Origin of the sequence: Paenibacillus polysaccharolyticus (genome assembly GCF_900102085.1) — a bacterium.
Classification (GTDB): Bacteria; Bacillota; Bacilli; order Paenibacillales; family Paenibacillaceae; genus Paenibacillus; species Paenibacillus polysaccharolyticus.
Window position 1 is genome coordinate 1 of sequence record NZ_FMVM01000028.1, and the last position, 56388, is coordinate 56388.

Below are 56388 nucleotides of genomic sequence, written 5' to 3' on the forward strand. Positions count from 1 at the left end.
GTGAGACAGTTCGGTCCCTATCTGTCGTGGGCGTAGGAAATTTGAGAGGAGCTGTCCTTAGTACGAGAGGACCGGGATGGACGTACCGCTGGTGTACCAGTTGTTCCGCCAGGAGCACCGCTGGGTAGCTATGTACGGACGGGATAAGCGCTGAAAGCATCTAAGCGTGAAGCCCCCCTCAAGATGAGATTTCCCAGTATGTAAGACCCCTTGAAGACGACGAGGTAGATAGGCTGGGGGTGGAAGTGCAGTAATGCATGGAGCTGACCAGTACTAATCGGTCGAGGGCTTATCCAATATGCAAGTTTTGATCGCGTACGTTTCGTTTCGAATCTAGTTTTCAAGGAGCAATCCTTGTACAACGTTGAGATTGTCTTTGGAGAGATACCCAAGTGGCTATAAGGGGACCCTCTGCTAAGGGGTTAGGCTGAGTAATCGGTGCGAGGGTTCGAATCCCTCTCTCTCCGCCATCTTTACCTAAGGATGGACAAGCAATCGAAACATTTATAATATGGCGGTGTAGCTCAGCTGGCTAGAGCGTACGGTTCATACCCGTAAGGTCGGGGGTTCGATCCCCTCCGCCGCTACCATATTACCCAGGAGGCTTAGCTCAGCTGGGAGAGCATCTGCCTTACAAGCAGAGGGTCGGGGGTTCGATCCCCTCAGCCTCCACCATATACGCCGGTGTAGCTCAACTGGTAGAGCAACTGACTTGTAATCAGTAGGTTGGGGGTTCAAGTCCTCTCGCCGGCACCATTAATGCTTGGAACCGTGGTGTAGTTGGCCTAACATGCCTGCCTGTCACGCAGGAGATCGCGGGTTCGAATCCCGTCGGTTCCGCCATTAATCTAAAATTAAATACGGCTCGGTAGCTCAGTCGGTAGAGCAGAGGACTGAAAATCCTCGTGTCGGCGGTTCGATTCCGTCCCGAGCCACCTTTAATCCTTGGAGGATTAGCGAAGTGGCCAAACGCATCAGACTGTAAATCTGCTCCCGTACGGGTTCGGTGGTTCGAATCCATCATCCTCCACCAGTTTTATGAGTCATTAGCTCAGTTGGTAGAGCACCTGACTTTTAATCAGGGTGTCGAAGGTTCGAATCCTTCATGACTCATCTTTAAATAAAGAGTGATCGATCATATTAATGATCGATCACTCTTTTTGTTTACACTGATATATTGAAGAATTGTGGATACAGAGCAGTAAACATCAAGATATGATAAAATGATGATAAAAATAAAGCAGAGTGGTGAAGTTCATTAGATGAAGCTCATACCTGATTTAAAACAGCAAATCGAAGTTATTATAGGCACCACATTGGATGAATATGAAATTACGATGCATGAGTGGATACAATCCATTGATCATTTAATTGGCTTGGATGAAAATAAACCGCAGCATATTCTAAATAGAGCGAGTAAAGGTGAGCGTGGTTCATTAGAAAGTTCTTCAATATCTTCTGATGTTCTGAGTTTACACCATGGTGAGCGCGTCTTTTTCAAAGTTGGCATAAATGAGCAGGCAAAAACCGTCTTATGCTGGGGATGTGATGCAGCTTCTATTACAATGGAGACTCGCCGTCTAATTGAATTACTGATTCTTAATAAGTTTATTACCAGTCAAAGCGATAATTCATCGCTATTCAAGAATGATACCGATAAACAATTATCTTCTCTGGGGATATGGCTTAAGGATCAGATTAAAGAGTACAATGCGGGCGGTTTCGATCCACTGCCTGATTCGTTTGCTTCTATTGCAGGATTTCAGGAGGAGAAAGTTCCTTTTCTTTTGCAGGGTGAGACTCCGGATTCTCAGCGTGTTGACTCTATAGTTTTGAATAAGTTGCTCGAAAGTTATTTTGGTGAAGACATCACACTAATCCCGTTGGGTGAGCAAGAATGGCTCTTCATGGGAGACGAAGAGATTGTTACCGGTGAGGCCGATGAAGATACAGCAGAGGCGAGAAAAGAGTCACTTAACGCTTTTTGTATGGGACTGTATGAGCTTGTGGCCAGTGAGTTCGCCGGCGTTTTCCACTTGTCAGCTTCGCTACCGTGTATTCCCAAAGAGGCGTTGCTTCAGGTGACATTCCTTCTTCAGGAAAGTATGGAGCTTGGTCGCTCTTTCCACGTTACACAGCATATCCACCTTCCTTGGAATCTGCAACTAGAGCAATTGGTGGCTAGTATTTCAGAGCAACAGCGAATGCGTTTTATCCGGGAAACGGGGAAGGATACGACACTCTTTAATGACAGCGAGACGTTGGCCACATTAGAGACCTTCTTTAGTTTAGACTGTAACGTCAGCGAGACCGCAAAGCGTTTGTTTATCCATCGTAATACGCTGGTGTACCGTCTGGATAAGATTAAACAAGAGATTGGTTATGATGTAAGACACTTTAAAAGTGCGATCGTTGTGCAACTTTTACTTCTAATGTACAAAGTGACGAAAAAGCCTTAATATTTTTGTGCAGTTTGCGAATAGTCAGATAACCAAGCGATAGGGTATTATAAAACTACAAATTGTATTCGATTACAAAATGATCTCTGAGGAGGCAACAATCATGGCAGGAGTACGTTTAGAGCATATTTTCAAAAAATACCCGGGTTCTGATAAAGCAACTGTAGTTGACATTAACCTGGACATTAAAGATAAAGAGTTTCTGGTACTGGTAGGTCCGTCCGGTTGTGGTAAATCAACAACACTGCGTATGATCGCAGGCCTTGAGGAAATTTCTGAAGGTAAACTCTATATCGGTGACCGTGTCGTTAATGATGTTGCACCTAAAGACCGCGATATCGCGATGGTATTCCAATCTTACGCCTTGTATCCGCATATGAGCGTATATCAAAACATGGCATTTGGTTTGAAATTGCGTAAGGTTAAAAAAGATGAGATCGACAAACGTGTACGTGAAGCAGCTAAAATCCTCGACATCGAGCACTTGCTTGAGCGTAAGCCTAAAGCATTGTCCGGTGGTCAACGTCAACGTGTCGCTTTGGGACGTGCGATTGTCCGTGATCCACAAGTCTTCTTGATGGATGAGCCTCTCTCCAACTTGGATGCGAAACTTCGTGGACAAATGCGTGCGGAGATCACTAAGCTTGCTAAACGTTTGGAAACAACCGTTATCTACGTAACGCATGACCAGATCGAAGCAATGACGATGGGTGACCGGATCGTAGTTATGAAGGATGGTATCATCCAACAAGCAGCTTCTCCTGAAGAGCTGTACAACCACCCGGCGAACCTGTTCGTAGCTGGTTTCATCGGTTCCCCGACAATGAACTTCATCTCGGGTAAACTGGCTGAGCAAGGTGCGAGTCTTCACTTCGTAGCTCCTGGTGTGGATGTTGAAATCCCGCAAGGTAAAGCACAAGTGCTGAAATCCAGAGGATATGTTGGTAAAGAAGTTATTCTGGGTGTTCGTCCAGAAGACATTCACGAAGAGCCAGTATTCCTGGAAGCTTCCCCGAACTCTGTATTCTCTACACACGTAGATGTAACAGAGAACCTGGGTCACGAAATGCTCCTTTACTTGAGCGGTGTAGGTAACGACACTACAATTGCACGTGTAGACGGACGTTCTAACACTCGTGATGGTTCCACAGTTAAAATGGCCATTGACATGAACAAAGTTCATATCTTTGACAAGGAATCCGAAGTTAACGTACTTCTTCAAGACTAATTCTACTGAAGGTTCCTCGGTAACGATGGAATCTGGAAGTAACGTAATTATATAATGTAAATCGAGCCCCTTCCGTTTTCGCTGGAAGGGGCTTTTTTCAAAAATGCAAAGGATGATGAATACGTTCGGGTGGAAATATAGTGCAGATAGAGCAAGGAGTCTGCGATTGCAATCGATCCCAAATTCATTTAAGATTATTTGAAGGTCTGTCTTCAAAATGTTGCATGTTGGAGTATTATTAGAGCGATATTTTACAGGCGAAGTGACCTGGTTATGAATGTTGTTGTGAATACGCTAATAATGGAAAGAAACGATACACGAATGGGTACATAGAGGCACAGCGAATGCTGAAAGGAAGAGACAAATGGCGAAAAAAGTGAAAGTATCCGAATTGGTACAGCAGTTTCAGATGGAAGTGGTGTCGGGGTCACAGGGTTTGAAAAGGTTTATCACGGTAGATGATCTTAACCGTCCTGGCCTGGAGATGGCCGGTTACTTTGAATATCATCCAAAAGAGCGGGTGCAACTGCTGGGAAGAACAGAGCTGGCCTTTTTTGCAATGTTGCCTGAACATGAGCGCCGTGAACGTATGCAGCGTCTATGCACAGAAGAAACACCTTGTATTGTGGTTACACGTGGACTCGAAGTTCCTCAGGAACTGATCGATATCAGTGAAGAACAGAATCTGGCTGTGCTTCGTAGCAATATGGCGACAACGATTCTTTCCAGCCGTATTACGGGATTTCTGGAAGGTAAGTTGGCACCTACAGCCACCATTCACGGTGTATTGTGTGATGTGTATGGTGTAGGTATGTTGATCACAGGCAGTAGCGGTATTGGTAAAAGTGAAACTGCGCTTGAACTTGTTAAACGCGGTCACCGTCTAATTGCCGATGATGCCGTTGAAATTCGCCAAACCTCCGACTTTCAACTTCACGGTACCGCACCAGAACTGATCCGTCACCTGCTTGAAATCCGGGGTGTCGGTATTATCAACGTCATGACTTTGTTTGGCGCCGGGGCTGTACGTAATAATAAACGGATTACATTGGTTGTACGTCTTGAAGCATGGCAGCAGGATAAACAGTATGACCGTCTGGGATTAGATGAAGAAACAACGCGTATTATTGATACCGATGTACCCTTGGTTACTATTCCGGTTCGTCCTGGACGAAACTTGGCTGTAATTATTGAGGTGGCGGGCATGAACTATCGCTTAAAACAGATGGGGCTTAATGCTGCACTCCAGTTCACGAACAAGCTGACTGCAACGATTTCAGAAGATATGGAAGATATGGACTAAGGTGGGCTAAGGAAAGTTACCTCGATCAACTGAATAGCAGGGTAGGGGCAATATTAAGCATCAAGCTATAAAATAAAGATTAAAGTTTTCATGAGGCGTGACAACTGGGGCCTGGACACCTTCAAACTGGAAGGTGGATAGCAGGCTCCAGACAGTCATGCTTACCGATGTGAATTGATTGATAGGAGTGTGAATGAATGGATACATTATTACTGTTGAACCCGATTGCGTTCTCTATTGGCGCTTTAAAGGTTCACTGGTATGGGCTTATCTTGGGTACTGCGGCGCTGTTAGGGTTGCTGCTTGTTATTCGGGAGGGCAAACGATTTAATATTCCGCAAGAAGTGTTCATGGATATGGTTTTGCTAGGTGTGCCTTCTGCAATTATTGGAGCCCGAATCTACTATGTGGCTTTTAAGTGGGAAGATTATAAGGACAACCTATGGGACGTTTTTAAAATATGGAATGGCGGTATTGCGATCTATGGCGCACTGATTGGTGCCATTATATGTGCAGTCATTTTCTTCCGTCGTAAAGGATATAACTTCTGGCGTATGGCCGACATCTGTGCACCTGGACTGATCGTTGGACAGATGATTGGACGCTGGGGTAACTTTGTAAATCAGGAGGCGTATGGCGGTCCTGTAGAGGAATCATTTTTAAGAGACAAGCTGCACTTGCCAGACTTTATTGTGAATCAAATGAACGTGGAAGGTGTATTTCATCATCCGGCCTTTTTGTATGAATCCGTATGGAGTTTTGCAGGGCTGATCCTGTTGCTGGTGCTTCGTCGTCAGAAGTTCATGCGTGCAGGCGAGATGTTTATGTCCTATTTCATCTGGTATTCCATCGGACGATTCTTTATAGAAGCTGTGCGTACGGACAGTCTGGGTTTTCAGGCTCCAGAGTGGATCGCTTCTTTGGTGAACGGATTATGGTCTCCAATGACTGCACTCGGCTTCGAACAAGGTTATTTAGATCCGGCGTACGGTAATGTACGAATTTCACAACTGCTTGCGATTGGCATTATTGTTGCCGCTGTTGTGTTTATTGTCGTGAGAAGAGTGACAGGTAAAGCAAGTGCACATTATAGTGATCCGATTGTCTCGTCGAAAGTGGCTACAGATGATATTGGACATTCGGAAACAGTAGCTGTTGAAGAGGACAAGGGAACAACGGCACCAATTCAGGCTCAAGATGATCCAAAGCAAGTTGAAGATAAAAAGGAGTAATGCAACGTGATTAATACGGTACTGTTCGATCTGGATGGAACGATTATTGATACCAATGAGCTGATTATCAACTCATTCCTGCATGTTATGGGAGGTTGGGATCATGCTGCCCCGTGGACAAGAGAGCAGATTATTCCGCATATGGGAGGCACATTGGAGCAACAAATGCGAACCTTTTCAGGTCAGGAAGAGGTATCGGAGTATGTCAAAGGTTATCGTGCTTATAATGATATTCACCATGAGGCGATGGTCAGACCCTTCCCCCATGTGATCGAGGTTGTTGAGGCTTTGAATCAGGCAGGGATTACGATGGGTGTGGTAACGACTAAAATTCGTCCTTCTACATTAAAGGTGCTGGAGCGCTTTGACTTGCTTAAATATATGAAGTCCATTGTGACTGTGCAGGATGTAACTCATCCCAAACCTCATGCAGAACCGGTGCAAAAAGCGATGGCGGAACTGGGATCGAACCCAACTCACACACTGATGATCGGGGACAGTCCTGTCGATATTCAATCGGCGCAAAATGCAGGTGCTCTCTCCGCTGGTGTGGCCTGGTCGCTTAAAGGGGAGCAGGTGCTGAGCGGATATAAGCCAGATTATATTTTGCATGATATGAGGGATTTACTGGATATGGTTCTTGCGGGAACGGGGCGTTCATGAGAAAAGTAACCCGCTATCCGGTAGAAAGTCAAAATGCACTTTGGCATATCTACAAGACAGTGAGCCCGTGGAAGGGCGTTCGTAATTTTATCTGGATTCAGTTGTCACGGTACTGTCCTGTTTTGCCTCTCAAGAACTGGATTTATCGACGCATGCTTGGTATGAAGGTGGGGGAGCATACAGCTTTTGGCCTGATGGTAATGGTGGATGTATTTTTTCCGGAAAAAATAACGATTGGTGAAAATTCAGTGATTGGTTACAATACCACGATTCTGGCTCACGAGTATCTCATTAAAGAGTACAGACTTGGCGATGTCATTATCGGAGACAATGTGCTGATTGGAGCAAATACAACCATTTTGCCGGGGGTAACCATTGGAGACGGAGCCATAGTTGCTGCCGGAGCGGTAGTTCATAAGGATGTTGCTCCAGGAGCTTTTGTTGGAGGCAATCCCTTGCGTGATTTGTCACGTCCGTCAGGATCGACGGAAGAAATGGTGTTCAAGACGGAGGAACCTTCTCAGCGAAAGCTACATTAAGCGCGAGGATCGTTGTTTGCAAGTGAACGAATGCATGGAGGGAAGAGCTGCTGAGGGCAGCTTTTTTCGTATACAAAACTCGAATTGAAGCAAATGGTTAGGGGCCGTAAGACACGGACAACAGGACAAGTGGGTTTAGATCGGATAGGTCACCAAGAGCAGTCATAGCTTAAGATTGTTGACGATTCCGCAGCTTCCATGTTATCATATCCCATATCCTTTAGTTTGTTAGCACTTTACCACGTGAAAGTGAACCGGGTGAAGGTGACAATTAATCTATAGAGTAAACGGGTTATTCTTGTAAAAGGTGAAGCTTTCGTTAAGCCAAAGAATATGCGGCTTTACTGAAAATTAGGGTAACTAACATAGAACGGGGATTTGTCATACATAAATCCTTTTGAGATAGAGCGTTAGAGACGATAGAGTTGAAAATCTAAATTTTGTTATCGTATTTTAGTAGATGTGAAGATATTATAGTGCAACCTTATATAACAATCCAAATTCATGACTCGGGGTGAATCATTTCCATGTCCAAACCAAAAGGCTTTGAAAAACCAACTGGCTTCCGTGACTATACACCACATGTGGTGTCCAAGCTGCGTAAAATTGAACGAAATGTACTGGAGTGCATGGAGCGTTGGGGTTATCGTCAGATCATAACGCCAACGATTGAATATTACGACACAGTAGGGGTGGCTAGCTCTACTTCAGATCGCAAATTGTTTAAATTGCTGAACAGCCGGGGAACGACACTGGTTCTACGTTCTGATCTGACAGCTCCGATTGCGCGTGTAGTATCATCGATGCTCAAAGATGAGGCTTTGCCGCTACGTCTGTCCTATCATGCGAATGTATTTCGTTCCATTGAAGAGGAAGCTGGACGGGAGGCTGAATTTTTCCAAACAGGTGTTGAACTTGTAGGGGACGATTCTCCTGAGGCGGATGCTGAAGTAGTTGCATTAGCGATTGCCTCATTGCAGGCAGCGGGTGTATCTTCTTTTAAAATAGCAATGGGTCATATGGGTTTTCTGAATGGACTGCTGGAAGAAGTGATTCCGGGTCAGACGGCTGAGCAGGAACAGTTGAAGGAAGGGCTCTTAGGTCGTGATTATGTGGGCTACCGTCAGTCCATTGAAGCTTTGCAACTGGAACCCAAACAAAAACAGCAACTTGAAGCGATTTTACGTCTGCGTGGCGGGAAAGAAATATGCACACATGCGAGCGAACTTAGCTCAAGTGCTGAAGCGGCACAATCCATTGCACATCTGTGTGCAGTTTTTGAAGTATTGGAGGCCTATGGTGTCTCCGAGCATGTGCTGATTGATCTGACGATGATCGGGGATTTCTCCTATTACACAGGCATGACATTTGAAGGATACGCGGCAGAGTTGGGATCACCTGTGTGCAGCGGCGGACGATATGACAATCTGTTGCAGCAGTTCGGGCGAGCTCTTCCGGCTACAGGATTTGCGTTGAAAACCAACCGGATTATCGATGGTGTTCATGGCATTACGATTGAAGAGACGAAACCGGTACGTATTGAATATAGCCCAGATCGCCGTGCTGAAGCATTGACCGAAGCAGCGAGATTACGCAGTTTGGGTCACAATGTAGTTACATCTCTTCTTGCTAATGAAAAGGCAGAGACGACATCTGTAACAAGCGAAACGACTGCGGACCAGGTGGAGCAGGTCATCATCTATGGATCGAAAAAGGGAGGGAACTAAGATGTCGGATATTCTGAAGGTGGCCATGCCTAAAGGCCGCATCTATAAAAAGGCCTCCAAATTGTTCCGTGAGGCAGGGCTAGACATTCCAGAGGACGTGGACGATACACGCAAACTGGTGATCGAGGTACCAGAAGCGGGTATGGAATTCATTATGGCTAAACCTGTGGATGTGCCAACGTACGTGGAGTACGGTGTTGCCGATATTGGCATTGTCGGGAAAGACGTGTTGCTTGAAGAGGATCGTGATGTGTATGAACTGCTGAATCTAGGCATTGCCCAGTGCCGTATGTCGGTTATCGGGCTACCGGACTGGAAGGCAGGTATCCAGCAGCGAGTTGCAACCAAATATCCACGAATCGCTTCCCAGTACTTCCGTGAGCAAGGACAACAGGTTGAGGTTATTAAGCTGAACGGATCAATTGAGCTTGCGCCTCTAATCGGACTGGCTGATCGGATTGTCGATCTGGTGGAGACCGGGCAGACGTTACGTGAGAACGGACTTGTGGAAATGACAGAAATTCTGAATATTACTAGCCGTTTGATCGCGAATCGGGTGAGCTACCGGATGAAAAACGCACGTATTCAGGCGCTGTGTGATGCACTTCAATCGGTCATCCCAAGTGGGAATGAGGTTACTGCGGGAAGTGCGAGAAGATAGCGAACAGATCAGTAAAGAACGATAGCGAATAGATTAGTGAGCAGGGATAATGGATAGATAAGTGAGTCAATTGATATGTAAGGAGGTTGTACGCATGAAGATTGTACCAGCACGGGAATTTGATCTGAAGCGGGAAGTGGAGTATGGTACACCGGAGCAAAATGAATCGGTACGGCGAATTGTCGCAGATATTCGCCGGGAAGGTGATGTGGCCCTGCTGCGTTACACGGAGCAGCTGGACCGCACGACGCTGACGGCTGCGCAGTTGCGCGTGCCGCAGGAGGAGCTCCAGGCAGCGTATGCAGCCGTTGAGCCATCTTTTGTAACGGCGATTCGCCAAGCCGCCGTTAACATTCGTGCGTTTCATGAGAAGCAGAAACGTAATTCGTGGATGGACTGGCAGCCGGACGGCAGTCTGCTCGGCCAGGTTATTCGGCCGCTGAAGCGAGTCGGCGTGTATGTCCCTGGAGGGAAAGCAGCGTATCCATCGTCGGTGCTGATGAATGTCATTCCGGCACAGGTCGCAGGCGTGCCGGAGATTGTGCTTGTTACACCGCCGGCGACGAACGGCGGTGAAGGCATTAACCCGTACATTCTTGTGGCTGCCGCGGAAGCGGGCGTGAACGAGATGTACCGGGTTGGCGGCGCGCAAGCCATCGCCGCCCTCGCTTACGGCACGGAGAGCATTGCCCCGGTCGACAAGATCTGTGGACCGGGTAATATCTACGTGGCGCTCGCGAAGCGCGAGGTGTACGGGGCAGTCGATATCGACAGTATCGCCGGGCCAAGTGAGATTGTGGTGCTCGCCGATGACACGGCGAACCCGGTGTATGTCGCCGCGGACTTGTTGTCGCAGGCGGAGCATGACGAGATGGCATCGGCCATTCTCGTCACGAGTTCGGCCACGCTGGCGGAAGCGGTGCAGGCCGAGGTGAAGCGGCAGCTGGATGTGCTGCCGCGGCGCGATATCGCGTCTGCTTCCGTGGAGCAGCATGGCGCGATCATTGTGGTCAATTCCATCGACGAGGGAATCGATGTCGTGAACCGGCTTGCACCGGAGCATCTGGAGATCATGGTGCAGGAGCCGATGGCTTACGCTGGCCGGATCGAGAATGCCGGTGCCATCTTCCTCGGGCCCTATAGCTCTGAACCGGTGGGCGATTATTTCGCCGGACCGAATCACATTATTCCGACCAATGGAACTGCCCGGTTTAGTTCACCGGTAGATGTGGATGATTTTATCAAAAAATCGAGTCTGATTTATTATAGTAAAGAAGCATTGTTGCAGAACGGAGCGGCCATTATCGAATTAGCCCGTCATGAGGGGCTTGAAGGACACGCTCGTGCAATCGCTGTACGTTTAGAACAGGAAGGAAAGGCGGAATCGGACAATGGATAATCAGAATAAGAGTGCAGAACAGGGTGGAGAGCTTCAAAATAATAGTGCAGTTCGCCAAGCAGATGTCGACCGCAAAACGAACGAAACCAATATCCAGCTGTCATTCAACGTAGATGGCTCAGGACAATCGAATATTGAAACGGATGTACCGTTTCTGAACCATATGCTCGATCTGTTCACAAAACATGGACAGTTTGACCTAAACGTACAGGCTCGCGGAGATATTGATATTGATGATCACCACACGGTTGAAGACATCGGCATTTGTCTGGGACAGACGCTGTATCAGGCGCTCGGCGACAAACGTGGTATTAAGCGGTATGCGAGCGTGTTTGTACCGATGGATGAAGCGCTCGCGCAAGTTATCATTGATGTGAGTAACCGTCCGCACTTTGAATATCGGGCCGAGTACCCGTCACAACAAGTAGGCAGCTTTTCTACAGAGCTTGTGCATGAATTTCTGTGGAAATTGGCGCTCGAAGCGCGGATTACGTTGCATGTCATCGTACACTACGGTCAGAACACACACCACATGATCGAAGCGGTCTTCAAAGCTCTCGGACGTGCGCTGGATGAAGCAACGATGATTGATCCACGAGTAACCGGAGTGCCCTCCACGAAGGGAGTGCTGTAGACGATGGCGATTGCAATTGTCGATTACGGTATGGGGAACCTGCACAGCGTCGGCAAAGCGGTCGAACGTCTTGGCTATGAAGCGCTGGTCACGGGTGAGCGAGAAGCTATTCTTGGTGCAGATGGTGTTATTTTGCCGGGGGTTGGTGCTTTTGGTGATGCGATGGTGCATTTGCGGGAGACGGGTTTGGATGTAGTTGTTAAAGAAGCGGCTGCTGGAATGAAACCGCTCCTTGGCATTTGTCTGGGCATGCAACTATTATTCAGCTCCAGTGAGGAGCATGGTGAGCATGAAGGACTGGACATTTTACCGGGAAAAGTAGTGCGCTTCGCACCAAGTGAGCTGAAGGTTCCTCATATGGGATGGAACCGTTTGGAATTTCTACATCCTGAAAATCCGCTTTTGACCGGCCTGGATGCAGGGCATGTTTATTTTGTACACTCGTATCATGCACTTACCGAAAACAAAGGTGATCTGCTCGCCGTTACGGATTATGGACATCCCGTTACAGCGGTTGTGGGTAGAGGCTCGAACTTTGGCATGCAGTTCCATCCCGAGAAGAGCGGTGAGCTTGGCATGAAACTGCTGGGCAACTTCCTGTCTTTGACGAGCTCAGTAGTTTAACAGCAATATAAGCCTAACCCTTATCGCGGTTATTCCAGTAAGCTGTATGTACTGTTATACTCATCTAAAACAAAATTAGTTATAAATATATTCAACTTGAAGTTGCATGGAAGTTGAATCGAATTTCAATTGAATCCACACTCAGGAGGACTTGTATGTCATCTTTTATCTTATATCCCGCGATCGATATCCGGGACGGCAAATGTGTAAGACTGGTGCAGGGTGATTATAATCAAGAAACGGTGTACAACGATGACCCGGTTCAGGTTGCGCTTAATTGGGAGAAGCAAGGCGGTACATACGTTCATCTGGTGGATCTGGATGGTGCCAAAGCAGGATACCCGGTTAACGATGAGTTGATAGGACGCATTGCATCCGCAGTGAGTGTACCTGTGCAGGTTGGCGGCGGGCTTCGTACAGTCACTGACGTTGAACGTTTATTGGGACTGGGTGTTAGCCGATTGATTATCGGGACAGCGGCGATTGAGGATCGTGCTTTTACGGAAGAAGTACTGGGACGTTACGGAGATAAAGTAGCAATCGGTATCGATGCGCGGGGCGGATATGTTGCCACTCGTGGCTGGCTTGAAACCTCCGAGGTACAGGCTGAAGTGCTGGCGAAGGAGCTCGCTGCTTATGGAGCGGAAACGTTTATCTTTACGGACATTTCCCGTGACGGTATGATGCAAGGGCCTAATGTTGAGGCAATTGTGTCTCTTGCCAAAGCAAGCGGACGGACAGTTATTGCTTCTGGCGGTGTCAGTGTCATGGATGATTTGCTTCGTTTGAGTCGTCATACAGATGATGGTGTTGGCGGAGCCATTGTAGGTAAAGCTCTGTATACGGGAAGTATTGATCTGGCTGAAGCGGTGCGTTTGGTTAACAAGTAACGGATAACCGGGTAGAGAGGAAGAAACAGTATGCTGGCAAAAAGAATCATTCCCTGTCTGGACGTGAAGGACGGCCGGGTCGTTAAAGGCGTGAACTTCGTCAATCTCCGCGATGCGGGTGATCCGGTAGAGCTGGCGGCACTGTACGACCGCGAAGGCGCGGACGAACTCGTATTTCTCGATATCTCCGCATCGGTGGAGGGCCGTGAAACGATGGAAGAAGTCGTAAGACAGACAGCAGGCGAAATTGCCATTCCGTTTACGGTAGGTGGCGGGATCTCCAAAGTGGAGGACATGAAGCGTATTTTGCGTGCAGGTGCGGACAAAATTGCGGTAAATACAGCGGCGGTACTTAATCCACAGATTATTGCGGATGGCGCACGCCGCTTTGGCTCGCAATGTATCGTGGTTGCTATTGATGCCAAGTATAACGAGGCGTGGGGTGAGTGGGAAGTCTACACCCACGGCGGACGGAAAGCATCTGGCATCAAAGCACTGGAGTGGGTTAAACAAGCCGAAGAACTGGGTGCAGGAGAAATTCTGTTAACCAGTATGGATGCAGATGGTACAAAAGACGGTTTTGATCTGAAGCTGACCGCTGCCGTTTCGGAATCGGTGAGCATTCCTGTAATTGCATCAGGCGGTGCAGGCAAGGAATCACACTTCTATGATGTATTCACAACAGGCAAAGCGGACGCAGGTCTGGCTGCAACCATTTTCCACTATAAAGAAATTGCCGTACCGGCATTAAAACAACAATTACGAGAGCAAGGGGTGGAAATCCGTGACTAAAGTGAGCGATGAAATCAAGGAGCAACTCTCCTTGGAGCAGGTTGTGGAGCATATTCGCTGGGATGAAGGATTAGTTCCTGCCATTGTGCAGGATGTGGATAGCCGTGAAGTGTTAATGATGGCTTATATGAACCGTGAATCCCTCAAGTTATCACTTGAATCCGGTGAGACATGGTTCTGGTCACGTTCACGTCAGGAGTTGTGGAATAAAGGAGCAACTTCAGGCAATGTACAGAAGATCGTTTCTTTGAAATATGACTGCGACGGCGATACACTGCTAGTTGAAGTTAAACCGAAGGGGCCGGCTTGCCATACAGGTGCAGTGACTTGTTTCCATAATGAAATTATCGGGTTGTCCGCTAGTGAAACAGAACAAGACAACAAAGAAGAAGCGGGAAGCACTGCAAACTCCAGCGCGACCTCTTCATCTAATGCGGAAAGCCGCTTTGAGGTTCTGGCTGAACTGGAATCCGTCATTGCTGAGCGTGAGCGCGAACGCCCGGAAGGTGCGTATACCACGTATCTCTTTGACAAAGGTGTCGATAAAATCCTGAAAAAAATCGGTGAGGAAGCCTCCGAGACGATTATTGCCGCGAAAAATAAAGACAATGACGAGCTTCGTCTTGAAGTCAGTGATTTGATGTATCACTTGCTCGTATTGCTCCAAGAGCGCAAGCTGCCGCTGGATGACATTATGTCGGAATTGAGTCGCCGTCACGAACGGCCGCGCCGCGATTAGGAGGCGAACGCTGAATGCGTATAGACTACCACACCCACCATGAACGCTGCGGACATGCGGTTGGCAAGTTGGAAGAATACGTGCAACGCGGGATCGCCATCGGTCTGTCCCAGATTGGGTTGTCTGATCATATGCCGCTCCTGCACGTAGATCCGGCTGAATACTATCCAGAGATGGCTATGCCTATGGCTGAATTGCCACGATATGTAGAGGAATGTTTCATCTTGAAGGAACGTTACCGCGGGCAGATTGATGTCCGTGTTGGTCTTGAAGGGGATTATATCGAAGGCTTTGAATCAGAGATTCGTTCAATCATTGAACGTTATCCATGGGATTATGTCATTGGCTCTGTGCATTTCCTTGGTGAGTGGGATATTACAGATTTTCGGCAGACCCACCACTGGGAAGGCAAGGATGTCCTTGAAGTATATCGCCAGTATTATGATGCTGTAAGCAAAGCAGCCGCTACAGGGTTGTATGATATCATTGGACATTCGGATGTGATCAAACGTTTTGGTTATGTACCATCTCCTGAGCAAAATGAGGAACGCATTGCACTGGAGAATGCGGCCTTGCAAGCTATTGCGAAGAGCGGTTGCGCTATGGAGCTGAATGCTTCAGGTCTGTCCAAACCTTGTGCAGAGATGTTCCCAAGCCGAAGAATGCTAACCGAAGCGATTCGATTGGGTATTCCTCTGACGATGGGATCGGATGCACATGATCCGATGAAGCTAGGCGATTATTTGCCCGAGGCGGAGGCGCTTTTGCATGAACTTGGCTGTAAGGAAGTTGCTGTTTTCGAAAGCCGCCAGCGCTCGTTCATTCCTTTAAATGTAGACAGCAGTGGAGTATAATAAGGGTAAAACCACCTTTTATACAAGTTGGATTCTCCAATTTAACTATACAAGGAATTATGATCGGGGATAAACCCGCGGGAGGGCATTATGCAGCATTCGTTACGTATTTTTTCCGGTTCATCTAACCCTAAGCTTGCAGAGCAGGTATGCGACAAGCTGGGAGTACAACTGGGTAAGATTAAACTGTCCCGGTTCAAGAGCGGAGAAATATACGTTCATTACGAAGAAACGATCCGCAATTGTGATGTGTTTTTGATACAGTCTTTGTCTCATCCGATTAATGAACTGTTTGTCGAATTGCTTGTTATGATTGATGCGGCAAAACGAGCTTCGGCACGCACGGTAAATATTATCGTTCCGTATTACGGCTATGCTCGGCAAGAGCGGAAGTCTGCTCCACGTGAGCCTATCTCGGCTAAGATGGTTGCAGATGTATTAACGACAGCGGGAGCAAGCCGGGTGGTTACGATTGATCTGCATGCGGCTGCCATTCAGGGCTTCTTCAACATTCCGGTGGATCACATGACATCACTCGACTTAATCAGCGAATACCTGCTCAGTAAAGAGATCAAAAATCCGGTTGTAGTTTCTCCTGATGCAGGACGAGCATCCATGGCGGAGAAGCTCGCGAACCGTCTGGATTCACCTTTTGCCATCATGATCAAGAAACGTCCAAGTCATAACGAATCGATTATCACACATGTCATCGGTGATGTTGAGGGACGAACGCCGATCATTATCGAGGATCTGATCGATACAGGTACAACGATTGTGAATGTTGTTGAAGGATTAAAAGAACGTGGTGCAGAGAATGCTTATGTTTGCGCAACTCATGGCTTGTTCTCGGATGGAGCAGTAAGCAAATTAAATCATCCATCGATTACGGAAGTTGTGGTAACAGACTCCATTGCACTGCCGGAGGATCACCCAGATTGTTTTAAAGTTTTACCCGTTGCGCCAATGCTTTCACGAGCGATCCGCATTATTGTTGATGGTGGATCTATGGCTACACTGTTTAAGGATTCCGGTATTTAATTTTAAAATGAGATAAATGTGTACATCACAGCCCAATTTCGTTTCATGGTCCGTGTCTGAGTATCTGCTCAGCACGGTATTTTTGTTTTAACCCCACCGATTCAATTCCGTGCTTTGCTGTTTGGTCGCTTGTGATATAATAACTATAAATATTAAGAAATGATAGCGTTTTATTATAGATGAATCTGGAATGGTTTTGTTACGGATACTAAACAGTAGAACCACGGCTGAGGACATTGGCATCGTGGAGTGAGGAGTGGGGTCTATTGTCGCGCACGTGGTATTATCGATTGCTCTTTTCGTATTTCCCTATATTTTTCTTTACGATGACGATAATTATCTTTATTGCTTTTGTATTCATTAATGATATTTCCAGAGAGGAAACTAGGAAAGCTGACCGGATATCCACCAGTTATCTGGCCACCACGCTGGATCATACAATCCGGGACATTGAACTGGCTGTGACAGAGAAAGTGCAATACGAACCGGCATACAGGCTTTATTTCAACGGTAACAATCCTAATAACTCGGATACAGTGTATACGATTGCACAAAGTTTACGTGAGATGATCAATTCTTCTTCATGGATTCAATCCATATATCTGTATGACAAGCAACATGAGCGCGTTATAACGCTAAGTGGTTCAAGAGACGTGGGGAATTTCTCAGACAAGGCATGGATTGATCACATTCTAAGTGGTGCAACGGGTCAAGGCTGGCAGCCTGTTCGAGAGATGGAACCAGAAGAGTATCAGAGGACACCTGTACAAGTGTTGACCGTAAATAAAGAAATGCCTTTACCTTTTGGCTCAGAAGGTGTATTGGTCATCAATATCAAGATGAGCAGTATCAAGCAGAGTGTCGATAGCATGGTCAATGGAAAACTCTCTTTCCTGACGATAAGTGATCAGGAGGGCAGGGTCGTCTATGATGCTCATTCGGATAATGAGAGTGCTATCGAGGGTACAAAATTAAATGAGCTATCATTGGAAAGATTGGGATGGACTCTTAGCAGCGGCATTAAAGCTGGCAATTTGTTTGGCTGGGTGTCGGTTGTTTCATATGTGTGGCTGTTCATTGCTATATTGACGGTGATCTGCGCAATTATCTACATCGTGTATGTGACCCGGCGTAACTATAAGCCAATTCAGATCATCATGAACCGGATTGAATCGCAACAGATCAAAGCATTTGAACAATCCGGTGCTCGTATGGATGAGATGAAGATGATTGATGGTGTGCTTGAGAACTTGATTAACCATATGATGGATTATGATAAAAAGAGCCGTGAGAATGTACTTATGCAACGTAGTAAGTTGTTTAGTGCTTTACTACAAGGTGAGCATGTGGACAATGCGGCTGGCCAGCTGTATGAGGTGTCTCCATTTGATGGAGCCCATGCGGCTTCTCGCTTTATCGTGGTTGTTGGGGATATCAACCGATATGAGAAGGGGTTTCAGGAAAAGTTCACCAGAGGAGAGCAAAATACACTGAAGTTTGCCCTGATGAATGTATTACAGGAGTTATCTAGGGATACAGAAGTGCAGTGTTGGACGGAATGGATCAGTGCTGATCGGATTGCTATTCTTTTCTTTTCGAAGGAAGACGGGCAACAAGGTCAGGAACTGTCTAAGCAGATTCGAGTGGTTGCCGAGGAATGTAAGTCCTGGGTAGAGCAGAACCTTCGTATATCCCTCAGCTTCGGCATCGGTCCTGTTGCTGAGGGAATTGAAGCAATACATCAATCGTTTACAGCCGCTGAAGCAGTAATGCAACGGAAGTTGCTGATGAATGGTGATGTGGGTGAAGCAGAGATCAGCGAGCTACAACATCCTTTGCTGGAGACATATACGTATTTGCAAATGATAGCTGACTTTGTCAAACGGTTCAGAATGTCGAGTGGACAGTGGAGAGAGCAATTAGAGGATATCTTTAAGGAATTTGAGCGAAACAAATTACCGGATGATGAGATCCGTTCCTTAATTGAGGCTATGCTGCAGATGCTTAGCCGGGAAGTCTCCATGATGTCGGAAGGATTGCAGAAAGAACTATCGGAAGAGAACATTAACAATTGGCTACATGCGATGGAAGAAGCAGAGTCGTTAGAGGATGTTAAGGTGCTCTTGTTTGATAGTCTTACCGATCTATTCCGGACTTACGTTGCTGTAACGGAAACAAAGAGTTATAAAGCTATGGTTAATGAAATGAAAAATTATATCGAGGAGCAGTTCACCAATCCGGACCTATCGCTGAAACATCTGAGTGACCGTTTCCAGATCTCGGGCAAACATGCAAGCTACCTGTTTAAGACGGAATTCAACATGAAGTTTGTGGACTTTGTGACTGAGCTTCGGATGAAAGAAACGGAGAAGCTGCTGCTTAATACCGATCATTCTTTACAGGACATAGCCTTGAAGGTAGGATATGCAAATGGTATTACACTTGGGCGCGTATTCAAACGAGTCACAGGCATTACACCTGGAGATTACCGCCGGATGAAAAAGGATCAAAAAGCGACAGATGAATAATGAGATATCTGCTCATGTTCCAAAATAAACAAGTAAAATTGTGTCATGTTTCCATACATGCTCAACGGAATATTGAATTGAATCAGGGTGAATCGATAATGTGAATCTCCATAATTTAGGGAGATATCATCAATTGCGATTCGCCCTTTTTATTTAGTTTTAACATCATAAAATGAAAGCGCTTGAAAGACGATGAAATAAACATGTATGTTTCATGGTAATGTCAGAAGATGTGTCATCAATGCTTCCTGATGTAACATACGAATTTAGTCAGTGCGAGAAAATGGTTTGTTCCCATCGTGTTTGGATAGGGGGAGTTAGTGCCTCTAAACCCTTCTCCCATGCGGTTTTATGGAATTTTGGCAGTCTGCGAAAATAAGCTACCATGCAAACCATAACTCGTTTGTAGACCCACCCGAATTTAGTATGTTGTCAGAGCACACAATAGTATGGAATACTCAGGGCAAGCTTTAAAACATTCACGTAAAGCCAAAGGGGATGAACAGAATGACAAGAAAAGGGAGTCTTAAAAAGTTGATGGGTTTGGCGCTTACAGCAGTAATGGGCGTCTCACTACTTGCGGGGTGCGGATCATCAGACAACAAATCAGCAGAAGGCGGAGCAGCTGGTGATGGAAAGCGTGTCACATTAAAGGTGGAGCTTTTCGACCGTGGTAACACCCCATCGCCTTACACAATCACGAACAGCTATCTCACAAAGATGATTCAAGAGAAGTTCGGTGATCCTAACAACATTGATGTACAATTTGTTCCTGTTCAACGTTCCGAAGAAGTGACGAAGCTGAATGTCCTGATGGCTAGTGCCTCAGATGTTCCAGATGTTGTCTTTGTTTACGACTCCACTGTGTTTTACCGTTATGCACAACAGGGAGGTCTGACAGATGTAGGTGATCTGGTGAACCAGTATGGACCTAATCTGAAGAAATTCCTGGGTGAAGATACTTTAAAGTTTGGACAATTGGAAGGAAAGCAATTTGCTATTCCGGGTAAACGCGCCATTACTGGCCGTTACAGTTCTTATATTCGTCAAGATTGGTTAGATAAGCTGGGAATGCCAGCACCTAAGACAACCGATGAGTTGTATACAACACTGAAAGCATTCAAGGAAAAAGATCCAGCGAAACTGGGAAGCAAAAACATTCCTATGGGCTTTGCGCTTGCACCGGCTCAGTATGAGACATTGATCTACTCCTTTATCAAACCTGTAAGTGGCGACAAAACATATGGTCAACGTTATGAATTGCCGCTCCATGAAGGATTCAAAGAGTCCATGCAATTCCTGAACAAACTTTACAATGAAGGTTTGATCAGTAAAGATTTCAGTTTGGATAAAGACAAAACGCAACTGAATAAAGATATTCAAAATGGTAATGTAGGTTTCTGGTCTGAAGATGCTGATGCTATGTTCGGTAAAGAGGCTACTATGGATCTCATGCGTAAAAATGTAAGCGACGGCAAAGTTCTGCCACTAGATGCTTATACTAACCCGAACGCAGATAACAAACACATCAAATCACGTTACGGTTCAAATGGTTTGTTCATTATGATTCCGAAAAGCAGTGAGCGTGCAGTGGAAGCAGTTAAATACCTGGATTGGATGGCGTCTGACAACAACCTGATGGATATCATCAGTGGTGTGAAAGGCGAGAACTATGATCTGGTAGACGGTATTCCGGTTGCAAAAGAAGATGTAGCCCAAGAAGCAGCAGATCGTTTCTACAACGCAAATGATTTTGCGATCATCTCCAACGGTAAAAACATCGGAGATCAAGCTACAAACGAAAAAGCATGGATTCTGGGTTACCCTAAAAATAACCAGGAGCTGTTGAAGCAATCTCTTGAGATTGCAAACACAGATACAGTAGGACCGATCATCTTCGATAAACCGATTGCTGCCGAGATGAAATATGGCACTACACTTAATGACAAGCTTGATGTCATTATCGTAAAATCCGCTATGGCAAAACCAGCTGATTTCGAATCTGTATTTGAAAAAGAAATGGCTGATTATATGTCCTTGGGCGGTAACGATTTGAAGAAAGAGCTGGAAGAAGCTTTGCAGGGTATGGGTGGAAAGTAAGCCTTAGTAAGCATGGAGAATATTAAAAAAGAAACCATACAACTGTTTCGAATTAGAAAGGAACGTGTGCCGCCGGATCGGCGGCACAAACGTTTCTTATGATAGGAGGAAACCATCTTGAACCTCACATATTTGAAAAGATATTGGCAACTATACGCATTAATTTCTCTGCCTATAATCTACTTTTTAATCTTCCGTTACGGACCGATGTACGGTGTCCAGATCGCTTTTAAAGATTTCAACCTTTTTCAAGGTATCAACGGTAGTGAATGGATCGGTTTCGATGCTTTTCGCGAGGTATTCGCAATGCCCGATTTCTACACTACATTACGCAACACATTTATGCTGAATTTTCTTGATCTGATCGTTTCATTCCCTGCTCCAATTATTCTGGCGATTATGCTCTATGAGGTTAGATTCAAATGGTTTAAGAAAATCTCACAAACCATTCTGTATATTCCTCACTTTATCTCCTGGGTTATCATCGGAGGGATTGTCTACCAATTGTTTGGCAATCAATCCGGTATGGTAAACAATCTACTGCAGAGCATGGGATTTGATTCCATTCCATTTTTGACAGAAAAAAACTCATGGCTTGTTACCTACCTGTTCACAGGTGTGTGGCAAAGCGCTGGGTGGGGAACCATCTTGTATCTGGCTGCATTAACAGGTGTGAACAAGGAATTGTTCGAGGCAGCTGAGATTGATGGTGCAACGCGGCTGAAGAGAATCTGGCATATTACAATACCAAGTATTAAACCAACGATTATTACCTTGCTTATTCTTAACCTTGGAAATATGGTCAGCATCGGTTTTGACCGGCCTTATGTTATTGGTAATACGGCTGTTCGTGAATATTCCGATGTACTTAGTACCTTTGTATACAGAATTGGTCTACAGTCTGGACAATATACACTTGCAACGGTTGTCGGCTTATTCCAGGCGGTTGTCGGACTGGTCTTTGTCCTAGGTTCCAACTATCTGTCGAAGAAAACAACGGGTGAAGGAATTCTCTAATTCCAGAACAATAGTAAGATGTACACCAATTTGACTTGTTGTACGTATAGATCATCAGTAAAGGAGTTGTGCGCAGATGAGTGAACGCACCTCGAATCGGATTTTCGACATTGTCAATGTCACGTTTATTTCATTGTTTGTACTATTCTGTCTTGCTCCGTTTTTACACACGATTGCGATATCACTTAGTTCGAACCGGGCCATAACGTCAGGTGAAGTCACGATTTTCCCGAAAGAGTTCTCCTGGGATGCCTATGGCCAAGTATTTTCGGATAACTCCATGCTGTATTCGCTAGGATTTACAGCGCTTCTTACGGTTGCAACAACGGTACTCTGTCTGTTGTTTACCATTGCTGCAGCGTACCCTTTGACGAAGAAAAAATTAAAGGGCCGTAAGTTGTTTATGTACATCATTATTATTACGATGTTCTTCAGCGGCGGGATTATTCCTGAGTATCTACTGATTCGTGACCTGCATTTGATGAACTCGGTTTGGGCATTAATTTTGCCAGGGTTGGTTAGTCCATTTAACTTGATTATCCTGATCTCTTTCTTCCGCGGAATACCGGATAGCCTGGAAGAGTCTGCCGAAATCGATGGAAGCTCTCATGTGTACACGCTCTTCAAAATCATTTTGCCGCTGTCTATGCCGGTACTTGCTACACTTGGTCTGTTCTACGCGGTCGGACGTTGGAATGGCTTTCAGGATTCCCTGATGTACATCACAGATCCAAAGTTATATCCTTTGCAACTGAAGCTCTTTCAAATGGTACAGAACAATATGATAAGTGACCTCACGTTGCTGGAGGGTGCTAGCCGTACAAGATTAACACCAGAGAGTCTTAAAGCTGCAGCAGTTGTCTTTGCAACAGTACCGATCCTGCTGGTATATCCATGGTTGCAAAAGTATTTTGTTAGTGGCGCAATGCAAGGAGCAATCAAAGGTTAATTCGTAGTCCCCATACACGCAAACATCACAATCGGGGAAGGAGAAGGAATGAATTATGCAGGGAATTGACAAGGGAGAATACTCATTCTCGACATGCTGGAATATCAGGAGACACCCTGTAGGCGAGGACATGATTCGGGAAATTGCAGGGCTCGGCTTTCGCCGGGTGGAGCTTAACTATAACGTAACGAAGGAAATGCTCACTACAATTGAGCCGATGATTGAGCGCGGAGAGATTGGGGTGTCCAGTGTACACAACACATTCCCCCATGATCCCGATCCTGATTACGGAACCGATTCTGTGCTGCTCGGCTTTGAAGATGAAGTCAAGCGTAAGCGGGCCATTGATCTGCTGGTTGGATCGGCTGAATATGCACATCGTTATGGAGGGGAAGCGGTCGTTGTACACCCAGGCGAGGTACCTTTCCCACATGATGTCAGCAAGGATCTGGAAAAGCTGTATCGCGAAGAAGGAACGGACTCTCCACATTATCAGAGTAAATGGGCAGAGTTCATGGAGCGGCGCGAGGCCCTGAGTGCAGGGTATATTGATAAAATTATCGTCAGTCTGGATGAAGTTTGTAACCGGGCGGTGTCCAAAGGACTGAATGTCCGTTTCGGGATCGAAACACGATCGAGACCGCAACAGATTCCTACGCTTGCTGAAGCGAAAACGATCATCCAGGCGCTCAAGGGAGCCCCGGTCGGGATTTGGTACGATACAGGTCATGCGATCATGATGGATCGATTGGGACTGTACGATAGTGTAGGTGAGATGCAGGGGCTCATGGATGATATCGTTGGTGTTCATATCCATGAAACACTGGGATTATCGGATCACTGGTGTCCATACGTGCACAGTAAGGATATGCACTTCTATGATGCATATCTGCCTATGATCCGTAAAGCACAGGTGAAGGTATATGAACTGAAGTCAGCCTGTGAACCGGAAGCGATTCACGAAAGTCATGATCTGCTGATGCAGAAACTTGCGAGATTAGAAGTATAGTTAGACAAAGCGATAAGATCGGTTGGCTTGGGCTGTTAGAGCGCACAGCCTGCTGATCTTATCTTTTGATAGGGCTTTATTTGTATGAGTTGATGTTAATGGATGGATGGGATGGAGGGGTAATGTAGATGTATAGACAAATGGTAGAAAGCAATGACAGAGCTACTGAGCGAGGCATAGAGCGGCAGGTGCTTGATTCGGAAAGCCGTTACTATGGTGGAACAATTGATCCTTTTTCGGGTGTGGCTTGGGTTAACCATACGACGGGAACGCCAACAGATATGTGTTTCTGGGGGGCAGCCCTTTCTAATCCAGACTCAACGTATTATCGTGACGAGACTCTGTTAGAGAGACTTCGGCTAGCGAGTGAGTTTGTGTTGCGTCATCAGCACAGTGATGGATCGATATCACCTGGCTGGACAAACTATCACTCCCCGCCAGACACTGCTTTTGTTGTTGTAGGATATTCGCAGTTATATCAACTTTTGAACCAACAGGATTGGGCGCTACTGAAGCCTGTATTGGATAATATGCGATTGTTTCTGGAACGGACGATTCCAGTCATGTTAACGGGAGGCTGTCATACACCAAATCATCGCTGGGTGTTGTGTGCCGCACTTGGTTTTCTGCATGAGATCTTTGGTATAGAGGAAGCGGTGAAACGTGCGGAGCAATGGCTAGCGGAAGGGGTTGATATTACTCCTGACGGGGAGTGGACGGAGCGCAGCAACGGAATTTACAATGCGGTGAGTGATATTATGCTGATTCATGCTGCACGGTTATTGAACCGTCCTGAACTGCTGGAACCAGTTCGTTTGAACCTTCGGATGATGGTATATCTCGTACACCCTACAGGTGAGATTGTGACTGATTATTCAGGTCGACAGGATCTGGGCAGTAAGCATGGCTTGTCTTCGTATTATTTGCCCTATGCGATCATGGCCAAACTGGATCAAGATCCGATTTTTGCAGGTATGGCTGCTTGGGCAGTTAGTGATTTGACAGATCCAGGTGTGTGTTCCGTGAATGCTCTTGTGAAGTTAATGTTGGAACCGGAACTCATAGAGATCGACGGGGTAAAAGACACATTACCCGAGAAGTATGACATCATACTTAATGAACATTTTGTTAGAGGGGGTTATTTGGAGAGGATCGATTTGGTAGGCCACCATCAACGAATCTCGCACAGTCGGATGCATACGGATTTTGGTGCTCCTGTTGCCCGAATCCGTGACGGAGAAACCAGCGTGACGGTTATGACGGAAGTAGCTCCATTTTTTGCACTTCGTCATGGCGAGGTGCGTCTGCTCGCTGTTCAGTTAGCGTCTTACTTTAACCCCGGGTATGTACCGATGCAAAATATGACTCGTCTCCCTCAGGGATATCGATTGACTGGGGAACAGAAGAAAGGTTATTACGGTCCTGTTCCTTCGGCTGATTTACCAGCTACAGCTTCTTCATCAATCAGCCCGTGGTATTTGCTTCCGCATCAGACTCGTACACTTACACATGAGCAGACATTCCGTGTTGGTGCCGAGGTACTGCAGACAGACTGCGGCTGGACGATGCATCTGACTGGTGAGGAACCACAGGACATCATGATGCAATTATCCTTTGTATTTGGAAGTGAAGGAGAACTTAGCTGTGAGGATGGCATAGAAACCAGTGATGGTAGTATTCTGTGGAAAGGCGGCAAGCTTCGTTATAGTTGCGCAGAAGATTGGCTTGAGATTGATGGAGGCGAGATGGGACATCTGGCGGCAACGGTGCGTGAAGCCAAAATGCCTGAGAATTGCAAAATTGTACTGGTTAATTTCATGACGCCCTTCGATAAAACGCTGAATATAACCCTTTCTCCGTCACTAGTATGATGAGAAATCTCAGTAAACTTCTTGGCTAAAGTATTTATAGAATTAAGTAATCAGCGTGTACCGATATTCATCCGGTGCACGCTGTTTATGTTTTCTTGAATCTTTTTGTGGTAATAAATGGGATTATATGTTATGAATTTAGTTGTTCTGACGCAGTTTCAATTGCCTCCTTCATTAATGGATGGTCTTTGCTGTTACTCCAGTAAATAAGGAGAATATTTTCTTTTTCGTATAAGAAAGGTAACGTTGTTGGATTGGTATTTTCTGTAATTTCGTTAAATTCTTTAGCTCCTTTTAAACGATCCTTTTCTGAATTGAAGATATAGAAATGGATAAATTCTTCGGTATTATTGTTTTCTTCTGAGCCTGGCAACTTAACGGAGTACACTTCCGGTATAACATCATTTAATTTCATGGGATATCCGGTTATGCCATAAGGCTCTAATTCTAAATTTTGCGATTTAAGTGCATTGAGCACATCATCCAAATTTAACTTGTTTTCATTTTCTCTGGAACACCCGACTAAGGCAACGAAGCACATAATAATCATGATTAAGAGCAACTTTGTCTTTGTAATATTCATATGAATTCCCTCTCCTTGGATAATATATACTTATTTTACCACAAACAGTTCATACCATCCAGATTCCCTTAGATGGAGAGTGTTATTTGAGGTGTGAAATTCAATTATTTATGAAACTCCTTACCGATGGTATTTCACTCATAATCGGGATGAAATGCCATCTGAATTATTTGTATTTTTTTCATAAACGACATGAAACTACATATAGCGAAGAGCGCCTAAAGATGTGGTATACTGAAGAGTATGAATGAAAACAAAGAGGAGGTGCCTTGCGAGATGAAGGGCAAGCTAGTGCGGACCGAGGGTCACCTTGCCAATATTATACCGATTCACTTGGATGCTTCTTTCTTTTTTGAAAGAGCTGTCCGCTCGCTGGACCGTAATCATGTCGACAAGGCATTGAAATATTTTCGCAAAGCTGTTGAGTACGAGCCGGAAAATCCGGTGAATCATTGTAATATGGCGGGTATATTATCAGAAAAGGGAGACTATAAAGCTTCCAATGCCATTCTGGCTCATGTGCTGGATGTGGTTGACCCGTCGATGACGGAATGTTATTTCTATATGGCAAACAATTATGCCAACATGGATCAATTTGAGGAAGCCGAGCGGGCGTTGGTCACCTATTTAGAGGAAGACACGCAGGGGCAGTTCATGACGGAAGCAGAAGAGATGATGGAGCTTTTGTATTATGAGCTGGATCGCCCAGCCAAATTAAATCGAATCAAGTCACGCCAGGGGGTTGTGGAGCACGATCAGGCACGTGAGTTGCTGGAAGAAGGGAAGTTTGCCCAAGCTGCAGAACTGCTCGAAGGCATGTCGCCCGATTATCCGGATTATCTTGCTGCCCGTAACAATCTTGCTCTCGCCTATTATTATATGGGACTGTTCTCCAAAGCGAAAGAGACTATTGCTGATGTGCTGGAACAAGAACCGGGCAATCTGCACGCACTATGCAATCTGGCGATCTTTTATCAAAATGAGAATCGGACAGACCAAGTGCTGTTGTTGATTAAAAAACTGCGCGCGATCGTGCCATTCCAGCACGAACAGGTATACAAGCTCGCTACAACAATGGGGATTCTGGGCCAGCATGACGCGGCCTATATTCATTTCCGCCGTTTACTCAAGGGTGAAGAGACCGCTACTGATCCGGCACTGGCGCATTACGCAGCAGTAGCAGCTTTCAACACAGAACGGTATGACATCGCAAAGCGGCTGTGGCATCACGTGAACAAGCTTGACCCAGGTTCTGAGGTGGCTCGTTATTATTTGGACGGCCTTGAAGCGGTAATTCAAGGTGTGCAGGAGCCGAGTAAGTTAAGCTATCACTACCATCTTCCCTTTGACGAGCAGTTCAAGCAATGGGAGGATTACGGTAATGGCATTCCGGAAGAGATGAAAAATGATCCACTGATTCGCTCATCGTTCTTCTGGGCTTTACGTCATGGAGATCAGGCAACCAAGCTGCAGGTTATTCATGCGCTTGGCATTATTGGGGATTATGAGGTGCAACAGGCCTTGCAATTGTTCATTGATGAACCTGGTGAAGAGCCTGCCCTGGTCAAGGCGGCGCAAGCCGTTTTACATGATCTGCAAAGGGTTGAACATCCTGAATTGAACGCTGAAGTTTCTCAACCACTTACCCCGAAGGCGGAGGCGTTAAAGACCGTACCTAAGGTGAGTAAGAAGGAAATTACAGGGATTCGACTCGGAAAAGAGACGTCCCCCCATTGGCAGGCTGTTGTTGATCGTGCGCTTCAGATGTCAGAGGCGAGAGCCGAATTACAGCAAGAGATGGAGCGGATCTGGACAGATTATGTTTCCAGGGTTCGACCGGATCTATCTGGTTCCAAACAGATCGAAGGATGGGCTGCAGGACTGGAGTATCTGGCTTCCAAAAACCGTAGCCGGCCCGTTACGTATCAGAGTATCGCTGAACGTTACGGTATATCCGCATCTACTGTCAGCAAATATGCGAGGCAGCTCAATCAGATCTGTAGTGTAACTCCGCCTAACGGATAGAATTCAGAGATATAGGCTCTGTAGAACGTGGCAATTCAAGCTTGAAGCAAGGTTGTCCCTGAGAGAAGGATACATTAACCGGGAAAACGGGTAAACTTAACGAATAGGTCTAAAAATGCCTGTAGATATCATCTTGGCAAGTTATTCGCGACCATTACACATCTTAACCTGATGAAGGAGGCTGTATCTATATGTCTAAATACAGAACGATTGTGATCGGAACCGGACCTGCGGGTCTGACAGCAGCGATATACCTGGCTCGTGCGAATCTGAAACCGCTGGTGATTGAAGGTCTTCAGCCAGGTGGGCAATTGACAACGACTACAGACGTCGAGAACTTCCCGGGTTTCCCGCAAGGTATTATGGGGCCTGAGTTGATGGACAACATGCGTAAGCAAGCAGAACGTTTTGGGGCTGAATTCAAGAATGGCTGGGTGGAAGAGGTTGACTTAAGTAAGCAACCTTTTAAAGTAAGTGTGGGGGGCATTGGTGAATTGGAGGCAGACTCCATCATTATCTCCACAGGTGCTTCGGCTCGTTATCTCGGTATTCCGGGTGAGCAGGAAAACGTAGGGCGGGGAGTAAGTACTTGTGCAACATGTGACGGATTTTTCTTCCGCGGCAAAAAGATCGTTGTGGTGGGTGGTGGCGACTCCGCTATGGAAGAAGCAAGCTTTTTGACTCGCTTTGCTACAGATGTTACGTTGGTTCACCGCCGGGATGAACTGCGCGCATCCAAGATTATGCAGGATCGGGCCCGCAGCAACGAGAAGGTGAAATGGGCTTTGAACCGTACACCTCTTGAGGTTGTGCCTGAAGCAATGGGTGTCAAAGGGCTGAAGGTCCGCAACAATGAAACAGGCCAGGAAGAGTTGCTCGAAGCAGATGGTGTATTCGTTGCCATCGGGCACACGCCGAATACTGGATTTCTTGGCAATGCCATTGCACTGGATGAGCATGGGTATGTTGTGGTGAAGCCAGGAACAACAGAAACCAACATTCCAGGTGTATTTGCATGTGGTGATGTTCAGGATACGAAATATCGTCAAGCCATTACAGCTGCAGGATCAGGTTGTATGGCAGCGATGGATTGTGAAAAGTTCCTGGAGGGAAGTATCGTGCACGATTGGAGCGAAACGCTGGATAAGTAATACGCATGACAGCCCTATGGCTTGGAATAAACTAGCATAAGAGACAACGGGAAGTCTCATGAACTGAGAGAAGCCGGAGGGCTTCTCTTTTTTTGAAACGATGATGGGCATGATTTCGTATACATAAGGGGTATATTAGCTGTGAGGTGAAGAAGTTGGGGGAAATGATAAAAGATTGGCTTCAGAATGCAACGGTTAGACGTTTTTTGATCCTGCTGTTGTTCTGTTTAATTTTGTTCAGTATGGGGAGTATGCTTCATATGATTCTGCTGTTGTTCCTGGTGACATATGTCATGAACAGGCTACAGCATCTCATTACAAAAGGTTTGAATCGCTTTTTTCCAATCGACTATAAAGTCGTGGTCATTCTGCTGTATATGATTGTGATAGCCGGAATTGTACTTGGTATATCCAGATATTCACCACGGATTGTGGATCAGGTTGTGCAGTTAACCAACGAGATTATGAAATTTCTCGACACGGCTGATGGTGATAATTTTGCCTCCAAGATCGCAGGTTATCTGCAGTCCTTCGACATTAAAAATTATACCAACGAAGCGCTGAAATACATTTTTGCATTTAGTAAATGGCTGGAATTCATCTTGCTGGTTATTATTTTGAGTTTGTTCTTCCTGTTGCAGAAAAAAGAAATATATAAGTTCACGTCCAAGTTCAAAACAAGCAAAATCGGTTGGTTCTATAATGAAGTGGCATACCTGGGCGACAAATTTGTATCTTCTTTTGGTAAAGTCATTGAAGCGCAGCTGCTAATTGCCGTATTTAATACGGTGTTGACGATGCTCGGATTGTGGATCTTAGGTTACCCTTACCTATTCGCGTTAACAATTATGGTCTTCCTGCTCAGTCTGGTGCCTGTTGCAGGGGTTATGATCTCCCTTGTGCCGCTCTGTCTGATCGGGTATCAAATGGGCGGATTGCAGATGGCCATCATCGTGATCGTTATGATCATCATTATTCATGCGCTGGAAACATACTTCCTGAATCCGAAGCTCATGGCGCACAAGACCAAGTTACCGATGTTTTACACCTTTATCGTGCTGATTCTGTCGCAACATTTCCTCGGCATCTGGGGCTTGATTATTGGTATTCCAATCTTTGTCTTCATGCTGGACATTCTGGATGTAAACAAGATGGAGAAGACTGAGGAGCCTGTGCGAGTAGAGACGAAGTTGTAATTGATTCTTGAGAGTTCGCCGAATGGTTGGTAAAAAGAATAAACGCCTCCAGTGCTTCGCTGGAAGGCGTTTTTTTGTTATACCCGCACCTGAGGTGAGGGGTATCATGGGTAATTTAGTTAACAATGTCATGGTGATCAGATGACCATTGTCATTTTGTATGAATGGAACGAGGGGTAATGAAATATCATGAGTTGAGGCTCCCCTTTCTATCAGGGGAGGAGGGAGCATGGCGTTTTAATAGATTAAAATGAGGTTGTATACGCATTCAAAAATGGTGTGTGATGTAGTTCACAACCCTGCCAAAGCATGTTGCGCGTGAGGTCTTCTCGTCTTGACCCCGGCGTATCCTTCAATTATAGTTGGTACGTAGGACTTAAACTATTTTAGATAGATAAAGGTGGCTTGCAGCATGTCTGAGAAAATCTACGTTGGGGTCGATCTCGGCGGAACAGCAATCAAGGTCGGTATATGTGATGATCAAGGTCAGCTTATGCATACGTATGAAGGACCGACTGAAGTGGACCAGGGCGTTGACACGGTTATCGCCAACATCGAGAAGTATGTCCGTCATATCGTAGCCGAATCGCCATACAGCTGGGAACAGCTTGAGGGTGTCGGAGCAGGAGTTGCCGGTTTCACGAATGTACGCGAGGGGATTATTGTTCATGCTCCTAACATCGGATTTCGGAATGTAGCCATTCGTTCGGTTCTGGAAGAGCGTCTGGGCAAGCCTGTCAAAATAGATAATGATGCGAACGTTGCTGCTCTGGGTGAAGCTTGGGCTGGGGCCGGCAAGGGTGTAGACAATTGTGTATGCTTCACACTCGGTACAGGCGTTGGCGGCGGTCTCATCATGAACGGTAAAATCTATCAGGGGTTTTCCGGCATGGCAGGGGAACTGGGCCACATCAGTGTTGTGCCTGATCTGGAAGCAATCAAGTGTGGCTGTGGTAAAATGGGATGTGTAGAGACGGTATCATCCGCAACAGGTATCATTCGCATGGCGAAGGATGCTGTAGAGCGTGGTGATCATACGTCCCTTGCTTTGGTAGACAAAATCGCTGCCAAGGAAGTATTTGATGCGGCCAAAGCAGGCGATGAAGTGGCTCTGCGGATTGTAAACCGTGCGGCTTATTATTTGGGCAAATCCATGGCAACCGTAGCCGCTGTACTGAACCCGGAATTATTCATTGTTGGCGGTGGGGTATCCAAGGCAGGCGACTTCTTGTTTGATGAGATTCGAACTGTGTTTGCTCAATTGACTCCAGAGCCGTTGCAACAAGGTGTTCAGATTTTGGAAGCTACACTGGGTAATGATGCAGGAATCGTAGGCGCGGCAGGTCTCCTCTTACGTTCGTAGTACCTTTGTAACACGATATATCCGACAGCAATATGATAAGGAGGGGACATTTATGCTTGACGGTGAAGGCTCACCAGGCACAGGCGCCACGCTCATTATCATTACGGGCATGTCCGGAGCGGGTAAAACGATAGCTGTGCAGAGCCTGGAAGATCTAGGGTTTTTCTGCGTAGATAATTTACCGCCTGTTCTAATTCCTAAATTCGCGGAATTGATCGAACAGTCGAATGGCAAGATTGGCAAGGTAGCGCTGGTCATCGATCTTCGGGGACGTGAATTTTTCACAGCATTGTCCGAGTCTTTAAACTATATCAAGGATCATTTTACGATTCACTGCGAAATTCTATTTTTGGATGCAACCGATTCGGTTCTGGTTCAACGTTACAAAGAGAGCAGACGTAGACATCCGTTAGCGCCAGAAGGTATGCCGCTGGATGGCATTAAGCTGGAGCGCAAGATGCTGGAGGAACTTAAAAATTCAGCAACTCAGGTGCTGAATACCAGCACCATGAAGCCTGCTCAATTGAAGGAGCGCATCATCTCACGTTTCTCTCACTTGGAGAGCCAGATGTTGTCCGTGAATATAACGTCCTTCGGATTTAAATACGGTATTCCGATTGATGCGGATCTCGTATTCGATGTTCGTTTTTTACCGAATCCGCATTATATTGATCATTTGCGGCCGAATACAGGACAAAATAGTGAAGTGTACGAATATGTTATGAAATGGCCGGAAACGCAAGCGTTTCTGACCAAGCTGCTGGATATGCTGCATTTTCTGATTCCGCAATACCGGAAGGAAGGCAAAAGCCAGGTTATTATTGGAATCGGCTGTACCGGAGGCAAGCATCGTTCGGTAGCAATATCGGAATATTTGGGCAAAATGCTCGGAAGCAGTGAGACTGAAGCTGTTACCGTAAGCCACCGCGACGCTGACCGGGACCGTCATTGAAGAGGGTGAAGGGATGAAAGAGGCCGGACCACGGAGAGAACGTCCGAGAATCGTTGTTATGGGCGGCGGAACCGGATTATCTGTGATGTTACGCGGTTTAAAAGAGAAGCCGATGGATATCACGGCCATCGTTACGGTTGCTGATGACGGTGGGAGTTCAGGGATCTTGCGCAGTGAGTTGCAAATGCCGCCGCCAGGCGACATTCGTAACGTTCTCACCGCGCTGGCAGATGTTGAGCCACTGCTTTCGGACATGTTAAAGTATCGTTTCAATACAGGCGCGGGGCTTGCAGGCCACAGCCTGGGGAATTTGATATTGGCTGCAATGACGGATATATCAGGCGACTTTGTGACCGCTGTGCGGGAGCTTAGCCGCGTGTTTGCCGTTAGAGGTCAGGTGCTTCCGGCAGCAGGTCAAGCTGTTGTGTTACACGCTGAGATGGAGGATGGATCAATTATTACTGGTGAGTCCAAAATCCCTGAAGCAGGCGGGCGTATTAAACGTGTCTTTCTTGAACCGGATCACGTGGAGCCGTTGCCAGAAGCTGTGGAGGCTATACGCCAAGCAGATGCGATTCTGATTGGCCCGGGTAGTCTATATACGAGCATCCTTCCTAATCTGCTTGTGCCCAAACTGGCAGAAGCTGTCGTTGAAACGGATGCGGTGAAGATGTTTATTTGTAACGTAATGACACAGCCGGGAGAGACCGATAATTATACAGTGAGTGATCATCTTAAGGCAGTGCATGATCATATTGGTCACCAGCTCTTTGACTACGTGATCGTGAACAATGGTGACATTCCGCTACAAGTGCAGAATAAGTATGCGGAAAAAGGAGCAAAACCGGTTGTTCTCGATATGAATGTGCTGAAAAGTTCAGGTTATCAGGTTGTCGCAGATACGCTGGTTTTGTTCAAAACCTATCTGCGCCATGATGCTGATAAGCTCAGCCATCATATTTACCAACTGGTTCAAAATTGGATGTTACGGAAGAGGTGAAGTCCCATGTCATTTGCAGCACAGACCAAAAAAGAATTAACGATGATTGAAAGTGAAGCGTGCTGCGAACAGGCGGAACTTTCAGCCCTCATCCGTATGCTTGGTGCAGTGCAGTTATCGAATAAAAAAGTCATCTTGGATATTTCGACAGAGAATGCTGCGATCGCAAGAAGGGCATACTCTCTGCTTAAAAAGCATTTTCAAGTGCATACGGAATTGTTGGTTCGCAAAAAAATGCGGCTGAAGAAGAACAATGTGTATATTGTTCGTGTTCCGTCTATGGTTCAGGAGATTCTAAAGGAGCTGCACATCGTCTCTGAAGGATTCTTGTTTACTCCTGGCATTAATGAAGAGTTACTGGAGAAGAATTGTTGTAAGCGAGCCTATCTTCGTGGTGCGTTTCTGGCAGGTGGTTCCGTAAATAACCCGGAGGGCTCCTCATATCATCTGGAGATTGCGTCCATGTATGAAGAGCATTGTCAGGCACTGGTGGATTTGGCTAATGAATTTCATCTTAATGCCCGGTGTATAGAAAGGAAAAAAGGATTCATCCTATACATTAAGGAAGGCGAGAAAATCATTGAGTTGCTTAGCATCATTGGTGCTCACCAGGCCTTGTTCAAGTTTGAAGATGTTCGAATTATGCGGGACATGCGTAACTCGGTGAATCGAATTGTCAATTGTGAGACAGCTAATCTGAACAAAACGATTGGCGCAGCGGTTAGACAAATCGACAATATCCGTTTACTGCAAAAGGAAGTAGGTCTGGAATCTCTTCCGGATAAGCTACGTGAGGTAGCTGAGGTAAGGCTTGCTCATCCCGATATCAATCTGAAGGAAGTAGGCGAATTGCTAAAAGGTACGGTGAGCAAATCGGGCGTGAACCATCGCCTTCGGAAGATTGATGAGCTTGCTGAGAAAGTGCGTGCGGAACGTTAAAGTTGAAGGTTGAAACGAATCATTTAGGTTTAAGGTTTGTTATGACCTTACCAGGTCGTGTTGGGTTACTCGTGGGGGGGAAGGAGAGGCTTCGGCTCTGGATTTTTTGCCTAAGCCTGAGGCTATGTTTTTTCTTCTAGTGTCCTGCACGGGTTAATGGTATAATGTTGTATAAATATAATTGTGTATTTAATGTCCAGATTTCATAATAGGGGGTAAGTTTCTATGACAAAGCACCCGGTAGTTGTCCGTTTGAAAACGGGTCTCCATGCCAGACCTGCGGCACTGTTCGTTCAGGAAGCGAATAAGTACTCATCTGAAGTGTTCGTCGAGAAGGACGATAAAAAAGTAAATGCTAAAAGTATCATGGGAATCATGAGCCTTGCGATCAGTACAGGTACAGAAATCCATATTAGCGCTGAAGGCGCGGATGCGGATCAGGCTGTAAACGCTTTAGTTAGTCTGGTGAGCAAGGAAGAGCTTGAGAACCAATAAGCTTCATGAACTCAATTCAATCCATGAAGAAGTCCCGCAAGGGGCTTTTTTGCGTTTTATATAAAATTTATTAAACCGGCCTGTCAAGTGCAACATTATGGAATTTGTCCCGTCTGTTAAGGTATCAAATCGCTTCAAGTTTGAGAAGTTAACATATGAGGAGGTTATTCGTAATGGGTAAACAATGGATGAAACCGTTTGGTGCAGTGCTGGTGGCAAGCTCGTTGCTGGTCGGAGGAACGGCTTATGTAGCTCCAGGAAACTATGCTTATGCTGCCGAAGTTCAGGGCGTACAGCAAAATGTAATCAATGTCGTAGGTAAAGGTGAGATTCAAGTGAAGCCGGATATTGCCTATCTGTCCATCGGTGTGAACAGTACTGCCGATACTGCGGCGTCAGCTCAGAAAGCAAATGCTGCTAAGATTCAAAAGGTTACTAATTTGCTGAAAAATACATGGAAGATTAGTGCCGATGATATTCAAACCAGTCAATTTTACGTGCAACCAAACTACACGTATAGCGAAAAAGATGGACAGAAAATTAAAGGTTACACAGCACATCACACATTGACAGTAACTTATCGTGATATGGACAAGATTGGTGAACTGCTGGATGCAGCCTCCCAAGCAGGGGCCAATAATATTGAAAATGTACGCTTTACAGTAGAGAATCCAGAGAAATACGAATCCGAAGTGATTGCTAAGGCGGTAGCTAATGCAGATGTGAAAGCAGGAGCGATCGCTAAAGCGGTTAAACGTCAGCTGGGTACTGTTCTATCGGTAAGTCAGCCGGATGCTAATGTTCCTGTGTTCTATGCATCAGAGCTCATGTCGCAAGCGAAGAGTGAATCAGATGCAGGTACACAGATCGAAGCTGGTCAGGTCAAAGTAAGCACCGTTCTGAATATCACGTATCAGATGAAGTAAGGAACTTTGCACTTCACGGGATAAAATATTAAATATTAAGAATTTAAAATAATGACAAAAGCACTGCCCTTCGGGGCCGTGTTTTTTTGTTGCACATGTCGGCTTTGAGGAAGCGGGGCCGGAAAGTGATTACATGACTGGTTTGAGAACAGAGTGAATCATGTCTTTTTTGTAGCATTGTTCGTGACAAAACATTCATTTTCTGCAATGAATATTGGACTATTTTCATCAACATTGTAACTGGGGCTGTAAACCTTTCCGATAATGGGTTAATTATAATAAAGAGGCAAGCGTATGGCCTATGAAATCTAATTAAATTTACATACGCATTAAACCTAATGAAATATTAGAGAGGAGTTTTTTAGATGAAAACATGGAAAAAGTGGACGAGTGCATTATTGGCAGCAGGTGTAATTATGGGAGGAAGCACAGCATGGATGGATCAATCGGTTCAAGCAGCATCCGTATCTGCCAAAGTAACTGCACCGGCTGAAGTAACGTTGAAATCAGGTGGAAAAACCCTCACGCAAAAAGGGTTGCTCCAAGGTGGATCTACATGGGTGGCGCTGACAGCAGTTAAGGATGTAGCAGGTGGGACATTGAAATATGATGCAAAAACAAAGTCATATACCGTAACTGCAGCGAACAATGCAATGACTGTTAGTTTGATGGATGGACAGCCAAACGTGTATATTAATGGTTTTTATCCTCAAGTGGAAGCAAAGTTGATCCAGGGTCGTTTGTACATCCCGTTCTCTGCAATGAGAGATTATTTGGGTGTACAAGGTAGCTGGGATGCCAAAACCAAAACACTGACCCTGAGTAAAGTGAAACAAAATAACGTTCAGGTGAAATCGACCAAAGCGAATGTAACCGTTAAAAATGCTGAGGTGGATGTGCAATATCCGCAAGTGAGCGGACTGGAGAGCAAAGAGGCAGAAACGGCGATTAACAAAGTGCTAAAAGATGAAGTGGACACGGCTGTTGCTGCTTTCAAAAAACAAACGTCTGAATTCGGCGGAGCAACTGCAAATCGTCCATATGCATTCGAAGCTTCTTATGTGGTGACTTACAATGAGAACGGTGTGCTGGGTCTGATCACTCAACGTTATGAGGACTATGCAGGCGCACATGGCATGACGACTCGCACCGGTCATACGTTTGCTCTCGACACAGGTAAAGAGCTGACACTGGATGATGTAATTGCAAACAACAAATCGATGCGTGAAACGATCAGCAAAAAGGTTGGCGAGCAACTGAAAGCGAACGCGGGAACCCTGAACGACTACAAAGGCCTTAACAAAGATCAGGATTTCTACGTGACGCCAACAGGCGCAGTGGTATTCTTCCAGTTGTATGAGTACACCGCGTATGCGGAGGGCTTCCCTGAATTCAAGTTCACTTACAAGGATATTCTGCCTAAAGGAACCGCACCATTCAGCAACGTAGCTTCTGAGAAGTAAGTTCGTTTTAGCTTAGATGAAATCATAAAATAAATTAAATTCAAGTCAAGAGCACTTATACCTTCTATTCGTGAAAAATAATAAAGCAGAAGCCTCCGTCAGAGCAAGAGTGACGGGGGCTTCTGCTTTATGCAGGCAATGCACCCCAAGACCGGGTGGTGATATTGCCTGTTATAATTAAAAAGCGCAGAGCGTGCTCACCTATATTCAGGTGATGCACGCTCTGCGCCTATTCTTGTTGTCTCCAGGCAGCTAAAGCTTAGATGCCTTGGGAGCCTACGTTTTGGATTACTTTATCGATGATACCGTAATCGGCTGCTTCAGCAGCACTCATGAAGTAGTCACGATCTGTATCTTTTTCGATACGCTCCAGAGGTTGACCTGTGCGCTCGGAGATGATGCGGTTCAAGGTATCACGCATTTTCAGAATGCGGCGTGCACGGATTTCGATGTCCGAAGCTTGACCTTGTGCACCACCAAGAGGTTGGTGAATCATAATTTCACTGTTTGGCAACGCAAAACGTTTACCTTTTGCACCGGCATTCAGCAAGAATGCACCCATGGAAGCCGCCATACCTACGCAGATTGTAGATACATCCGGTTTGATGAACTGCATTGTATCGTAGATTGCCATACCAGCTGTAATGGACCCGCCTGGGCTGTTGATGTATAGGTGAATGTCTTTCTCCGGATCTTCCGCTGCCAGGAACAACATCTGTGCCATGATGGCATTCGCGACAACGTCATTCACGTCGCTGCCAAGGAAAATGATACGATCCTTCAGCAATCTGGAATAAATATCATAGGCGCGCTCACCCCGGTTGCTCTGTTCAACGACCATTGGAATATAACTCACGTGAAAAACCTCCTCGGAAATGTAAATGTTAAATGGTGTTTATACTTAAACTGTTACCGTATTAACCACATCATAAACAATCTCAAACAAAAAGTCAAAGAAAGTCAAACTAAGTTTGAAAAAAAAGAAACCTTTCCGGTTTCGTTGGTTAAATGCTTTATGAGCTGTTAAAAAATTAAGTGGCGCGCCCGCCAAGAATCGAACTTGGATCTCAGGCTTCGGAGGCCTACGTCATATCCATTGGACCACGGGCGCAAATTATGTGACAGCAATAATGATTATAGCTTATGCACTGGTGAATTGCAAGCAGTTGCTTTGCATGAACATGATGTGGTTTTCCTTACGATGAATGGGCTCACGTTGTCTTTCATGAATGGGCTGAGCTATTCCGAAGATGGTTTGAATTGTTTCGGAAATGATCATGATGAAGAAGAATGGATAAAGCTTGTATTTCAGTACATGCTATTAGAGGTTTTGGACATGCCCTATGAAAATGAAGCACAGCAAGATATAGATGTTATGTGTGGACTTCTTCTATATATGGTATGAGATCCTCATTTCCTTATCTCGATGTGTAGAGGTTGTGAAAATAGGCGCGTACAAACGCCTGCTAACCTGTCGAAATAAGCAATCGAAACACTTGCATCTCGCGTCAGTTTTAGGTAGAATGAACGTGGGACTTAAAAAGTTAACCCGGGACATTTTAAGGCCATGCAGAAAGCTTGGAACATGAAGCTTGCGGGAGTGGAAAGCATGCGAACGATCTTGGAAGTGCAAAAGCAGCTTCTGCCCGATCTCATGGATGTCTTGAAAAAACGCTATACGATTCTGCACCAGATCATGTTATCGGATGTGATTGGGCGGAGAACGTTAGCCAATTCCATGCAGATGACCGAGCGGGTTCTGAGAGCTGAGACCGATCTGTTAAAGGCTCAGGGACTTATCGAAATTGACAGTGCAGGGATGAAGATCAGCGAGGCGGGTTATAATTTGCTGCAGCAATTAGAACCTGTCGCGAAAGAGCTGTTTGGATTATCCGAGCTGGAAGAGCGAATCAAGCAAGCCTACGGTCTGCAAAAGGTAGTCGTGGTTCCTGGTGATTCGGATATATCTCCTTACGCCAAAAGGGAGCTTGGAAGAGCTGGAGCAAAAGCTCTCAGCAGTATCATGAATGACAACGACGTTGTCGCTGTAACAGGCGGATCAACAACGGCCGAAGTCGCAGAACAACTCACACCACCGACTTCAATGAAGGGTGTCTGGTTTGTACCAGCACGTGGCGGGTTGGGAGAGAGCCTGGAAATTCAGGCAAATACGATTGCATCCACGATGGCAAAACGGACAGGGGCTCAATACAAACTCCTGCATGTACCGGATTTGCTTAGTGACCATGCCTATGAATCACTGATCCAGGACCCGGGAGTTCAGGAGATTTTACAGCTGATCAGGCAATCGCGCATCGTAATTCATGGCATTGGTGATGCTGTGGAGATGGCGAAGAGACGCAAGCTTGCACCGGAGATCATTGACGAACTTCAGGAGCAGGGAGCTGTATCGGAGTCCTTCGGGTATTACTTCAATGGTCAGGGTGAGGTGGTACATACCATGCTTACGCTGGGCATGCGGCTTCAGGATATCGAACGCACCGATGTAGTCATTGGCATTGCGGGCGGCAAAAGCAAGGCAGCTGCCATCCATTCCGTACTGCGGTTCGGACAGGAAGATATTCTGATTATTGATGAGGCTGCGGCCGAAGTCATCGTCGCTGACATGGAAAACATCTAACTTTTCAGAGATGAAATGGTTGTATTTTGAACACAACTCTTGTTGTCTTGACGGACTTTACCGTCTGTCTTGAATATATAGCTTCATAAAAAACTAATCAAAACTTGGGAGGAACTTACTCATGATTAAAGTAGGTATTAACGGTTTTGGACGTATTGGTCGTTTGGCATTCCGCCGTATTCAAAATGTAGAGGGCATTGAAGTAGTAGCAATCAACGACTTGACTGACGCTAAAATGCTGGCTCATTTGCTCAAATATGATACAACTCAAGGTCGCTTCGATGGCGATGTTGAAGTACATGATGGTTTCTTCAAAGTAAACGGCAAAGAAGTTAAAGTACTTGCTAACCGTAACCCTGAAGAACTGCCTTGGGGAGACCTGGGTGTAGACATCGTTCTGGAATGTACTGGTTTCTTCACAACAAAAGAAGCTGCTGAGAAACACTTGAAAGGTGGAGCTAAGAAAGTTGTTATCTCCGCACCAGCTACTGGCGACATGAAAACCATCGTTTACAACGTAAACCATGAAATTCTCGACGGTACTGAAACTGTAATCTCCGGCGCATCTTGCACAACAAACTGCCTGGCACCTATGGCAAAAACACTGCAAGACAAATTCGGAATCGTTCAAGGTTTGATGACTACAATTCACGCTTACACTGGCGACCAAAACACATTGGATGCTCCACACCCTAAAGGTGACTTCCGGCGTGCTCGCGCAGCAGCTGAAAACATCATTCCTAACACAACTGGTGCTGCTAAAGCAATCGGTCTGGTTATCCCTGAACTGCAAGGCAAATTGGATGGTGCAGCTCAACGTGTACCAGTAGCTACTGGTTCCCTGACTGAGCTTGTAACTGTTCTGGGCAAAAAAGTTACTGCTGAAGAAGTTAACGCAGTAATGAAAGAAGCTTCCGATCCACAAACTTTCGGATACACTGAAGACGAAATCGTATCTTCCGATATCCAAGGAATCACTTTCGGTTCCCTGTTTGATGCAACTCAAACTAAAGTTCTGACTGTCGGCGACCAACAACTGGTTAAAACTGTAGCTTGGTATGACAACGAAATGTCCTACACAGCTCAATTGGTTCGCACATTGGAGCACTTTGCAAAAATGATCAAGTAATATCTGTAATAACATAGAGCGGAAACAGATTGTTATTGTTTCCGCTCTTTATATATGGATATTTAGTTAATTTCTCATGAACACCAGAACTGACAAGGGATTCAGCTCTTGAAAGGTTCACCAAATACATGGGTGCGGAGGAAATAGAGATGAACAAAAAAAGTGTACGCGATATCGAATTGAATGGAAAACGGGTATTTGTCCGTGTAGATTTCAATGTGCCGCTCGAAGATGGTAAAATTACAGATGACAAACGTATTCGTGCAACACTGCCTACGATCAACTTCCTGATCGAAAAAGGTGCAAAAGTGATCTTGGCGAGCCACATGGGACGTCCAAAAGGTGAAGTTGTAGAATCCATGCGTTTGACACCAGCAGCTGAGCGTTTGTCTGAATTGCTGGGTAAACCGGTTACTAAAGCGGATGATTCCGTAGGTGAAGCGGTTAAAGCTCAAGTCGCGGCATTGAACGATGGCGACGTATTGTTGCTTGAGAACGTTCGTTTCCACGCAGGCGAAGAGAAAAACGATCCGGAACTGGCAAAACAATTTGCTGAACTCGCTGACGTATTCGTTAACGATGCATTCGGTGCAGCTCACAGAGCACATGCTTCGACCGAAGGAATCGCTCACTTGCTTCCAGCAGTGTCCGGTTTGTTGATGGAAAAAGAGCTTGATGTGTTGGGTAAAGCCATCTCCAACCCTGAGCGTCCTTTCACAGCAATCATCGGCGGTTCCAAAGTGAAAGACAAAATCGATGTGATCGACAACCTGCTTAACATTGCAGACAACGTAATCATCGGTGGTGGTTTGTCTTACACATTCATGAAAGCTCAAGGCCACGAAGTAGGTCAATCCCTGCTGGATGAGTCCAAATTGGATGTAGCACTTGGCTTTATCGAAAAAGCGAAAAAATTGGGTAAAAACTTCTACCTGCCAGTGGATATCGTAATCTCTGACGATTTCAGTGCGGACGCAAACACAAAAATCGTTGAAGTTGGCGACATTCCTGCAGATTGGGAAGGTATCGACATCGGTCCTAAAACACGTGAGATCTACGCTGACGTAGTTAAAAACTCCAAACTGGTTGTATGGAACGGACCTATGGGCGTATTCGAAATCGAGCCATTCTCCCACGGTACTCGTGCAGTAGCAGAAGCTTGTGCTACAACATCTGCTTACACAGTTATCGGCGGAGGCGACTCTGCAGCGGCAGCTGAGAAGTTCAAATTGGCTGACAAAATGGACCACATCTCCACAGGTGGCGGTGCATCGCTCGAGTTCATGGAAGGCAAAGTGCTTCCAGGCGTAGTTGCATTGAACGACAAGTAAGCTTTAAGCTATAGCATGAAGGAGTTGAAACCAATGAGAACACCAATTATCGCGGGTAACTGGAAAATGTTCAAAACGGTTTCCGAATCCAATGACTTCATTCAGGAAGTTAAAGGAAAAGCGGAAGTCGCAGGCGTAGAAACAGTAATCTGCGCACCTTTTACAAACCTGCCATCCCTGGTAGAAGCTGTGAAAGGCACTAACATCAAAATCGGCGCACAAAATCTTCACTTCGAAGACAACGGTGCATTCACTGGTGAAATCAGCGGTATCATGCTGAAAGAACTGGGTGTCGATTACGTGATTATCGGTCACTCGGAGCGCCGTCAGTACTTTGCGGAAACCGATGAGACTGTCAATAAAAAGTTGCATGCAGCATTCCGTCATGGATTGACTCCAATCTTCTGCCTGGGTGAAACGCTTGAAGAGCGCGAAGCAAACCAAACAAAAGACGTATGTAAAGTGCAAACCGAAGCAGCTTTCGCTGGTCTGACTGCTGAGCAAGCAGCTCAAGTGGTTATCGCTTATGAGCCAATCTGGGCGATTGGTACAGGTAAATCCTCTACATCCCAAGATGCGAATGAAGTTATTGCTTACATCCGTACATTGGTGAAGGATCTGTACAACGAGCAGGTTGCAGATGCGGTTCGTATCCAATACGGCGGCAGCGTGAAACCGGAAAACGTAACAGAATACCTCGGACAAAGCGACATCGACGGCGCACTTGTTGGCGGTGCCAGCTTGCAGCCGACTTCGTTCATCGCGCTTGTTGAGGGGGCGAAGTAAGATGACAGCTCCAAAACCTGTAGCACTGATCATTATGGATGGCTTCGGTCTGCGTAACACGGTGGAAGGCAATGCGGTAGCGCAAGCCAAAAAACCGAACTATGACCGTTTCATGAGCCAGTTCCCACACACAACTTTGACTGCATGCGGTGAGGCTGTAGGTTTGCCGGAAGGACAAATGGGGAACTCCGAGGTAGGTCACCTGAACATTGGTGCCGGCCGGATCGTATATCAGGATTTGACCCGTATCTCCAAATCGATTCGTGACGGCGAGTTCTATGACAATGAAACACTTGTCAAAGCGGTGCGCGAAGCGAAACAGAACGGTAAAAAGCTTCATCTCTACGGCTTGTTGTCCGATGGTGGCGTACATAGTCACATCGACCACTTGTTCGCGATGCTGGATCTGGCTAAAAAAGAAGAAATGAATGAAGTATATATTCATGCCTTCCTGGATGGCCGTGATGTTATGCCGGACAGTGGTAAAGACTTCATGCAGAATCTGATCGCTAAGATTGATGAAGTGGGTGTAGGTAAAATCGCAACGGTTCAAGGCCGCTACTACGCTATGGACCGTGACAAACGCTGGGAGCGTGTGGAGAAATCTTACCGCGCCATCGTTTACGGTGATGGACCGAAATACACTGATCCACTCAAAGCGGTTGAAGAATCGTATGAGAAATCCGTATTTGACGAGTTCGTTGAACCAACGGTTATCGTTCAAGCGGATGGTGAGCCGGTAGGTCTGGTAGAGAGTGGCGATTCCGTCATCTTCCTTAACTTCCGTCCCGACCGTGCAATCCAGTTGTCGCAAGTATTCACGAACTCCGATTTCCGCGGTTTCGATCGTGGGCCGAAGTTCCCTGTAGGCTTGCACTTTGTGTGCCTGACGTTGTTCAGCGAAACAGTTGAAGGTTATGTGGCTTACTCGCCTAAAAACCTCGACAATACGCTGGGTGAAGTGCTGGTACAGAATAACAAAAAACAACTGCGTATTGCAGAAACGGAGAAGTACCCGCACGTAACCTTCTTCTTCAGCGGCGGCCGTGATGTAGAGCTTCCAGGCGAAACTCGCGTGCTGATTAACTCACCTAAGGTGGCAACGTATGACCTGCAACCGGAGATGAGCGCTTATGAAGTAGCCGATGCAGCAGTCCGTGAGATTGAAGCGGATAAACACGATGCGATTATCTTGAACTTTGCTAACCCTGACATGGTTGGACACTCCGGTATGCTGGAGCCTACGATCAAAGCGGTTGAAGTGACGGATGAGTGCATGGGTCGCGTTGTAGACGCGGTACTTGCCAAAGGCGGCGTGGTGCTGATCACTGCGGATCATGGTAATGCGGATATGGTGTTTGATGAGCAAGGACGTCCGTTCACAGCTCATACAACGAACCCGGTTCCATTTATCGTGACTGATCCAAATGTAACATTGCGTGAAGGCGGAATTTTGGCCGATATCGCGCCAACCATTCTTGACCTGATGCAATTGCCACAACCGGAAGAGATGACGGGAACATCCGTTATTGCTACCCGTAAGTAAGTTGCACAGCCAACATATATGAAATTGGGAAGTTTGGCGTTTGCCCCTGAACGGAGGCAGCAGAAATGGTCTGAAGAAGCGTGAGCGTTCGCCTTTATCACTAGGATTCCAATTTATGAGAATAAGTTCAAAGGAATCCGGGGATAACAGCGATCGGAAGACGATTCTGCTGATGTAGTGGCTAAGGGGAAACACAAGTGGTCCTAATTTTTAATAAATCCAAAATTAAAGGAGATTATCACTCATGACTATTATTTCTGACGTGTACGCTCGCGAAGTCCTCGACTCCCGCGGTAACCCTACAGTTGAAGTTGAAGTATACCTGGAGTCCGGCGCAATCGGACGCGCAATCGTTCCATCTGGTGCATCCACTGGTGCCCACGAAGCAGTTGAGCTTCGCGATGGTGACAAATCCCGTTACCTCGGTAAAGGCGTTCTGCAAGCTGTTAAAAACGTAAATGAAATCATCGCTCCAGAAGTAATCGGTATGGATGCTTTGGATCAACTGGGTATCGACAGATTGATGATCGCTTTGGATGGTACGCCAAACAAAGGTAAATTGGGCGCAAACGCAATCCTGGCTGTATCCATGGCTGTAGCTCGCGCTGCTGCTGATGCTCTGGAATTGCCACTGTATGTTTACCTGGGCGGATTCAACGCGAAAGCATTGCCAGTACCAATGATGAACATCATCAACGGTGGTGAGCACGCTGACAACAACATCGACGTACAAGAGTTCATGGTATTGCCAGTTGGCGCACCTAGCTTCAAAGAAGCTCTTCGCGTAGGCGCAGAAATCTTCCACAACCTGAAATCCGTACTGAGCTCCAAAGGCTTGAACACAGCTGTAGGTGATGAAGGTGGTTTCGCACCAAACCTGGGTTCTAACGAAGAAGCAATCACTACAATTATCGAAGCAATCGAAAAAGCTGGTTACAAACCAGGTGTTGACGTATTCTTGGGTATGGACGTTGCTTCCACTGAGTTCTACAAAGATGGTAAATACACTTTGGCTGGTGAAGGTAAATCTTACACTTCCGCTGAGTATGTTGACCTTCTGGCTTCTTGGGTTGAGAAGTACCCAATCATCACGATTGAAGACGGTATGTCCGAAGATGACTGGGATGGTTGGAAATTGCTCACTGAAAAATTGGGTGACAAAGTACAACTCGTTGGTGACGACTTGTTCGTAACGAACACTGAGCGTCTTGCTAGAGGTATTGAGCAAGGTATCGGTAACTCCATCCTGATCAAAGTAAACCAAATCGGTACCCTGACTGAAACATTCGATGCAATCGAAATGGCTAAACGTGCAGGATACACAGCTGTAATCTCCCACCGTTCCGGTGAGTCCGAAGACAGCACAATCGCTGACATCGCTGTTGCAACAAACGCGGGTCAAATCAAAACGGGTGCTCCTTCCCGTACAGACCGTATCGCAAAATACAACCAATTGCTTCGCATTGAAGATCAATTGGATGAGCTTGCTCAATACAATGGTCTTAAAGGATTCTACAACCTCAAAAAATAAGCTGTGTACACAGCTTTTCGGGCAAGCCGGGTAACCGGCTTGTCTTTTTTATGATTATATATGGTGCTGTAGAGTGTGGATGTAGTAGCTACATGAATACTTGGTGTCCAATTTTGAAATTTAAGGGAAATAGGGTGTGGTGTACTACTTGTTTCACGCCTATAGCTATGCTACAATTAAAGTAAGTGTTTTTATGGTCAGATGTTATGCCCACATGGGTAGGAGGTGGAAAGAATGGATATTGCTTTGAAATTGCTGCTCGTTGTTTTCTCGATCGGTCTAATCACTGTAGTATTGCTGCAGCACGGGAAAAGCGCTGGTTTGGCGGGTGCCATCTCCGGTGGTGCGGAACATCTTTTCGGTAAAACGAAAGCGCGCGGATTGGATCTTTTCTTGCAACGTGCAACGGTGGTACTGGGTGCAGGATTTATGATTTTGGCTGTTATTGTTACGATCGTTTCGAAGTAACTAGCAGTCAGCAAGAAACCGAATAGCTGAAGCCAATGGCTTAACGGATAAACCTTCGTTTCGTGCAGAAACGGAGGTTTTTTAGTAGAAATTTATTGCTCCAAAGTTTTCCAATTTATATTGCTATATAGGCCATCTAGTCCTTCATGAAATTGAGGGATACTGCATTTTGCTTGTAACTTCTGTTCGATTCCCCCTTACTGTTTTAGAGACCCATTTCAGGCAGGTATGCCCCGGCGAGATGTAAAATTCCTGTGATTAATACTTCAAACGTATAGATAAGATTTGTGGTGAAACTTATTTTCTAAATGCTAATTTAAATCAGATCGGGCATATCACATACTGCATAAACTGTTTGAAGGAGCAGACTCAAACGGCTAACTTGGAACGCTAAGAGACCAAGGGTCTTTTTTGGGTAGCTACGGATGGGCTGGATTGAATTCGTGTATACTAGGGTATGAGATAGTAAGGGCGCGGTAATCATACGCATTTTACTATATGGCATCTGTACGAATAAGGCACGAATTCCGATACATAAAGAGAAGAGATCAGACTATACTCTTACGTTTCCCGAGGTGAAAACTAATGATAACCGAACAACAATTGCTTGACTTCATGCGGGAGACCGCTTATAAACCGATGACTTATCAGGAGTTGGAACAGCACTTTCAGATTGAGGATGCTGCTGATTTCAGAGCCTTTTTGATTATGCTGAATACGCTGGAGGAATCCGGTAAAATTTTGCTAACGAGTAACAATCGCTATGGTATGCCGGAGCGTATGAATCTGGTGCGTGGGCGCCTGCAAGCGCATGCGAAGGGGTTTGCCTTTCTGATTCCAGAAGACCGTGAGCACCCGGACGTATACATCCATGCGAATGATATGAAAAGTGCAATGAATGGTGATATTGTGCTTGTGAAAGTAACGTCCCAAGGGCCGTCCGGTGGACGTCTGGAGGGTGAAATTGTACGGATTGTGACGCGTGCAATTACACAAGTTGTAGGAGTTTTTCAGAGCCACGAAGTGTACGGATTTGTAATTCCGGACGATAAACGGATTAATCGTGATATTTTTATCCCGCGTACGAATTTTGCCGGTGCTGTAGATGGACAGAAAGTTGTTGCCAAGATTGTCAGTTACCCGGAAGGTCGTGCAGCGGCTGAGGGTGAGATTATCGAGATTTTGGGTCACAAGGATGAGCCGGGCATTGATATTTTATCGGTCATCCGCAAACACCAGCTGCCTGAAGCTTTCCCGGATGAAGTGATGCAAGAAGCGGAAAAAGCACCGGACTCCATTACGGATGAAGAGATTATTCAGCAGGGACGCCGCGACTTGCGTGGTCTGAACATCGTTACGATTGATGGCGAGGATGCGAAAGACCTGGATGATGCGGTTAACGTGGAAAAACTGCCGAATGGCAGCTACCGTCTGGGCGTGCATATTGCCGATGTGGGTTACTACGTGCGTGAGAACTCCAAACTGGATCAGGAAGCATATAACCGCGGATGCAGTGTGTATCTCGTGGACCGGGTTATTCCGATGCTGCCACAACGTCTGTCGAACGGGATCTGTAGTTTGCATCCACAGGTGGATCGTCTAACGTTGTCTTGTGAGATGGAATTTAACGACCAGATGAAGGTTGTGAAACACGACATTTTCACGAGTGTTATCAAAACGAAGGAACGTATGACCTATACTAACGTACGCAAAATTCTTGAAGGCGAAGAGCCGGAGTTGCTTGAACGTTATAAAGATTTGGTGGATGATTTCCACCTGATGAAAGAGATCGCATTGAAGCTACGTGCGATGCGTATGCGCCGCGGGGCGGTTGATTTTGATTTTGAAGAATCCAAAATCATTGTCGATGAGAACTGCAAACCGGTGGATATTGTGAAACGGGAGCGTTCCATTGCAGAACAAATCATTGAGGAATTCATGCTTGCAGCCAATGAGACCGTAGCGGAGCATTTCCACTGGCTCAAAGTGCCGTTTATCTATCGTGTGCATGAAGACCCAGATCAGGAAAAACTGCAAAACTTCCTCGCTTTTGCGGCGAATTTTGGACACCAGGTCAAAGGGCGTGGCAATGCCATTCATCCAAGGGCGCTTCAATCACTACTGGAGGATATTAACGGTACGAAAGAGCAGACGGTCATCAGCACGATGATGCTACGTTCCATGAAACAAGCGAAGTATGATTCGGAGATGTCTGGCCACTTTGGTCTGGCTGCTGAGTTCTACAGTCACTTTACATCACCGATTCGTCGTTATCCCGATCTGGTTATTCACCGGGTCATTCGTGAAGTGATTGAGAACAAAGGAGCATTACCGGAGAATCGCCAAGAGTATCTGGCAAGCCGGATGTCGGATATCGCCCAGCAGTCTTCAGAGCGCGAGCGTGTGGCGGTGGAAGCTGAGCGCGATACGGAGAAAATGAAAAAGGCCGAGTACATGCTTGATAAGGTCGGCGAAGAGTTCGAAGGCATCATCAGCAGCGTAACCAGCTTCGGTATGTTTATTGAGCTGGAGAACACGGTAGAAGGTCTGATTCGACTTAGCGCGCTGACAGATGACTATTACCATTTTGATGATCAGCATATGGCCTTGATTGGTGAACGCACATCCAAAGTATTCCGCATTGGCGACGAAGTCAAAATTCGCGTAGCACGTGTGAGTATGGAAGAGTACACGATTGATTTTGAAATGGTCGATATGAAACCTCGCCGTGAACGGGATGGCGGTTTTGACCGTGGTGGACGCGGTGGTAAAGGCGGTCGTCCTGGTAGCGGCGGCGGCCGAGGCGGAGCCAAAGGTGGTTTTGGTGGAGGCCGTGGCGGTAAAGGCGGCGGTGCTGGTGCAGGCGGTAAACGTGATCGCGGTGGCAGATCGGCAGAAGAGAGCAGTAAAGGTGCCCGCGGTGGAGCGGCAAATGCCGGAGCAAGCGCAGGCTCATCAGCAGGTGGGTTTGCTGGTAAAGGCAGCGGCAGACCGAAAGGTGAACGTCGTGCGAGTGATGCAGGCGCTTCGGGTAGTCGTGGTAAAGGTGCGGTAAGCTTTGGTTTTGGTTCGGGTAAAGGCGGATATAGCTCTGCCCCGGCTGGTCAGGATAGTGGATCAGGTGAACGTAGCCAAGGAAGTAGCCTCAATGGTAGCGGCCGTGGAGAAGGAAGCTTCAAATCCGGTAAGGGCGGTAGCGGTAAAGGTGGCAAAGGAGGAGGTAAACGTAAGAACACCTCACCTAGCGGTATTTTTATCGGTGAAAATGCTACACCGGGCGGCGCGCAAGAAGGCGGAGCACCTCGCCGTAAACGTAAGAAAAACAAAGGCGGGGCCGGGAATGGGACAGCCGCTTTTGTTCGGAAGAAAAAGAAGTAAGTGAGAAGCCAGAAAGGGGCGGCGCAGGCCGCCTCTTTCTTGATTTTAACAGCTGTCCTTGCTACAATTAAGGTCTGGCACAGGTTTTTTGGTGCAACATGGATGCTATGCTGGTACAGCATGGTACGGGTTTATTTTACGAAGAAGGAGTGAGGACATGGGCAAGAATGATGGGCAGAACAAAGTGCTTGCACAGAACAAAAAGGCTTCCCATGACTACTTCATTGAAGATACGTATGAAGCGGGCATGGTGCTAACCGGCACAGAAATCAAGTCGATCCGTAACGGTCGTGCGAACATTGGAGACTCATTTGCTACGATTCGTAACGGTGAGATTCATATTCACAATATGCATATTAGTCCTTTTGAACAAGGCAATCGGCATAATCCGCTTGATCCAACACGCACACGTAAATTGTTAATGCATAAGGTGCAAATTCATAAATTGCTTGGATTATCCAAGCAGGATGGATACAGCATCGTGCCATTGAAAATTTACATTCGTAATGGCTACGCGAAGCTGCTACTTGGCTTGGGTAAAGGTAAGAAGCAATATGATAAACGTGACACTGCCGCGAAACGGGATGCTCAACGTGATATCCAACGTGCACTGCGCGAGAAGCAGAAGGTTGCGCGTTAAAAGAGAACGACGTTTCGCCAATGTTTATTCGCGTCGAGAAACTCGGAATCGATGGAGCCTCGCAGTTTGCCTATGTATGGGTGAGTGTGAGGCTTTTCATTTTGTAGATTGCGTAAATTTGTGCACCGGTGGGTAAATTAATTAAACCAACGGTTGTAGCTGGGTAAACTTTACTTCCGATGAGTCACGCGGTATAATATGTAGACGATTGAGCCTGATGGCATGGTTAGTTGGCTAGTTTGGATAACCTTTCATCTGCGCTCAGTAGACTGGATTGCTTTCCAGCAATCTGCACTATATCGGTGATTCGGGCTGTGATATGATTATTCATGTAGCAGACAGGAATGCCGAGTATGTAAGAAACATCTTTTCACCTTGGAGGGATTAGATGTGCAGCACCTTTGCTCCGTATTCACGGATTAATCCTGGAGCCCTTCTTCATTGAGGGGGCGTTTATGGATTCGACGGGGATAGTTCGAGCATGGGTAGCGGGTAGTGGGGACGCGTCCGCTTCATCAACGCTAAAGCCTATTAAACGGCAAACAACAAACAAACTACGCTTTCGCAGCCTAAGAAACTGTGTGCGTGCTTCTACCCTGCATCGCCCATGTGACAGGACTAGGGGCTAACAAGTAGTGGGATACGCTGTCACATCTCCGCCTGGGGTGTGCTGAAGAAGACAATCAGGCTGACCCAACGTATAGCCGGTTACGGGGCGATACTCGGGTGACATCAAAACTGTGACTACACCCGTAGAAGCTTATGTGTCGTTATCTTCGGACAGGGGTTCGACTCCCCTCGCCTCCATTAGTAGTAACAGCAACGGCCACCATTTGGTGGCCGTTTTTGCTATGTCTTTAACCAATGTGTGCGTGAAACGCACGAAAAAATATTGCTATGTACATCCCGTCATAATTGGACTCCCTAGGAATCACCGCGGCCTTTATTGGACACGAATTTGGTTATCCCCATTCACTTCGTACTATCTCGAAAATGATACATTGCCAAGGGTTAGCTGGACAGAATATAGAGATTTCCGTGATTGATTTCTTTTAACTCTAGACAACCCCCAATCTTATTAGAATGTTTTAACAACGTTGCCCTCGATTTCTCCATCTACAAGCCTATATCAAGAGGAGATGACTTTACAATGCTACTTTGGTTTTTGCCGAGGATCTTTCGTGAGCGAACTGGTGCAACTGGCGAATGATGCATTTTCAGGGTTGAAAAGACACCCTATTCGTAAGTTTGATTGAAGTTTTCAACGAGTCTTAATATTTGATTTAGAATTAGAAGCATTTCCTTATGCGTGGTTTATGTGTTATTAATCTCATATCCTGCCTGTCTTATTGATTGTTTCTCACTTATAAATGATTTTATTGATTCATTTACCGTTTTTTAGATTTTTAATCTTCAACTTATATAGATAAGCTGAATTCAGAAGAAACGAAGAGCCAATCAGCAGTTAAGGAGTACAAATAAAAAAAACTTCCTTTTAACAGATATATAAAGGTGAAAAAAGACGCTTTGCCTGAATAGAGATTCGTGGTTAGGAGGATTTAATACTAGGCTTACAGGATTGAATATTTTCCTTTACATTGCACTATATTATAATGAGGATGTATTGTTATTCTTGTTTAATCCCACAGGAATTTTAATTATTTCATCAGGTTTCAGGTCGAATTTAGAAATTAGAATTTCCTCTGTAACCTTATATGAAAATGGGTCAGGGCGATAATGGCCTGACTTTGTATTTAAAATGATTCCTTTAAGTAAGTCCCCATTTTTCACAAAACATATCTCACCTGCAGTTCTAACTTTCAAGTCTTTATTATGAACTAGTATGGGGTGTACGATCTGCACATTGTTTATAGTAGTTGAATTGCGATTTAGAACAAGCTCACTAACAGTCATTGGAGAATTGTAAATAACCAATTCATTTTCTTGATTAACTGTATAAATATACCACAAAGAGTCTTCAAGTAATGAAATATCCTTTCTAGAACTAATATTTTTAATGTTGAAACTCGCATCGGGTAATGCATTACAATAATTTTTTTGAAAGTAATCTTCATCAAAAACGTAAACTTCTCCTGCATTTTTTTCATCTTTTTCAATGGTTATATACTGTTGTAAACTGGATAGTGGCAAATTTTCATAATTGTATTGTTCAATTACCTTTTGTAGGACTTGGTTCATTGTTGCTTCATGAAATTGCGAGGTTTTTATTAAGTGAGCTAAAAAATGTAAACGGACAATTAGTGCACCTATACTCATATCTCCAAATTTGCTGATTTTATCTCGAAGGATATTTTCATATTGGTTGTTCATTTCTTGTAATTCTATACTCATTAAATATTCCCCCTCATCAGTATTTACTTTGCAGTTCTTTGAATTTATTGAAAAAGTTAAGATAAATTTCCTCTTGTAATAGATCAATATTAAAATCTGTAAGCAGTTGGTATGTGTCTTTACTAGAGCTTTTCTCAAGAAAACTTTTCATATCGAATTCATTGTTCAGAATTTTTTGAGCAATAAACTCACCAATTATGAAAGCTATGGGATAGGCAATTATAGATTTAGGGTTATTGTAGAAAAAAGGAACTTTAGTCCATTCTAACGATATAAATTTAGGGAGTTCCACATTAGAACCATAGTATTTGAGAAGCATTTCATTATAGTGTTTAGACAGAACCTCAGAATTTAATGTGACTTTTTGTGATCTTTTAATCTCATAAATCAAGATTTCAAATTCACTCAGCAGCATACTTCTGAAGTAATTCGCTCTAAATTTTTCTAGGTACATATCTAAATAAAGACTGGGTGATAAATTATTTTCAACATAATGCATAAAAATAGATTCGAAAATACTAGCATGAATTTCGGCTGTTAACTGGGGAACTGATCTATACGATTGACCTGCAGGTAAGCCAATGTTCGCAATAGCATGACCTAATTCATGGGCTAAGGAAATCAGGCTTTGTAAGTCAGATTGAAAATTTATTGATATAAAGGGCCAGTTAGGGCTTACAGCATCTATTAGATAAGAACCAGATCGTTTGTTTTTGGAATTAGTAATATCAATAAATCCTTTAGAGAAAAAAAATTTGATTTGATTTTGATATGTTAAATCCAGCACTGAGAATGCTTCTAGTATCATATTTTGTGCATCTCTATAAGATATATTTAAACTTTCATGATTAATCGGAAATTGAATATCAGTTATCGAATACCGATTTGATTTTAATTTTTGCTTACGAAGTTCCATATATTGATGTAAAGTTTTTATATTTCGGTTATTTTGTTGCATAATAAATTCTAGTAACTCCTTACGCAGACTTTCATCAGTAACGGAATATTGAAGATGTGATTGCTTATTGAATGTTATAATACCATCTAAGCAGGAAGAGATTACATTTTTATATTGGTTATATGACTTATATAAATTTTCAAAAGCATTTTTTCTTAAAGTATGATCCGTACTGGATAAAAATGAAGAATAGTTTTCTTTGGTTAACTTAAAGCTATTATTATGTGAATCATTGATGTTATCAAAATTGATATCTTTGTTGTATATATCATTGAAAATTTTACGATATATTATTTCTTCTGAATCTGTGTAAGTTTCTATTTTTTCTGAATTGATAAATTTAAACCAGATATCTCTCAAGCCCAAAGATTGATTTAATCTTTTTCGATATAACTCACTTACTAAATTGTTGTAATAAGTTACTTTACTAAAGTTAACAAGATGATCTAATTCTAATGTTATTTCTTTAACTTTATCTTTGTCAGTAGTTCCTGTGGTTATTGCAGTGTTTAACCTATTTTTAAGATAAATAAATTTATCTTGCCATTGTTCATCAGAATTATACAGATTGGATGTTTTCCATATACCTGAATCTAATATGCTTTTTGCATAATCGTATTTCGAGATGTTGCTTAACTTAGCATCAAATTTTTTTTGAATTATTTCAATTAAAGGTTGGAATTCATTAACACTGAGAAGATCTTCCTGAATTCTTTCACTACTCTCTAATTCGCAGACAAAGAGAGTATCAACAATTGCATTAATATCCTTAATGTTTAGGTAATGTACCTCATCTATGCTAATGTATAAACTTTTTCTATTCACTATCATTCCACGTTTGTGTCTTATTTGGTTTATTATGAATATTGGTTCAATAGTTTCTTTTAAATCAAAAGGTAAGATTTTTTTTATATGTTCACTAATGTGTCCATCCTCGTTGTCAAACTCATAAATTAGTTCTTGTTTGTCATATTTGGATAACTGCTGTTTTAGAACCAATTTATTTTGTTTAGAATTTTCAATATTTAGATTGGGAATAAGCGACAAGCTGAATCCGTGTTTGGCTAAATCAAAGTAAACAGTGTCCAAATGAATAGTTCGTCTTGATAATTTGAAATTTGCTTCCCAGCCTCCAAATTCTTCACCTTCCCAATTTACTAATTTATTAAATTGTTCTCTACTGGGTATTCTCAGTTTTATTTCTCGTTCAATCGACTTTTTCATAAATATAGTTCTCCCATTAATGTAATGTGGTCGTTGGTAATAAATCTTATTACCA

The 56388-nt window shown here is 45.2% G+C and carries 45 protein-coding genes, 9 tRNA genes, 1 rRNA gene and 1 other RNA gene; 51 read left to right on the forward strand and 5 right to left on the reverse strand.

All coding sequences use genetic code 11. The features are described 5' to 3' along the window. From BLQ13_RS26905 to BLQ13_RS27055, 31 genes are all read left to right on the forward strand, one after another. Positions 1-297 (forward strand): 23S ribosomal RNA (locus BLQ13_RS26905); the annotation flags it as partial. A gap of 81 nt (positions 298-378) precedes the next feature. Then, positions 379-470, forward strand: a tRNA-Ser gene (locus tag BLQ13_RS26910). A gap of 43 nt (positions 471-513) precedes the next feature. Then, a tRNA-Met gene (locus tag BLQ13_RS26915) sits at positions 514-590 on the forward strand. Between the two features lie 9 nt (positions 591-599). Next, a tRNA-Val gene (locus BLQ13_RS26920) sits at positions 600-675 on the forward strand. A gap of 5 nt (positions 676-680) precedes the next feature. After that, positions 681-756 (forward strand) — tRNA-Thr (locus tag BLQ13_RS26925). 9 nt (positions 757-765) lie between these two features. Continuing rightward, positions 766-843 (forward strand) — tRNA-Asp (locus BLQ13_RS26930). Between the two features lie 19 nt (positions 844-862). Continuing rightward, positions 863-935: transfer RNA gene (locus BLQ13_RS26935), tRNA-Phe, on the forward strand. Between the two features lie 12 nt (positions 936-947). Continuing rightward, a tRNA-Tyr gene (locus BLQ13_RS26940) sits at positions 948-1033 on the forward strand. 7 nt (positions 1034-1040) lie between these two features. Continuing rightward, positions 1041-1113, forward strand: a tRNA-Lys gene (locus tag BLQ13_RS26945). Between the two features lie 149 nt (positions 1114-1262). Next, entirely contained in the window at positions 1263-2459 is a 1197-nt protein-coding gene (locus tag BLQ13_RS26950; RefSeq protein WP_090924763.1) for a PucR family transcriptional regulator, read from the forward strand. Between the two features lie 103 nt (positions 2460-2562). Continuing rightward, a complete protein-coding gene (locus BLQ13_RS26955; RefSeq protein WP_090924764.1) occupies positions 2563-3687 on the forward strand; it encodes an ABC transporter ATP-binding protein in 1125 nt (374 codons plus the stop codon). Positions 3688-4051: 364 nt separating this feature from the next. Further along, positions 4052-4990 (forward strand): HPr(Ser) kinase/phosphatase, encoded by a 939-nt coding sequence (gene hprK / locus BLQ13_RS26960; RefSeq protein WP_090924765.1) that lies wholly within the window; start codon positions 4052-4054, stop codon positions 4988-4990. A 197-nt stretch (positions 4991-5187) separates the two neighbouring features. Next, entirely contained in the window at positions 5188-6222 is a 1035-nt protein-coding gene (gene lgt / locus BLQ13_RS26965; RefSeq protein WP_090924766.1) for a prolipoprotein diacylglyceryl transferase, read from the forward strand. A 6-nt stretch (positions 6223-6228) separates the two neighbouring features. Continuing rightward, a complete protein-coding gene (gene ppaX / locus BLQ13_RS26970) occupies positions 6229-6885 on the forward strand; it encodes a pyrophosphatase PpaX (protein ID WP_090924767.1) in 657 nt (218 codons plus the stop codon). Continuing rightward, positions 6882-7424: an acyltransferase gene (locus BLQ13_RS26975; protein WP_090924768.1), complete on the forward strand. Its 543-nt coding sequence runs from the start codon at positions 6882-6884 to the stop codon at positions 7422-7424. Before ppaX ends, BLQ13_RS26975 begins: the two co-directional genes overlap by 4 nt. 527 nt (positions 7425-7951) lie before the next feature. Beyond that, complete coding sequence (locus BLQ13_RS26980; protein ID WP_090924769.1) at positions 7952-9151, forward strand: ATP phosphoribosyltransferase regulatory subunit; 1200 nt, start codon at positions 7952-7954, stop codon at positions 9149-9151. A gap of 1 nt (position 9152) precedes the next feature. Then, a complete protein-coding gene (gene hisG, locus BLQ13_RS26985; protein WP_090924770.1) occupies positions 9153-9812 on the forward strand; it encodes an ATP phosphoribosyltransferase in 660 nt (219 codons plus the stop codon). Between the two features lie 94 nt (positions 9813-9906). After that, positions 9907-11211 (forward strand): histidinol dehydrogenase, encoded by a 1305-nt coding sequence (hisD, locus tag BLQ13_RS26990; protein WP_090924771.1) that lies wholly within the window; start codon positions 9907-9909, stop codon positions 11209-11211. Continuing rightward, the gene (hisB, locus tag BLQ13_RS26995; RefSeq protein ID WP_090924772.1) at positions 11204-11845 is read left to right on the forward strand and encodes an imidazoleglycerol-phosphate dehydratase HisB; all 642 of its coding nucleotides are present in this window, start codon (positions 11204-11206) and stop codon (positions 11843-11845) included. Before hisD ends, hisB begins: the two co-directional genes overlap by 8 nt. A gap of 3 nt (positions 11846-11848) precedes the next feature. Further along, positions 11849-12469, forward strand: coding sequence for an imidazole glycerol phosphate synthase subunit HisH (gene hisH, locus BLQ13_RS27000; RefSeq protein WP_090924773.1), 621 nt, complete (start codon positions 11849-11851; stop codon positions 12467-12469). A 155-nt stretch (positions 12470-12624) separates the two neighbouring features. Beyond that, positions 12625-13359 (forward strand): 1-(5-phosphoribosyl)-5-[(5-phosphoribosylamino)methylideneamino]imidazole-4-carboxamide isomerase, encoded by a 735-nt coding sequence (gene hisA / locus BLQ13_RS27005; RefSeq protein ID WP_090924774.1) that lies wholly within the window; start codon positions 12625-12627, stop codon positions 13357-13359. Between the two features lie 30 nt (positions 13360-13389). After that, positions 13390-14151: an imidazole glycerol phosphate synthase subunit HisF gene (gene hisF / locus BLQ13_RS27010; RefSeq protein ID WP_090924775.1), complete on the forward strand. Its 762-nt coding sequence runs from the start codon at positions 13390-13392 to the stop codon at positions 14149-14151. Then, positions 14144-14890, forward strand: coding sequence for a bifunctional phosphoribosyl-AMP cyclohydrolase/phosphoribosyl-ATP diphosphatase HisIE (gene hisIE / locus BLQ13_RS27015; RefSeq protein ID WP_397351817.1), 747 nt, complete (start codon positions 14144-14146; stop codon positions 14888-14890). Before hisF ends, hisIE begins: the two co-directional genes overlap by 8 nt. A gap of 14 nt (positions 14891-14904) precedes the next feature. Beyond that, the gene (gene hisJ / locus BLQ13_RS27020) at positions 14905-15744 is read left to right on the forward strand and encodes a histidinol-phosphatase HisJ (RefSeq protein ID WP_090924776.1); all 840 of its coding nucleotides are present in this window, start codon (positions 14905-14907) and stop codon (positions 15742-15744) included. A gap of 90 nt (positions 15745-15834) precedes the next feature. Beyond that, entirely contained in the window at positions 15835-16782 is a 948-nt protein-coding gene (locus BLQ13_RS27025; protein WP_090924777.1) for a ribose-phosphate diphosphokinase, read from the forward strand. Between the two features lie 266 nt (positions 16783-17048). Continuing rightward, positions 17049-19310 (forward strand): helix-turn-helix domain-containing protein, encoded by a 2262-nt coding sequence (locus BLQ13_RS27030; protein WP_090924778.1) that lies wholly within the window; start codon positions 17049-17051, stop codon positions 19308-19310. 498 nt (positions 19311-19808) lie between these two features. After that, the gene (locus BLQ13_RS27035) at positions 19809-21410 is read left to right on the forward strand and encodes an extracellular solute-binding protein (protein ID WP_090924779.1); all 1602 of its coding nucleotides are present in this window, start codon (positions 19809-19811) and stop codon (positions 21408-21410) included. A gap of 117 nt (positions 21411-21527) precedes the next feature. Beyond that, the gene (locus BLQ13_RS27040; protein WP_090924780.1) at positions 21528-22427 is read left to right on the forward strand and encodes an ABC transporter permease; all 900 of its coding nucleotides are present in this window, start codon (positions 21528-21530) and stop codon (positions 22425-22427) included. A gap of 76 nt (positions 22428-22503) precedes the next feature. After that, on the forward strand, positions 22504-23376 hold the full coding sequence (locus BLQ13_RS27045) for a carbohydrate ABC transporter permease (RefSeq protein WP_090924781.1): 873 nt from the start codon (positions 22504-22506) through the stop codon (positions 23374-23376). Positions 23377-23431: 55 nt separating this feature from the next. Continuing rightward, positions 23432-24385 (forward strand): sugar phosphate isomerase/epimerase family protein, encoded by a 954-nt coding sequence (locus BLQ13_RS27050; protein ID WP_090924782.1) that lies wholly within the window; start codon positions 23432-23434, stop codon positions 24383-24385. 128 nt (positions 24386-24513) lie between these two features. Further along, positions 24514-26256, forward strand: a complete 1743-nt coding sequence (locus tag BLQ13_RS27055; protein ID WP_090924783.1) for a prenyltransferase/squalene oxidase repeat-containing protein — start codon at positions 24514-24516, stop codon at positions 26254-26256. 130 nt (positions 26257-26386) lie between these two features. On the opposite strand, the gene BLQ13_RS27060 is transcribed toward BLQ13_RS27055, so the two are convergent. Continuing rightward, complete coding sequence (locus tag BLQ13_RS27060) at positions 26387-26839, reverse strand: hypothetical protein (protein WP_090924784.1); 453 nt, start codon at positions 26837-26839, stop codon at positions 26387-26389. 276 nt (positions 26840-27115) lie between these two features. Between BLQ13_RS27060 and BLQ13_RS27065 the strand changes: the two genes are divergently transcribed. The 10 genes from BLQ13_RS27065 (at position 27116) to BLQ13_RS27110 (ending at position 38349) form a co-directional block, all read left to right on the forward strand. Next, entirely contained in the window at positions 27116-28864 is a 1749-nt protein-coding gene (locus BLQ13_RS27065; RefSeq protein WP_090924785.1) for a tetratricopeptide repeat protein, read from the forward strand. Positions 28865-29055: 191 nt separating this feature from the next. After that, positions 29056-30015 (forward strand): thioredoxin-disulfide reductase, encoded by a 960-nt coding sequence (gene trxB, locus BLQ13_RS27070; RefSeq protein WP_090924786.1) that lies wholly within the window; start codon positions 29056-29058, stop codon positions 30013-30015. Positions 30016-30179: 164 nt separating this feature from the next. Then, positions 30180-31211 (forward strand): AI-2E family transporter, encoded by a 1032-nt coding sequence (locus BLQ13_RS27075; RefSeq protein ID WP_090924787.1) that lies wholly within the window; start codon positions 30180-30182, stop codon positions 31209-31211. 412 nt (positions 31212-31623) lie between these two features. Further along, on the forward strand, positions 31624-32574 hold the full coding sequence (locus BLQ13_RS27080; RefSeq protein ID WP_090924788.1) for an ROK family glucokinase: 951 nt from the start codon (positions 31624-31626) through the stop codon (positions 32572-32574). A gap of 52 nt (positions 32575-32626) precedes the next feature. Continuing rightward, the gene (gene rapZ / locus BLQ13_RS27085) at positions 32627-33526 is read left to right on the forward strand and encodes an RNase adapter RapZ (protein WP_090924789.1); all 900 of its coding nucleotides are present in this window, start codon (positions 32627-32629) and stop codon (positions 33524-33526) included. A gap of 13 nt (positions 33527-33539) precedes the next feature. Beyond that, entirely contained in the window at positions 33540-34526 is a 987-nt protein-coding gene (locus BLQ13_RS27090) for a gluconeogenesis factor YvcK family protein (protein WP_090924790.1), read from the forward strand. A 6-nt stretch (positions 34527-34532) separates the two neighbouring features. Next, the gene (whiA, locus tag BLQ13_RS27095; protein WP_090924791.1) at positions 34533-35465 is read left to right on the forward strand and encodes a DNA-binding protein WhiA; all 933 of its coding nucleotides are present in this window, start codon (positions 34533-34535) and stop codon (positions 35463-35465) included. 225 nt (positions 35466-35690) lie between these two features. Continuing rightward, on the forward strand, positions 35691-35960 hold the full coding sequence (locus BLQ13_RS27100) for an HPr family phosphocarrier protein (RefSeq protein ID WP_090924792.1): 270 nt from the start codon (positions 35691-35693) through the stop codon (positions 35958-35960). A 173-nt stretch (positions 35961-36133) separates the two neighbouring features. Further along, entirely contained in the window at positions 36134-36886 is a 753-nt protein-coding gene (locus BLQ13_RS27105; protein ID WP_090924793.1) for an SIMPL domain-containing protein, read from the forward strand. 365 nt (positions 36887-37251) lie between these two features. Next, positions 37252-38349 carry a stalk domain-containing protein gene (locus BLQ13_RS27110; protein ID WP_090924794.1) on the forward strand — a complete coding sequence of 366 codons (1098 nt, stop codon included), beginning with the start codon at positions 37252-37254 and terminating at the stop codon, positions 38347-38349. A 259-nt stretch (positions 38350-38608) separates the two neighbouring features. On the opposite strand, the gene clpP is transcribed toward BLQ13_RS27110, so the two are convergent. Together clpP and BLQ13_RS27120 are read right to left on the reverse strand one after the other, a co-directional pair. Beyond that, a complete protein-coding gene (gene clpP / locus BLQ13_RS27115) occupies positions 38609-39205 on the reverse strand; it encodes an ATP-dependent Clp endopeptidase proteolytic subunit ClpP (protein WP_090924795.1) in 597 nt (198 codons plus the stop codon). Between the two features lie 180 nt (positions 39206-39385). Next, positions 39386-39460 (reverse strand) — tRNA-Arg (locus tag BLQ13_RS27120). 498 nt (positions 39461-39958) lie between these two features. On the opposite strand from BLQ13_RS27120, the gene BLQ13_RS27130 reads away from it, so the two are divergent. The 10 genes from BLQ13_RS27130 (at position 39959) to ssrA (ending at position 52609) form a co-directional block, all read left to right on the forward strand. After that, entirely contained in the window at positions 39959-40990 is a 1032-nt protein-coding gene (locus tag BLQ13_RS27130; RefSeq protein WP_090924807.1) for a sugar-binding transcriptional regulator, read from the forward strand. 121 nt (positions 40991-41111) lie between these two features. Continuing rightward, entirely contained in the window at positions 41112-42119 is a 1008-nt protein-coding gene (gap, locus tag BLQ13_RS27135; protein WP_056695277.1) for a type I glyceraldehyde-3-phosphate dehydrogenase, read from the forward strand. Positions 42120-42268: 149 nt separating this feature from the next. After that, positions 42269-43450, forward strand: a complete 1182-nt coding sequence (locus BLQ13_RS27140) for a phosphoglycerate kinase (protein WP_090924797.1) — start codon at positions 42269-42271, stop codon at positions 43448-43450. Positions 43451-43483: 33 nt separating this feature from the next. Continuing rightward, the gene (gene tpiA / locus BLQ13_RS27145) at positions 43484-44236 is read left to right on the forward strand and encodes a triose-phosphate isomerase (protein ID WP_090924798.1); all 753 of its coding nucleotides are present in this window, start codon (positions 43484-43486) and stop codon (positions 44234-44236) included. Between the two features lies 1 nt (position 44237). Continuing rightward, positions 44238-45782: a 2,3-bisphosphoglycerate-independent phosphoglycerate mutase gene (gpmI, locus tag BLQ13_RS27150; RefSeq protein WP_090924799.1), complete on the forward strand. Its 1545-nt coding sequence runs from the start codon at positions 44238-44240 to the stop codon at positions 45780-45782. Positions 45783-46026: 244 nt separating this feature from the next. Then, the gene (eno, locus tag BLQ13_RS27155; protein ID WP_090924800.1) at positions 46027-47313 is read left to right on the forward strand and encodes a phosphopyruvate hydratase; all 1287 of its coding nucleotides are present in this window, start codon (positions 46027-46029) and stop codon (positions 47311-47313) included. 234 nt (positions 47314-47547) lie between these two features. Then, positions 47548-47781 (forward strand): preprotein translocase subunit SecG, encoded by a 234-nt coding sequence (gene secG, locus BLQ13_RS27160; RefSeq protein WP_090924801.1) that lies wholly within the window; start codon positions 47548-47550, stop codon positions 47779-47781. A 585-nt stretch (positions 47782-48366) separates the two neighbouring features. Next, positions 48367-51159, forward strand: coding sequence for a ribonuclease R (gene rnr, locus BLQ13_RS27165; protein ID WP_090924802.1), 2793 nt, complete (start codon positions 48367-48369; stop codon positions 51157-51159). Between the two features lie 157 nt (positions 51160-51316). After that, on the forward strand, positions 51317-51799 hold the full coding sequence (smpB, locus tag BLQ13_RS27170) for an SsrA-binding protein SmpB (RefSeq protein WP_090924803.1): 483 nt from the start codon (positions 51317-51319) through the stop codon (positions 51797-51799). A 445-nt stretch (positions 51800-52244) separates the two neighbouring features. Further along, positions 52245-52609: a transfer-messenger RNA gene (gene ssrA / locus BLQ13_RS27175) on the forward strand. A gap of 798 nt (positions 52610-53407) precedes the next feature. Here ssrA and BLQ13_RS27180 read toward each other — a convergent pair. Together BLQ13_RS27180 and BLQ13_RS27185 are read right to left on the reverse strand one after the other, a co-directional pair. Beyond that, positions 53408-54151, reverse strand: coding sequence for a hypothetical protein (locus BLQ13_RS27180; RefSeq protein ID WP_090924804.1), 744 nt, complete (start codon positions 54149-54151; stop codon positions 53408-53410). A 16-nt stretch (positions 54152-54167) separates the two neighbouring features. Beyond that, on the reverse strand, positions 54168-56333 hold the full coding sequence (locus BLQ13_RS27185) for a gluzincin family metallopeptidase (protein ID WP_090924805.1): 2166 nt from the start codon (positions 56331-56333) through the stop codon (positions 54168-54170). Positions 56334-56388: the final 55 nt, after the last annotated feature.

Coding starts and splice junctions, on each gene's coding strand:
- hisD (WP_090924771.1), top strand. CDS start 9,907: ATGAAGATTGTACCAGCACGGGAATTTGATCTGAAGCGGGAAGTGGAG.
- BLQ13_RS26980 (WP_090924769.1), top strand. CDS start 7,952: ATGTCCAAACCAAAAGGCTTTGAAAAACCAACTGGCTTCCGTGACTAT.
- whiA (WP_090924791.1), top strand. CDS start 34,533: ATGTCATTTGCAGCACAGACCAAAAAAGAATTAACGATGATTGAAAGT.
- rnr (WP_090924802.1), top strand. CDS start 48,367: ATGATAACCGAACAACAATTGCTTGACTTCATGCGGGAGACCGCTTAT.
- BLQ13_RS26955 (WP_090924764.1), top strand. CDS start 2,563: ATGGCAGGAGTACGTTTAGAGCATATTTTCAAAAAATACCCGGGTTCT.
- BLQ13_RS26950 (WP_090924763.1), top strand. CDS start 1,263: ATGAAGCTCATACCTGATTTAAAACAGCAAATCGAAGTTATTATAGGC.
- hisA (WP_090924774.1), top strand. CDS start 12,625: ATGTCATCTTTTATCTTATATCCCGCGATCGATATCCGGGACGGCAAA.
- BLQ13_RS27180 (WP_090924804.1), bottom strand. CDS start 54,151: ATGAGTATAGAATTACAAGAAATGAACAACCAATATGAAAATATCCTT.
- tpiA (WP_090924798.1), top strand. CDS start 43,484: ATGAGAACACCAATTATCGCGGGTAACTGGAAAATGTTCAAAACGGTT.
- hisF (WP_090924775.1), top strand. CDS start 13,390: ATGCTGGCAAAAAGAATCATTCCCTGTCTGGACGTGAAGGACGGCCGG.
- BLQ13_RS27185 (WP_090924805.1), bottom strand. CDS start 56,333: ATGAAAAAGTCGATTGAACGAGAAATAAAACTGAGAATACCCAGTAGA.
- BLQ13_RS27060 (WP_090924784.1), bottom strand. CDS start 26,839: ATGAATATTACAAAGACAAAGTTGCTCTTAATCATGATTATTATGTGC.
- BLQ13_RS27050 (WP_090924782.1), top strand. CDS start 23,432: ATGCAGGGAATTGACAAGGGAGAATACTCATTCTCGACATGCTGGAAT.
- BLQ13_RS27055 (WP_090924783.1), top strand. CDS start 24,514: ATGTATAGACAAATGGTAGAAAGCAATGACAGAGCTACTGAGCGAGGC.
- BLQ13_RS27075 (WP_090924787.1), top strand. CDS start 30,180: ATGATAAAAGATTGGCTTCAGAATGCAACGGTTAGACGTTTTTTGATC.
- lgt (WP_090924766.1), top strand. CDS start 5,188: ATGGATACATTATTACTGTTGAACCCGATTGCGTTCTCTATTGGCGCT.
- BLQ13_RS27105 (WP_090924793.1), top strand. CDS start 36,134: ATGGGTAAACAATGGATGAAACCGTTTGGTGCAGTGCTGGTGGCAAGC.
- hisH (WP_090924773.1), top strand. CDS start 11,849: ATGGCGATTGCAATTGTCGATTACGGTATGGGGAACCTGCACAGCGTC.
- hisJ (WP_090924776.1), top strand. CDS start 14,905: ATGCGTATAGACTACCACACCCACCATGAACGCTGCGGACATGCGGTT.
- gap (WP_056695277.1), top strand. CDS start 41,112: ATGATTAAAGTAGGTATTAACGGTTTTGGACGTATTGGTCGTTTGGCA.
- rapZ (WP_090924789.1), top strand. CDS start 32,627: ATGCTTGACGGTGAAGGCTCACCAGGCACAGGCGCCACGCTCATTATC.
- BLQ13_RS27080 (WP_090924788.1), top strand. CDS start 31,624: ATGTCTGAGAAAATCTACGTTGGGGTCGATCTCGGCGGAACAGCAATC.
- BLQ13_RS27045 (WP_090924781.1), top strand. CDS start 22,504: ATGAGTGAACGCACCTCGAATCGGATTTTCGACATTGTCAATGTCACG.
- gpmI (WP_090924799.1), top strand. CDS start 44,238: ATGACAGCTCCAAAACCTGTAGCACTGATCATTATGGATGGCTTCGGT.
- eno (WP_090924800.1), top strand. CDS start 46,027: ATGACTATTATTTCTGACGTGTACGCTCGCGAAGTCCTCGACTCCCGC.
- hisB (WP_090924772.1), top strand. CDS start 11,204: ATGGATAATCAGAATAAGAGTGCAGAACAGGGTGGAGAGCTTCAAAAT.
- BLQ13_RS27065 (WP_090924785.1), top strand. CDS start 27,116: ATGAAGGGCAAGCTAGTGCGGACCGAGGGTCACCTTGCCAATATTATA.
- BLQ13_RS27140 (WP_090924797.1), top strand. CDS start 42,269: ATGAACAAAAAAAGTGTACGCGATATCGAATTGAATGGAAAACGGGTA.
- smpB (WP_090924803.1), top strand. CDS start 51,317: ATGGGCAAGAATGATGGGCAGAACAAAGTGCTTGCACAGAACAAAAAG.
- trxB (WP_090924786.1), top strand. CDS start 29,056: ATGTCTAAATACAGAACGATTGTGATCGGAACCGGACCTGCGGGTCTG.
- BLQ13_RS27130 (WP_090924807.1), top strand. CDS start 39,959: ATGCGAACGATCTTGGAAGTGCAAAAGCAGCTTCTGCCCGATCTCATG.
- secG (WP_090924801.1), top strand. CDS start 47,548: ATGGATATTGCTTTGAAATTGCTGCTCGTTGTTTTCTCGATCGGTCTA.
- BLQ13_RS27035 (WP_090924779.1), top strand. CDS start 19,809: ATGAACAGAATGACAAGAAAAGGGAGTCTTAAAAAGTTGATGGGTTTG.
- hisG (WP_090924770.1), top strand. CDS start 9,153: ATGTCGGATATTCTGAAGGTGGCCATGCCTAAAGGCCGCATCTATAAA.
- BLQ13_RS27110 (WP_090924794.1), top strand. CDS start 37,252: ATGAAAACATGGAAAAAGTGGACGAGTGCATTATTGGCAGCAGGTGTA.
- BLQ13_RS27090 (WP_090924790.1), top strand. CDS start 33,540: ATGAAAGAGGCCGGACCACGGAGAGAACGTCCGAGAATCGTTGTTATG.
- BLQ13_RS27100 (WP_090924792.1), top strand. CDS start 35,691: ATGACAAAGCACCCGGTAGTTGTCCGTTTGAAAACGGGTCTCCATGCC.
- BLQ13_RS27025 (WP_090924777.1), top strand. CDS start 15,835: ATGCAGCATTCGTTACGTATTTTTTCCGGTTCATCTAACCCTAAGCTT.
- hprK (WP_090924765.1), top strand. CDS start 4,052: ATGGCGAAAAAAGTGAAAGTATCCGAATTGGTACAGCAGTTTCAGATG.
- BLQ13_RS26975 (WP_090924768.1), top strand. CDS start 6,882: ATGAGAAAAGTAACCCGCTATCCGGTAGAAAGTCAAAATGCACTTTGG.